Raw genomic sequence first — 42,361 nt, 5'->3', positions numbered from 1 at the left:
GCGATCGATTTGCGTGACCCCAAAAGTGTCAACCATGTCCCCGAACAGGTGTAAGCTATGTCTCCGGGCTAAACACTTCGCTCGCAATGACGGCGAGCGGTGCCAACCCCACCCTCGGTGTCGTCCCGGACAAGCGCGCGGCACGGCGCGCGCCGATCCGGGACCCATAACCACAGGGCGCTGTTTGGCGAAGAACGACGTTCAGGGTGCCACAAGAGAGATCACGCGGTATGGGTCCCGGCTCAAGGCCGGGACGACACCGGTGGTTTGGCGCCGCTGTGTGCCTCAGTCCATCACCAGCGCGACCCGACCGATCGCCTTGCGATCGATCAACAGCCGCATCGCCGCGGCGTAGTCCGCGAACGGCACGCGATGGGAGACGTTTGGCCGCAGCTTGCCCTGCTCAGCGAACTCCAGCAGCGCCGCCATGCGGCGCTGGCCCAGCTCGGGATCCTTCCGCACCGCCTCGCCGGCACGGACGCCGAGCACGCTGGCGCCCTTCATCAGGATCAGATTGGTGCGTGCGAGCCCGATGCCGCCGGTGAAGCCGATCACCAGCAGCCGCGCGCCCCAGGCGATGCAGCGCACGCTGTTCTCGAACACCTCGCCGCCGACGGGATCGAACACGACGTCGACGCCGCGGCCATCGGTGATGCGCTTGACGGCATCACGGAACGGCTCGCGCGCATAGAGCACCAGATGATCGGCGCCACGCGCGCGTGCCACCGCGAGTTTCTCCTCCGACGACGCCGCCGCGATCACGGTCGCGCCCAGGAGCTTGCCGATCTCGACGGCGGCAAGGCCGACGCCACCGCCGGCGCCATGCACCAGCAGCGTCTCGCCGGGCCTGAGCTGGCCGCGATCGACCAGCGCGTGATGAGCGGTGCCGTGGCCGGCCAGATAGGTAGCGCCTTCAGCATAGTCGAAGGTCGACGGCAGCGGCGTGAGCTGGCTCCCGGCCACCACCGCCTCCTCGGCGTAAGCGCCGAAGCGCATCCGGACGATGACCTTGTCGCCGACGGCATGGCCGGTCGCGGCCGCGCCGACCGCGATGACGTCGCCGGCCGCCTCCACGCCGGGCGTGAACGGCAGCTCCGGCTTGAGCTGATACTCGCCCGCCGCCATCAGGATGTCCGGGAAATTGATGCCGGCCGCGCGGATCTTAACCCGCACCTCGCCCTCGGCCAGCGGGCGTGGCGGAAGGTCTTCGAGCTTCAGCTTCTCCGGCGGCCCGAGCTCGCGGCAGACGATCGCCCGCGCCATCAGCTGGCGCGCCCCTTCGCCCTCGCCAGCGCCTCGCGGATCAGCGGCATCCGGTCGTTGCCGAAATACATGTCGGTGGCATTGACGAAGATGGTCGGCGAGCCGAAGCCGCCGCGCTTGACGACCTCCTCGGTGTTGATGCGCAGCTGGTCCTTGATGCCCTGCTGCGCGATCCCATCGAAGAACGCCTTCGGATCGATGCCGACGCGCCGGCACACCTCGGTCAGCACCGCATCCTGCGAGATGTCCTGGTCCTCGCCCCAATAGATCTCGAACACGGCCCGCGCGAACGGCACCATGTCCTGGCCGAGCCAGATGCAGCCGCGCATCGCCTTGACGCTGTTCACAGGGAACACCGATGGCGGCATCTTGATCTTGAGCCCGGCCGAGCGGGACCAATCGCCGAGGTCCTTCAGCATGTAGGCCGCCTTGGCCGGCACCGGCTTCTCGCGCTGCGCATAGACGCTGGGATTGACGGTGTTGAAGATGCCGCCGACCAGGATCGGCCGCCAGACGATGTCGACGTCGAATTCCTGCGCGAGCGGCTGGATGTTGTGGAAGGCGAGATAGGTCCAGGGGCTGGAGCAGTCGAAGAAGAATTCGATCATGGATGATTTCCGTTCTGGCTGTTTTTCCTCATCCTGAGGAGCGCGCACTGCGCGCATCTCGAAGGATGAGGCCCGCGTCGTGGCCTCATGGTTCGAGACGCGCCTGCGGCGCTCCTCACCATGAGGGTTTCTTATGAACCTCGTTCGATCATCTCTTTCGCCCGCGCGCCGAACATCACGTGACGCGACTGCTCGTCGAACGGCTCCTTGACGAACTTGCCGATCGCCAGCCCCGCCTGCAGCTTCGGCCGCGCGCGCAACACCGCGTACCAGCGCTTGATGCCGGGATAGTCGTCGAGCGTAAACCCCTGGGCCTTGTGCGTCATCATCCACGGAAAGCAGGCGATGTCGGCGATCGAATAGTCGTCGCCGGCGACGTAGGCGCCGGTCTTGCCGAGCTGCACGTCGAGCACGTGGAACAGCCGTGCGACCTCATCACGATAGCGCTGGATCGCATAAGGGATCTTCTCGGCCGCATACAGCGCGAAATGCCCATGCTGCCCCATCATCGGCCCCAGCCCGGCCATCTGCCACATCACCCATTGGATCACACGCGAGCGCGCCCGCATCTCCTGCGGCAGGAAACGACCGGTCTTTTCGGCGAGGTAGATCAGGATCGCGCCGGTCTCGAACACCGGGAACGGCGCGCCGCCATCGGCCGGCGCGTGATCGACGATCGCCGGAATCCGGTTGTTGGGGCTGATCGCCAGGAACTCCGGCTTGAACTGGTCGCCGGCGCGGATGTCGACGGGAATGACGGTATAGGGCAGCCCGAGTTCCTCGAGCATGATCGAGATCTTCCAGCCGTTCGGCGTCGGCGCGTAATGGAGATCGATCATCCTTCCCCGATTCCTTCCCCGGACCATTATGCCGCGCTGCGGAACATGCGCGGCGGCTTCGTTCTTCTGTACCTGAAGGGTAAGCCATGGCAGACAGGCGCTCAAGCCTGACCGCCCATATGCCGGAGAGTCCGACCATGCTGTTTCCATCGACCATCGCAGGATCGCTGCCCAAGCCGGAATGGCTGGCCGAGCCGAACGTGCTGTGGGCGCCGTGGAAGTCCAAGGGCGGCGAGCTGGCGCGCGCCAAGCGTGATGCCACCATCCTGGCGCTGAAGCTGCAGGAGGATTCCGGCATCGACATCCTCACCGAAGGTGAACAGTCGCGGCAGCATTTCGTGCACGGCTTCCTGGAGCGTGTCGAAGGCATCGACTTCGCCCACAAGGTCGAGATGGGCATCCGCAAGGACCGCTACAAGGCGATGGTACCGCAGGTCGTAGCACCCTTGTCGCTGAAGGGCCGCGTCCATGGCGACGAGGCGCGGATCGCGCGCACGCACACGACGCGCGCCGTGAAGTTCACCTTGCCCGGACCGATGACGATCATCGACACCATCGCCGACAGCTACTATGGCGACCGCGTCAAGATGGCGTTCGCCTTCGCCGAGTTGCTGAACCAGGAGGCCAAGGCGCTGCACGACGACGGCATCGACATGATCCAGTTCGACGAGCCCGCCTTCAACGTCTACATGGACGAGGTGCGCGACTGGGGCATCAAGGCGCTGGAGCGCGCCGCCGAAGGCCTGACCTGCCCGACCGCCGTGCACATCTGCTACGGCTACGGCATCAAGGCCAACACCGACTGGAAGGAGACGCTGGGCGGCGAGTGGCGGCAGTATGAGGAGACCTTCCCGGTCATCGACGCCAGCAGCATCCAGCAGGTCGCGGTCGAGTGCCGCAATTCGAAGGTGCCGATCGAGCTGCTCGGCCTGCTCAAGAACAAGATCGTGCAGGCCGGCGTCATCGACGTCGCCAGCGACGCGATCGAGACCGCCGAGGACGTCTGCAAGACGCTCGAGGACGTCATGAAGGTGGTGCCGAAGGAGAACATCATCGCCACGACGAACTGCGGCATGGCGCCGATGCGGCGCGAGATCGCCGAGGCCAAGCTGATGGCGCTCGGCACCGGCGCAAAGCTGGCTCGGCAAAGGTTTGCCTGACTCAGAGGTCAGGTCAGACACGAGGCAAGGGCGTCGACGGCTCGCCGCCCCCCGAGGCATCGCGCTCGGGGCCCTGGCTCAATCGCGATCGCGCCGGGAGGCGATACGCACACGGTCCTGGAATCAAAGTAAGAGCGCATCCGAGGTGAGCACGGTCTCACCACGCGCGATTCGCCGCAACAGCACGGCCGCGCCTGTGCCGCCCCTGCACGACCGCCGCGATGGCCACGTCAGCCTTTCATATGCACTGCTCTGTGTTTTGCGGCAGATCGCAGCGATCATCGATCACGGTCGCCGGATGGAAAAAATCTATCCTTGGTAGCAAAATACCAGATGCACAACATTCCCGACGCTGTGTGTCTTTGCTGCGCTTGACAGTATGTGTCCTAACATTTCATTTCTTGGCCACAAGTGTGGCGTGAATTTTTTGCTGCTTAATCCAGTTCGTATCTGACCTCCGCCTTCATTATTGGGGAATGCAATGGCTTGCCTTGCGAGAACGATGTTTGCTGCGCCGAAGTCGCGGCGCTGGCTGACCGTCTCGGTTCTTCTTGCGGGCACCATGTTGAGCACCCAGGCCCTGGCGATCGACGTCGCCAACCAGACCGACTGGAATACGGCGGTGGCAGCGGTCGCGGCCGCCGGCGCCAACTCGACCGTCACCATCAACATCACCAGCGGCTTCACGCTGTCGAGCTCGCTTGCGCAACTGCAGGCCGCGAACAGCAACGTCACGGTGAACATCACCGGCAACGGCCAGACGATCAACGGCGCCTCCTCGTTTCAGGGCATCGTCGTCAACGGTGCCAACGCGCCGACCGTGAACATCTCCAGCCTGGCGATCACCAACACGGCCGCGATCGGCGGCAACGGCCAGAACGGCCAGAACGGCTATTATAGCGGCGGCCTGGCCTATGGCTCCGGCGGCGGCGGCGGCGGCGGTCTCGGTGCCGGCGGCGGCCTGCTGGTCGGCAGCGGCGCCAACGTCACGATCGCCGCGGTGACCTTCACCAGCAACAGCGCCACCGGCGGCAGTGGCGGCAACGGCGGCAGCGCACAGAATGCGGCGGCCGACCCGGTGAATGGCGGCAATGGCGGCGCGGGCGGCGCCGCGAACAACGGCGGCGCCAGCGGCGGCGGCGGCGCGGGCGGCACGGGCGGACATACCGGCACGCAAGGCACGGCCGGCACCGCGGGCGCCGCGCTCGGTGACGGCGGTGGTGGCGGCGGCGGCTCCGGCACCACCAACAGCAACACCTACACCAACAACAATCCCGGCGGCAGCGGCAACGCCAATGGCGGCAACGGCGGCACCGGCGGCGACGGTGCGACCAATGCCAGCGGCTCGGGCGGCCCCGGGCCCGGCTCCGACGGCGGCGCCGGCGGCAATGGCGGCGCCGCCAATGGCGGCGCCATCTATGTCGCCACCGGCGGCACGCTGACGATTCTCGACTCGCCGATTTCGGGCAACACCGTCACCGGTGGCGCCGCCGGTACCCCCGGCATCGGCATCGGGCCAAGCGCCATCAACGGGTTTTCGGCAGCGGCCGGCGCAGCGCAGGGCGCCGGCATCTTCCTGAGCGGCGTGACGGCCAATATCAGCGTGTCCGGTGGCACCGTGACCTACGGCGACTCCATCGGCGGCACCGGACTGACGACCGGCGGCGTCAACACGGCGATCAACAAGACCGGCATCGGCACGTTGGTGCTGTCGGCGACCAATACGTTCACCGGCAACGTCAACATCAACGCCGGCACGCTCTCGGTCGGCGCCACCGCCAATCTCGGCAACGTCGCCAACGACGTGATCATTTCCAACGGCGGCACATTGGCGGTCACCGGCACGACGACGTTCGCCAACGGCCGCGACTTCAAGATTGCCGGGCTGTCGACGATCGACATAGCCAGCGCGACCACGACCACGTTGCAAGGCATCGTCGGCGACGGCGCCTCCGCCGGCACCCTGGTGAAGGCGGGCGGCGGCATCCTGCTGCTCTCGGGCACCAACACCTACACCGGCGCGACCAATGTCGACGCCGGTACGCTGCGCGCGGGTTCGGCCGGCGCGTTCGGTGCCAGCACGGTCTTCAGCGTGCTGTCCGGCGCCACGCTGGATCTCAACGGCTTCAACAAGACGTTCGGCACGCTGAGCGGAGATGGCACCGTCACCGGCGCCAACGCGACGATCTCAGGTTCGTTCGCGCCAGGCAACGGCACGCCGGCGTCCTCCATGGCTGTCGTCGGCAACCTCGCCTTCCAGTCGGGCGCGCAATACCTGGTGCAGGTGAATCCGACCACGGCGTCGTTCGCCACCGTCACCGGCACTGCGACGCTCGGGGGCGCCGCCGTCACCGCAACCTTCGCAAACGGCAGCTACATCTCCAAGCAATACACCATTCTCACCGCCACCGGCGGCGTCAGCGGCACGTTCAGCGGCATCACCAACACCAACCTCCCAGCCGGGTTCACCTCGACGTTGAGCTATGACAGCAACGATGTCTTCCTCAACCTCTCGATGGGCACGTCGTCGGCGAGCGTCAACCAGCAGAACGTCAGCAACGCGCTCAGCAACTACTTCAACACGAACGGCAGCATTCCCGTCGTCTTCACCGGCTTGACGCCAGCGGGGCTGACGCAGATCTCGGGCGAGACCGCGACCGGCTCGCAGCAGACGACGTTCAATGCGATGACGCAGTTCATGGGCGTCATGACCGATCCGTTCGTCGGCGGCCGCGGCGACCAGGGCTCTGCGCCCAGCGGCGCGATCGGCTACGCGGAGGAGACGCTCGCTTTTGCGTCCAAGCGCAATCCGAACGACGCGCTGGCCGCGATCTACACCAAGGCGCCGGCCGCGCCCGTGGCCAGGCCGGGCTGGAGCGTGTGGGCAGCCGGCTTCGGCGGCTCGCAGACCACCGATGGCAACACCGCGCTGGGCTCGAACAACACGACCAGCAACCTCTACGGCACGGCCGTCGGCGCCGACTATCGCTTGTCGCCGTTTACGATCGCCGGGTTCTCGATGGCCGGCGGCGGCACCACGTTCAGCGTCGCCAATGGCGGCAGCGGCCGATCCGACCTGTTCCAGGCCGGCGCCTTCGTCAGGCACAATATCGGCGCAGGCTATATCTCGGGGGCACTGGCATATGGCTGGCAGAACATCACCACCAACCGCACCGTGACCGTGGCCGGCGTCGACCAGCTCCGGGCCAATTTCGACGCCAACACCTTTGCCGGCCGGGTCGAAGGCGGCTATCGCTTCGTGTCGCCCTGGATGGGGTTCGGGATCACGCCTTACGCCGCAGCGCAGTTCACGACGTTCAGCCTGCCGGGCTACGCGGAGAATGCGGTCTCCGGCGCCAACACGTTCGCGCTGCGCTTTGGATCGCAGAACGTCACCGATACGCGGTCGGAGCTGGGCCTGCGCACCGACAAGGCCTATGCGCTGGCCGATGGCGTTTTCACGCTGCGCAGCCGCTTCGCCTGGGCCTATGACTTCAACCCCAGCCGGTCGGCCGGGGCCACGTTCCAGACCCTTCCGGGCGCATCCTTCGTCGTCAACGGCGCGCGGCAGGCGCAGAATTCAGCGCTGACCACGGTCTCCGCTGAAATGAAGTGGCGGAATGGCTGGTCGGCCGCCGCGAGCTTCGAGGGCGAGTTCTCGGATGTGACCCGCAGCTACGCCGGCAAGGGCATCGTGCGCTACACGTGGTGACGCGCGGAGCTCCGCGCGGCACATCCGTACGGCGCCCCGATCACCCGACGGTCAGGTCACCGCGCTCGGATGCAGCACCGGCGCGTAGCCCGCCGTGATCGCGCGCAGCGTCGAGGGCGGGGTCAGCAGCAACGCGTCGGTGATCCCTGCGCGTGGCGCGTCATAGCCCGCCGCCGACCAGGGCAGCGCCCTGCCTTTTCGGATCAGAAAGCTCTCCTCGCCTGCCTGCACCATGGCCCCGTCAGGCAAGGCGGCGAGCGGCGTCGGCAGCGGATGCAGGCGCTTGCGACCGCGATCGAGGCGCTCGCGATGGAGCACGCGATCAATCTCGGAGATGCGCAGACCCCCGACGCCGTTGCCCTCCTCCCACGCCGCACGAAACCTCTTGGCGTCGTCGCGGCGGCAGTAGAAGCAGGGGCGATGGCCGGCGGCGAAGGCGGTCGCCTCGTCGAGAAAGAACAGCTCGGTCCAGCTCCGCGTCGCCATCACCTCGCGGCGGCGGCCGCGGAAGTCGCACAGGCAGACCAGCCAAGCGGGGCTCGACCAGCGCCGGTTCAGCAACCTCTTCGTCGCGGGATCATGGATGATGCCGCGATTGCCGGTGAACAGGCCGCGATGCGACGTGGCGACGATGTCGCCCGACGGCGTGACGCGGTTCTGCAGCGGCATGGCGGCGCTCCCCACCAGCCGTCATTGCGAGGAGCGAAGCGACGAAGCAATCCAGAGTCCCGTCCACAGCTCTGGATTGCTTCGCTTCGCTCGCAATGACGACGTTGAGCTCATGCCGCCCCGTCACGCAGCGGCGGTGCGAACGACAGCGCGGTGTCCCAGGGGAAGAAGATCCAGGTGTCCTGCGACACCTCGGTAATGAAAGTGTCGACCAGCGGCCGGCCCTTCGGCTTGGCATAGACGGTGGCGAAATGCGCGTCGGGGAGGATCTCGCGGACCATGCGCCCGGTCTTGCCGGTGTCGACGAGATCGTCGACGATCAGGAGCCCCTTGCCGGTGCCCCCGCCGAGTTGCGCCGTGTCAGCCGAGATGCCCTTCAGGACCTGAAGCTCGCCCTGCTTGGTGTGGTCATAGCTCGCGATGCAGATCGTATCGATGACGCGCACGCCAAGCTCGCGGGCCACGATCGCCGCCGGGACCAGTCCGCCGCGGGTGATGGCCACCACGGCGTGAAACGGCCCGATCTCGTTCAGCCGCCAGGTCAGCGCCCGGCAATCGCGATGAAACTGGTCCCAGGACACCGGGAAGGCCCGGCCCGCGCGCTCCTCTGCACTCAAAGTCTTGTCTGGCATCTCATCTCGTCCGTGAGTTCTCGAAAGCTGCACCTGCTTTAGCGCGTCACATTGAGCCCGGCGAGCATCTCCTTCACGGCCGCCATCGCTGCCGACAGCTTGTCCTGGTCGCGCGAGCGCACCACGAGATGCGTGTTCGGCTTCTGGTCCTCGTCGATGAAGGGATAGCTGCCGATGATGGTGTCCGGATGCGCCTTGGCGATCTCGCGCAGGGGACCGCCGATGTCGCCCTCGCGGGCATTGGCGCGCACGGTCTCCGACAGCATGCGCACGCCCGATTTCAGCTTCGGCGCGACGATGTCCATCATCGCCTGCATGATCGATGGCACGCCGGCCATGACGATGACGTTGCCGAGCTTGAAGCCGGGCGCCAGGATGGTGGCGCTCTGGATCAGCTCGGCGCCATCGGGGATGCGCGCCATGCGCAGCCGGGCCTCGTTGAGCTCCTGCTCGCTCCAGCGCTCGCGGAAGCGTGCGACGACCTCGGGGTGATGGTCGATGCCGACGCCGAACGCCTTGGCGATCGCATCCGCGGTGATGTCGTCATGGGTCGGGCCGATGCCGCCGGTGGTGAACACGTAGGTGTAGCGATGCCGCAGCGCATCGAGCGCGGCGATGATGTCGGGCTCGTCGTCGGAGACCACCCGGACCTCCTTGAGGTCGATGCCCAGATTGGTGAGGTATTCGGCGATGAAGCCGATGTTCTTGTCCTTGGTCCGACCGGACAGGATCTCGTCGCCGATGACCAGCAACCCCGCGGTGACGATCTCGCTCATGGTTTCTCCTCGCATCTGCCGTCTCTTTTGGCCCGTCACGGCGCCAATGTCATCCGGAACGTCGCAGTCTATGCCGCGGATTTGAGCACCACGCAGCCGGTTTTTCGGGCACGGCTTTCGCAACCCCCACGAAATGCCGCAGGAGAATGCATATCGCGCTGGCCCGCCCCTTGCTACCATCCCAAGGAGTCATGCAGTGTATGGCGAGGCTGGGACACACGGGCATCTATGGCAGTTGCGTTCGACGAAATGAACGAGCCGGGCGGCGACGTCCGTCAGGCTTATCAGGAGCTGTCGCGGTGGCTGAAGGAAACGCCGCCGGAGGCGCTGGAGTATCGCCGCCACGAGGCGGAGCTGCTGTTCCGGCGAATCGGCATCACCTTCGCGGTCTATGGCGAGGCCGAGGCGCAGGAGCGGCTGATCCCGTTCGACGTCATCCCCCGCATTCTCTCAGGCAAGGAATGGACCCTGCTGGAGAAGGGTCTGAAGCAGCGCGTCAAGGCGCTGAACATGTTCCTGCGCGACATCTATCACGGCCGCGACATTCTCCGCGCCAACGTGGTGCCGGATGACCTGATCTTCCAGAACCCGGTCTTCCGCCCGGAGATGAACGGCCAGGACGTGCCGCACGACGTCTACGTCCACATCGCCGGCATCGACATCGTCCGCGTCGACGCCAACGACTTCATCGTGCTCGAGGACAATGCGCGCACGCCGTCGGGCGTGTCCTACATGCTGGAAAACCGCGAGATCATGATGCGGCTGTTTCCGGACCTGTTCGCGCGCCACCGCGTCGCACCGGTCGAGCGCTACCCCGACGAATTGCTGTCGTGCTTGCGCTCGGTGGCGCCGCTCAGCGCCTCGGCCGAGCCGACCGTCGCACTGATGACGCCCGGCATCTACAACTCCGCCTATTACGAGCACTCGTTCCTGGCCGACAAGCTCGGGATCGAGCTGGTCGAGGGCCGCGACCTCATCGTCAAGAACGACGAGGTGTTCATGCGCACCACCGAGGGGCTGAAGCGGGTCGATGTGATCTACCGCCGCGTCGACGACGACTTCCTCGATCCCCTCACCTTCCGACCGGATTCGGCGCTCGGCGTGCCCGGGCTGATGTCGGCCTATGTTGCCGGCAATGTCACGCTCGCCAACGCGGTCGGCACCGGCATCGCCGACGACAAGGCGATCTACTCCTACATGCCCGACGTCGTGAAGTTCTATCTCGGCGAGGAGCCGATCCTGAAGAACGTGCAGACCTGGCGCTGCCGCGAGCCAGCCGATCTGTCCTACGTGCTCGACCATCTCGGCGAGCTCGTCGTCAAGGAGGTGCACGGCTCCGGCGGCTACGGCATGCTGATCGGCCCGGCCGCCACCAAGGCGACCATCGAGGCGTTCCGCGACAAGCTGAAGCGCGAGCCGGAGGGTTTTATCGCCCAGCCGACACTCGCGCTGTCGACCTGCCCGACCTGCGTCGCGTCCGGCCTGGCGCCACGCCATGTCGATCTCAGGCCGTTCGTGCTGACGGGACGCGACCGCACCACCATCGTGCCCGGCGGCCTCACCCGCGTGGCGCTGAAGGAGGGATCGCTGGTGGTGAATTCCAGCCAGGGCGGCGGCACCAAGGACACATGGGTGCTGGATGAGTAAGAGTTGGTTTGCACAGGGTTCTGAGCTTGCTCGCTGCAACCTCTCCCCGCCTGCGGGGGCGCGACGAGCTTCGCTCGCGCTGAGAGGTCGGATTGCATCGAAAGATGCAATCCGGGTGAGGGGGTACAGGTCCATCAACTCGCACCACCCGTGCGGCTGCCCCTCACCCCAGCCCTCTCCCCGTGAAGAACGGGGAGAGGGAGCGCACCGTCTCCTCCGCACCTCATAGATTGCCCATGCTGTCGCGCACCGCCGAAAACCTGTACTGGCTGGCCCGCTACGTCGAGCGCGCCGAGTACCTTGCCCGCACCATCGACGCCACCCTGCGCGTCACGGCGCTTCCCGCGGCCTATATCGGCAAGACCAATGAATGGGAATCGGCGCTGATGACCGCCGGCGTCAATGTCAGCTTCTACGAGCACTACTCCGAGGCCAACGAGCAGAACGTCGTCGAATATCTCTCGTTCAACCAGTCGAACCCGTCCTCGATCAAGAACTGCATCGAGGCCGCCCGTCTCAACGCCCGCTCGGTGCGAACCGCGTTGACGTCGGAGATGTGGGACACCCTCAACGGATCCTGGATCGAGCTGCAGGAAGTCTGGAGCAAGGGCGCCAAGACGCGCGAGGAGCTGGCGCGCTTCCTGCGCTTCGTGCAGGAGACCTCGCTGCGCTTCGACGGCTCGGCCTACCGGACCATGCTGCGCAACGACGCCTACTGGTTCTCGCGGCTCGGCCTGCATCTCGAGCGCGCCGACAACACCGCCCGCATCCTCGACGTCAAATATCACGTGCTGCTGCCCGAGGAGGAGCATGTCGGCGGCCCGCTGGACTACTATCAGTGGACCTCGATCCTGCGCTCGGTGTCGGCGCTCACGGCCTATCACTGGGTCTATCGCGAGACGCTGAAGCCCTGGCTGATCGCGGACCTCCTGATCCTCAACGACACGCTGCCGCGCTCGCTGGCGAGCTGCTACGGCAACCTCGTCCGCAATCTCGACCAGATCGGCGTCGCCTATGGCCGCCAGGGGGCGGCGCAGCGCCATGCCCGCGGCGTCCGCAACCGGCTCGACCACTCCAACATGGACGACATCTTCCAGCATGGCGTGCACGAGTTCATCCAGGAGTTCATCGCCGACAATTCGCGGCTCGGAGAGATCATCACCAAGCAGTACCTGATCTGAGCGCAGTGGAGACAGCGATCGCGGCCCGCTGGACTGTGTCTGCGAGACCACGTCCGGCACCCGGCGCCCTGCCCTCCGCCCGAGGGATCCTCCTCCCCCCTTTCAGGGAGAGGTGAAACGAGCTACCGCGGACAGCACATCTGACGAAGACTGGTCGACCGCCATGCGCCTGCGTATCTCCCATTCCACCACCTACCGCTACGAGCCGGCGGCGACCGGCGTCATCCAGATCATCCGCATGACGCCCGGCAGCAATGACGGCCAATATGTGGCGGAGTGGCAGATCGACGTGTCGACCGATTCCCGCCTCGACATGCATGAGGACGCATTCGGCAACGTCACCCATGTGATCACGCACGGCGCGCTCGAGGATCTCACAATCACGGCCGAGGGTCTGGTCGAGACCCACGACACCGGCGGCGTGCTGAAGGGAGCGGACGAGCGCTTCCCGCCCAGCTTCTTCCTCCGGCAGACGCCGCTTACGGCCGCCAATGCCGCCATGGCCGCAGTCGTGCGCGATCTGCGCGCGGAGTCCGAGAGCGACGTGCTCGGTCTTCTGCACACGCTGATGACGCAGGTCTACGAGCACATGACCTTCGACGAGGATCCGACCCACAGCGGCACCTCGGCGGCGGAAGCCTTCGGGCTGAAGCGCGGTGTCTGCCAGGACTATGCGCACATCTTCATTGCCTGCGCGCGCGCCGCCGGCATCCCCGCGCGTTTCGTGTCCGGCCACTTCCTGCGCTCCGATGGTGCGGTGCACCAGGAGGCCGGCCATGCCTGGGCGGAAGCCTATGTGCCGGATCTGGGCTGGGTCGGCTTCGACGCCGCCAACTGCATCTGCACCACCGACGCCCATGTCCGGGTCGCGATCGGGCTCGATTATCTCGGCGCGGCGCCGGTGCGCGGCACCCGCTATGGCGGCGGCACCGAGACGCTCACCGTCAAGGTGAAGGTCGAGCAGGTCGGCCGCGGCGGCCAGTCGCAATCGCAGTCGCAGCGCCAGTCCTGAATTCCGGAACGCGCGCCCGTAGCCCCGTAGCCCGCATGAGCGAAGCGACATGCGGGTTCTCCGAGAAAGCGCGTGAGATCCCGGATATCGCTCCCACCAGCGCCCTACGGGCGCCGGCTGCCGCTCATCCGGGCTACAGCACTGCGGGGTTGGAGGGACCGTCGATTTTCGCTAGTAATTCGCGCAATGGCTCGAGGGGACTGAGATGACCTATTGCTGCGGAATTCTGGTGCGTGACGGCCTCGTCATGATCGCGGACACCCGAACCAATGCCGGTCTCGACAACGTCTCGACCTTCCGCAAGCTGCACATCTTCTCCAATCCGGGCGAGCGCATCGTGGCGGTCGCCAGCGCCGGCAATCTCGCCATCAGCCAGTCCGTGCTGTCGACCTTGACCGAAGGAATGGAAGACCCCGACACCGGCGAGGTGGAGACGCTGATGAACGCGCCGACCATGTTCCAGGCGGCGCAGCGGATCGGCAAGGCGATCCGCATGGTGCACGCCACCGAAGGGCCGGCGCTGAAGGCCGAGGACATCTCGTTCGACGTCTCGTTCCTGTTCGGCGGCCAGATCAAGGGCTCGCGGATGCGGCTGTTCATGGTCTACACCGCCGGCAACTTCATCGAATGCACCACCGACACGCCCTATCTGCAGATCGGCGAGCACAAATACGGCAAGCCGGTGCTCGACCGCGCCATGCACTACGACGTCGAGCTCTACGAGGCGCTGAAGACGGGCCTGATCTCGATGGACTCGACGATGCGCTCGAATCTCGGCGTCGGCCTGCCGATCGACGTCCTGGTGGTGCGCGCGGAGGCCTGCGAGGCCGACCTCAATCATCGCATCGAGGCCGGCGAGCCCTATTTCCACGATCTCCGCTCGCGCTGGTCGGCGGCCCTGCGCGCGGCGCATAACAACATCCCGCGGCCGCCCTATAAGACTCAGAGCGAGTCAAAACACTGAAACTGCAAAACGCTTGAATTGAAGGTGAGGAAACATGGCTGAAGCGGCAAAGAAGATCGCGCTGGTGACGGGCGCAGGCACAGGGGTCGGCCGCGCCGCATCGCTGGCGTTGATGAACTCCGGCTTCACCGTGGTGCTGGCAGGGCGCCGCAAGGAGATGCTGGAGGAAACCGCCAAGCTCGGTCCGTCCGGCATGAGCCTCGCCGTGCCGGCTGACATGACGGACCCCGCCTCGATCGCGGCGCTGTTCGATACCGTGAAGTCGACCTACGGCCGGCTCGACGTGCTGTTCAACAATGCCGGCATGGGCGCGCCGCCGGTGCCGCTCGAAGACCTGACGCTGCAGCAATGGCAGCAGGTGGTCGCCACCAATCTCACCGCGCCGTTCCTGTGCACGCAGCACGCGTTCCGCATCATGAAGGGCCAGTCACCGCGCGGCGGCCGCATCATCAACAACGGCTCGATCTCGGCGCATGCGCCACGTCCGTTCTCGTCGCCCTACACCTCGACCAAGCATGCGATCACGGGCCTGACCAAGGCCTCGAATCTCGACGGCCGCGCCTATGACATCGCGGTCGGCCAGGTCGACATCGGCAATGCCGAGACGCCGATGACCGAGCGCATGGTCGGCGGCGTGCTGCAGCCCGACGGCCGCATGATGCCGGAGCCGCGGATGGACGTGAAGGCCGTCGGCGACGCCGTCGCCTACATGGCCGGCCTGCCGCTCGACGCCAACGTCCTGTTCATCACCGTGATGGCGACGAAGATGCCGTTCGTCGGACGCGGCTGATCGCCGTTTCCGATCACGGCCCCCGCTCTCTCCTCACGTCATTCCGGGGCGCGCGAAGCGCGAGCCCGGAATCCATAGCCGCGAGCGGTTATTTGGTGCGAGATGGATGTGGCGCTCTTCTCCGCCACACGACGTGTCGCGATTATGGATTCCGGGCTCATCGCTGCGCGATGCCCCGGAATGACGGAGAAACCGTCGTCACAACCCGTTCTCTCCCCCGACGCGAGCCGATGCTGGCCCGCTACTCCAACCGCTCGACCTTCCTCAGCTCGGGAAACAGCTTCATCCACGCCAGCGCGATCGCGATCGTGCCGAGGCCGCCAAGGATGGCGGCCGGCATGGCGCCGAACAGCGCGGCGGTGACGCCGCTCTCGAACTGGCCGAGCTGGTTGGAGGCGTTGATGAACAGGAAGTTCACCGCGCCGACGCGGCCGCGCATCTCGTTGGGCGTGGCGAGCTGAACGAGGGAGAAGCGGATCACGACGCTGATCGTGTCGGCGGCGCCGAGAATGGCGAGCGCAGCGACAGAAATCCACATCACATGCGAGACGGCGAACACGACGGTCGCCGCGCCGAATACGATCACCGCCTGGAACATGCGCAGGCCGACGCGCCGCCTGATGGTGTAACGCGCCAGCACGGCCGTCATTGCCAGCGCGCCGACCGCGGGCGCGGCGCGCAGCACGCCGAGCCCGAACGGCCCGGTGTCGAGGATATCGCGCGCATAGATCGGCAGCAGCGCCGTGACACCGCCGAGCAGCACGGCGAACAGATCGAGCGAGATGGTGCCGAGGATCGCCGGGTTGGCGCGGATGAAGCGGACGCCGGCGAACAGATCGTCCTTGCTGCCCTCGAGACGCTCGGCCGGCACGTCATCCGGCACCTGCATCAGGCCGGTCAGCGCCATGCCTCCGATCCAGAAAAGCATCATGATGCCGTAGGGCACACCGGGCGCGACGGCATAGGCGAAGCCGCCGATCGCAGGCCCCGCGATGGTCGCGAGCTGCGCGGCACCGCTCGACAGCGCGCTCGCCCGCTGCAAGGTGCCGGCCGGCGCGATCAGCGGCAGCAGCGCCGCGGTCGCGGGGCTCTCGAACGCGCCCGCAATGCCGAGAACGAAGACTGCCGCGAACAGCTGGAATTCGCCGAGCTGGCCGGTAGTGGCGCCCCAGCACAGATAGAGCGCGGTCAGCGCCTCGACGAGCTGACAGAGCTGCACGACGCGCTTGCGCTGGAATCGGTCGGCGGCGCTGCCGGCGACGAACACCAGCAGGGCCGTTGGCAGGAACTGGATCAGCCCGACCATGCCGAGATCGAAGGCGCGCCCGGTCAGATCGTAGATCTGCCAGCCGATCGCCACCGCCGCGATCTGGCTCGCGAAGCGCGACAGGCTGCGGGACGACAGGAAGAACAGGAACGCGCTCTGCTTCAGGAGATCGCGCGCGCCGATCGGGACGGTGGACGACATGATGCGCCTGCGTGACGCAGCCCTCATGGCTTGTCAATCGCGGGCCCCGCATGGCCGCGCGGCATTGCACGCGGCAGTTCCCTGCGCTCATAATGAAACGGGGTTCGGGGGATCTGATGCTTCAGCTGCAATCGGGGTTCGGGATCGTCGCGCTGCTCGCGATCGCATGGGCGCTCGGCGAAAACCGGCGCGCGGTGTCGTTGAAACAGGCCGGGCTCGGGCTGGTGGTGACGCTCGTGACGGCTATCGTCCTGCTCAAGGTCCCCGCCGTCGCCCGCGCGTTCGGCGCCATCAACGATGTCGTGGGCGCCATCTCGTCGGCCTCCCGGGCCGGCACCTCGTTCGTCTTCGGCTATGTCGGCGGCGGCGCCCTGCCCTTCGAGCTGAAGGCGCCCGGTGCCGATTTCGTGCTCGCCTTCCAGGCGCTGCCGATCGTGCTGGTGATGAGCGTGCTCACGACGCTCTTGTTCTACTGGCGAGTTCTGCCGCCCTTGGTGCGCGGCATGGCCTGGCTGCTGGAGCGCACCCTCGGCGTCGGCGGCGCGGTCGGCCTGTCGACGGCCGCGAATGTCTTCCTGGGCATGGTGGAAGCGCCGCTGTTCATCCGGCCATATCTCGCGCAGATGACACGCAGCGAATTGTTTCTCGTCATGACCGGCGGCATGGCCGGCATCGCCGGCACCGTGCTGGTGCTCTACGCCACGCTGCTGGCGCCGCTGATCCCCGACGCTGCCGCGCATTTCGTCATCGCCTCGGTGCTCGGCGCGCCGGCGTCGATCCTGATCAGCCTGATCATGGTGCCAGAGACCTCGAAGCAGCTCACCGGCGGCGCGCTCGCAGATCCCGGGACCGAGGCCACCTCGACCATGGACGCGATCGTCAAGGGCACCAGCGCCGGGCTCGAGCTCTTGATGAACATCGTGGCGCTGCTGCTGGTGCTGGTCGCGCTGGTGCATCTCGCCAACGCGATCCTGTCGCTGCTGCCCGCCATCGGCGGCGCCGACGTCTCGCTGCAGCGGCTGCTCGGCCTCGTCATGGCGCCGGTGTGCTGGCTGATGGGCCTGCCATGGCCGCAGGCCGTCACCGCCGGCAGCCTGATGGGCACCAAGACGGTGCTGAACGAGCTGATCGCCTATGTCGAGCTGGCGAAGCTCGATGCAGGCGCGCTCGATCCGCGCGCGCGGCTGATCATGCTCTATGCGATGTGCGGCTTCGCCAACTTCGCCAGCCTCGGCATCATGATCGGCGGCCTCGGCACCATGGCGCCGACGCGGCGCGACGAGATCAACGCGCTCGGCCTCAAGTCAATCGTCTCGGGCACCCTCACCACCTGTCTGATGGGTGCGATCGTCGGCCTGCTGACGTAAGCTGAGCTCCGTCGCCTGCGGGAGAAGCAGCGGCGCGATCCGGGCCATCACATGGCGCGAGCCCGCCGCGGTGAGATGCGCGTGGTCGAAGGACAGCGGGACGTCGCCGGCGGTGAGCGGGCAGCGGCCGTCCTCGCAGACCGCCGACAGGATCGAGACGTAGGAAAAGCCCTCGCCACTCGGCAGCGCAGCCTGCATCGCGGCATCCAGCGCAAAGATGTCCGAGCGGACGAATGCCGCGGGATCGGGCGTCACGCCGCGCAGGGTGGCGCGTGCCAGCATCGACGGCAGCCGCGCGCGGAACTGCACGGAGGGACCGAGCAGGACCACCGGAATGCCGGCCTCCTGCAGCCGTTGCAGCGTCTGCTTGAGGTCGCGCACCATGCCGGCGAACCGCGGCGGGCGCGCGTTCTCCAGCCAGTCCGCCGACATCACCACGAGGTCGGGCCGCGCTTGCGCGAAATAGTCGCGCATCTGGCTCGCCAGGGCGCGGCAGGCCGCGACGCCCTGCGTCTCCGCGCTGAAGGTCGGCATGCAGGTGGGCTGGCTCGCCTGCATGATGTTGACTGTGTCCTGATCGAGCTGGGCCCTGAGGCCGTGATAGTAGTGGGCCGCAAAACTGTCGCCCCACAGCAGCACATTGGTCTTGCCGGCCACCGCCTGCAGACAATCCTCGGCGACCCGGCCGTCCGGTGTCGTGAAGCAGGTGCCGTAGCGATAGACCGGCTTCATGTCGTAGGCATTGTAGGCGTCCAGCCGCTGCGCCGCGCGGTCGTTGTCAGACACCGCGCCGGCGCGCAGCAGGCCGACGCCGCTGCCGGCCAGCAGCAGCAGGCTCGCCAGCGCCGCAAGACCGAACGCGGCGCGCGGAGTCGCCGCGAGCCGGCGGTTGCGGAACGGCTGCTCGATGAAGCGCCAGGACAGCGTGGCGACCGCGACCGTGAGGACGAACAGGGCCGCCCGCTCCCAGCCGTCGAGCGCGAGACCGGGCTTGGCGAAGCGCGCGAAGGCGAACAGCGGCCAGTGCCAGAGATACAGCGAATAGGAGATGCGGCCGAAGAACGCCGCCACGCCGAGCGGCGACAGCGGGCTGCGCGGCACATTGGCCACGCCGGCGCCGCTCCACAGGAACAGCGCCGCACCGAGGCATGGCGCCAGCGCGTCGACGCCGGGGAAGCCCGGTCCGGGGCGCAGCGCCAGGATCGGCACCGCCATCAGCAGCAGCGACAGCGCGCGGGCGCCGCGCTGAACGAGACCCGGCCGCGGCGCGGGAAGGCCGGATATCGCGACCAGGCTGCCGAGCAGGAATTCCCAGGCCCGCGGCGGGCTGAGGAAGAACGCGCTCGCGGACGCGCCGCCGCGCATCAGCATCAGGCCGAGCGCGAACGAGCCTGTGGCAAGCAGCGCGAGAGTGACCGGCAGCGCGAGCCTGTGGCCGCGCGCCAGCCGCAGCACGGCCCAGACCACCACGGGCAGCACCAGATAGAACTGCTCTTCGACCGCCAGCGACCAGGTATGCAGCAGCGGCTTCTCGACCGCCGCGTGGTCAAAATAGCCGGACTGCAGCCAGAAGAAGATGTTCGAGGTGAAGGTGACGACGGCGGCCGCGGAACGGAGGAACTCGGCGCGCTCGGAGCCCAGCATGTCCTGCGACGCCGGGAGCGCCGCGAACGCCACCATGGCGTAGAGCGCCGGCAGCAGCCGCCGCACCCTCCGCTCGTAGAATTGCGCGAACGAGAAGCGGCCCTGCGCCATCTCTGCCGCGATGATGCCGGTGATCAGGTATCCTGAGATGACGAAGAAGATGTCGACGCCGACGAAGCCGCCGAAGATCGCCGGCGCCTCGAAATGGAATGCGACGACGGAGAGCACCGCGATGGCGCGCAGCCAGTCGATGTCCTCGCGATGGCCTGCACCTGAAGCCGAGCCGGCGCCCGCGTTGGCGATGCGAGGCTGCATCGATGCACGCGTGCGAGGCGCGCACGCAATGGTCGGAGCGAACTGGACGACGAAGCGCGGCAACGGGACGGGTACGCCTTTACGCAAGCCCGCGACGAACACGTCTGACGGATTCGTTGCCGGCCCATCCGTCCCAATGACGCGAGACCGGATGTCAACACACACGCGCGATGGGACCGCCGTCCACCGCGTCGCGGATGTTTCCATCCATTTCTGTCGGCTTTACGTCGACAGTTCGACGGTTTTGAAGTCGGCCGGCAGGATCACCTCGAGCAGCTCGACGTCGTCGGAATAGTCGAGGATCATGTGGCGGATCTTCGGCGGCTGGGTCCAGCAGCTGCCCTCCTTCATCAGCGTCTCGCCGACGCCTTCGAGGTAGCTCTTCACCCAGCCTTTCAGCACATAGACCATCTGGAAGTCGACCGCGTGGGTGTGCAGCTTGGAGACCTCCTGCGGATTGCACGGTGGCAGCATGCGGATAACATGCGCGCGCGCCAGACCGTGGGTCGCGTCGGCGATGCCGAGGTCGCGATAATGCGCATAGGCGCGCAGGCCGTCGGCCTTGAAGTCCTCCTCGCGGTGATGGCTGATCGCGACCTTCTGCTTGCGCCGGCGCGGCGCCGGTGCTGGCCGCCCCTTGCTCACGAGCGCCTTGCGCGCGGACGGTGTGGCCGCCCTGCCCGGCTTGGCGGCTGTCTTGGCGACACTCTTCGCCGTCGGCTTTGTCTTTGCGACCTTACGCGGCGCAGCCTTCGCGGCGGCGCGTGACGATGATGTGGTGCTGCGGCTCTTCTTGGCCATGGCGCTCTCCCTGCGTGTCCTCGTCGCGAGGGTAGCACATATTGGAGAGTCCCAGCAGCCGCTCCAACAAAGGTCGTCATTCCGGGGCGTGCGCAGCACGAGCCCGGAATCTATTCCCCCGCGCGTTCTGCCGCCCGATGGATTCCGGGCTCGCGCTGCGCACGCCCCGGAAGACACCGGCTACGAGGCGGCAGCGGTGGTTGTCAGCTCAATGCAGCACGAACACGCCGTCGACGGCGCGCAGTTCGGCGGGCTTGATCAGCTTGGAATGCGCCACGGTGACCGAGTACAGCGGGCCCTCGATCTTCTCCTCCCAGAACGCCAGGAAGTCCTGCAGCGCAGGGAATTTCGGAAACAGGTCGTAGTTCTGCCAGACATAGGTCTGCAGCAGCGAGCGATGGTCCGGCATCCGATACAGGATCTGCGCGGTCGTCAGCCCGTAACCCAGCACCTGTTTCCGAAAGTCCTCGGAAACCTCAACCCTCGACACCATGCCAACCTCCGTTTCTGGAGCGCATGTCCGTGTGGCCAACCGGGGATGGAGCCACCCGGCAACGATGCGCTCACTGCCTAGAAATGTGACGCATGTCCTCAACCCATCTCAAGCTTAAATGTTTAACGACATGTTGAAAAATGCTGCATTAGCAGCCACTTAGCCCAGGTGCTAATACGGGGTTTCGCGGTTCGTTCCGCCTCCGTTAACGCTGTCGGAACGCTTTGGCAGAGCCCGCGATCGACTGCTAATTTTTCTGCTACAAGGCCTTGCCCGGCATAAAACTCTCCCCTAAATCCAGCCCGCGTGCTGGCACTCGCCGGCGCCGACTGCCAAATCTCCAGAAACTGACAATCGCTTCAATACCTTAGGAGGACTGTATGGCTTTCCGTCCGCTTCACGACCGCGTCGTGGTCAAGCGCATCGACGCCGAAGAGAAGACCGCTGGCGGCATCATCATCCCCGACTCGGCCAAGGAAAAGCCCTCGCAGGGCGAAGTGATCGCGGTGGGCCCCGGCGCCCGCGACGAGAGCGGCAAGCTGGTCCCGCTCGACGTTCAGGTCGGTGACCGCGTGCTGTTCGGCAAGTGGTCGGGCACCGAGGTCAAGATCGACGGCCAGGAGCTGCTCATCATGAAGGAGAGCGACATCATGGGCGTTCTCACCGACACCGCGGCCAAGAAGAAGGCCGCCTAAGCGCCGTTGCCCCTCATCCTGAGGAGCCGGCTTGAGCCGGCGTCTCGAAGGATGAGGCCCCAACCACCTCCTCATCTCGTCCTTCGAGACGCCCGCTGCGCGGGCTCCTCAGGACGAGGATCTCGATCAAAACCAGGGAAACCCAATATGTCAGCGAAAGACGTAAAGTTCGGCGTCGAAGCCCGCGACCGCATGCTGCGCGGCGTGGACATTCTCGCCAATGCCGTGAAAGTCACGCTCGGTCCGAAGGGCCGCAACGTCGTCCTCGACAAGTCGTTCGGCGCGCCGCGCATCACCAAGGACGGCGTCACCGTCGCCAAGGAGATCGAGCTCGACGACAAGTTCGAGAACATGGGCGCGCAGATGGTGCGCGAGGTCGCCTCGAAGTCCGCTGATGCGGCTGGCGACGGCACCACCACCGCGACCGTGCTGGCCCAGGCCATCGTGCGCGAAGGCGCCAAGGCGGTTGCCGCCGGCATGAACCCGATGGATCTGAAGCGCGGCATCGACCTCGCGGTCGAGGCGGTCGTCGCCGATCTCGTCAAGAACTCCAAGAAGGTCACGTCGAACGACGAGATCGCCCAGGTCGGCACCATCTCCGCCAACGGCGACTCCGAGATCGGCAAGTTCCTCGCCGACGCCATGAAGAAGGTCGGCAACGAGGGCGTGATCACCGTCGAGGAAGCCAAGTCGCTCGAGACCGAGCTCGACGTCGTCGAGGGCATGCAGTTCGACCGCGGCTACATTTCTCCGTACTTCGTGACCAATGCCGACAAGATGCGCGTCGAGATGGACGACGCCTACATCCTCATCAACGAGAAGAAGCTGTCGTCGCTGAACGAGCTGCTGCCGCTGCTCGAGGCCGTGGTGCAGACCGGCAAGCCGCTGGTGATCGTCGCCGAGGATGTCGAGGGCGAGGCTCTCGCCACCCTGGTCGTGAACCGTCTGCGTGGCGGCCTGAAGGTCGCTGCCGTCAAGGCGCCGGGCTTCGGCGACCGCCGCAAGGCCATGCTGCAGGACATCGCGATCCTGACCGGCGGCCAGGCGATCTCGGAAGATCTCGGCATCAAGCTCGAGAACGTCAACCTCTCCATGCTCGGCCGCGCCAAGAAGGTGATGATCGACAAGGAGAACACCACGATCGTCAACGGCGCCGGCAAGAAGGCCGACATCGAGGCGCGCGTTCAGCAGATCAAGGCGCAGATCGAGGAGACCACCTCGGACTACGACCGTGAGAAGCTGCAGGAGCGTCTGGCCAAGCTCGCCGGCGGCGTCGCGGTGATCCGCGTCGGCGGCGCGACCGAGGTCGAGGTCAAGGAGCGCAAGGATCGCGTGGATGACGCGATGCATGCGACCCGCGCGGCTGTCGAGGAAGGCATCCTGCCGGGCGGCGGCGTCGCCCTGCTCCGGGCCTCCGAGCAGCTCAAGGGCGTCCGCGCCAAGAACGAGGACCAGAAGACCGGCATCGAGATCGTCCGCAAGGCGCTCTCCGCTCCGGCCCGCCAGATCGCGATCAACGCGGGCGAGGACGGCTCGGTCATCGTCGGCAAGATCCTCGAGAAGGAGCAGTATGCGTACGGCTTCGACTCGCAGTCGGGCGACTACGTGAACATGGTGTCCAAGGGCATCATCGACCCGACCAAGGTCGTGCGCGCCGCGATCCAGAACGCAGCGTCCGTGGCCGGCCTGCTGATCACCACCGAGGCGATGGTCGCCGAGCTGCCGAAGAAGAACGCCGGCGGCCCCGCGATGCCTCCGGGCGGCGGCATGGGCGGCATGGACTTCTAAGTCCGGCCTCCTCGCGAAGATACCAAGGGCGCGGCGAAAGCCGCGCCCTTTTCTTTGCTCAGAGCGTAGCCCGCATGAGCGAAGCGATATCCGGGGTCTCGAGAAGCAGAGTCGGCAGTGCCGCATGTCGCTTCGCTCATGCGGGCTACGACATCCGCGACCGGTCTACCTCACCATCGTCCCGATCCGCTCGAAGCGGATGCGGCCGGGCCTGCCTTTGCCGGCACCGGCGGCCGAAAAGAAGATCATGGCGGCGCGGCCGATGACGTTCTCGATCGGCACATAGCCGATCTGGGACAGCACGCGGCTGTCGGTCGAGTTGTCACGGTTGTCGCCGAGCATGAACAGCCGGCCGGGCGGCACGACGAAGACATTGGTGTTGTCGAAGAAGCCGTTGCTGACGCAATCCAGCGTCTCGTAGCTCACGCCATTCGGCAAGGTCTCGCGCCAGCGCTTGACGCGCTCGGTCGCATCGCCCCCGCAGGCCGCCTCTCCGATCAGATCCTCGACCCGCTCGCGCGCGACGGCCGTATCATTGATGTAGAGCACTCCGTCCTTCATCTGGACGCGATCGCCGGGCAGTCCGACGACGCGCTTGATATAGACGGTCGCATTGTCTTTCGGCAGGAAGAACGCGACGACATCGCCGCGCGCAGGCGTCGCACCCCAGATCCGCGCCGACGGCGGCAGCGACGAAGGCCATGACAACGGCCAAGTGAAGCGGCTGTAGCCATAGGGATATTTCGACACGAAGAAGATATCGCCGACGAGAAGCGTTGGAATGTTCGAGGATGAAGGAATGTTGAACGGCTGAAACAGAAAGGTGCGGATCAGCACCGGCGAGGCCAGCAGCAGGCAAAGAGCCACGAAGCCCGCGATGAAGATCGCTACGATCGCCCACCACGGCTCGCGCCTCGGCCCGGTCGCGCCCACCTCCAGGCTCGTCATCGCGTCTTCCCCCTCTTCACACCCTGAGGATGAGGGAAGGCCCGAGCCTGCGCAATCACCAAATGAACCGGAACCACGCGGCTGCCGATGATCTCCAGCCCCTGCCCATTCGTCAACGAGAGGCCGCCCGTGGGCGACCTCTCCCGGATCGTAGCTCTCACCGTCCCTTTCGCCACGGCGCGTCGGCTTCCCAGTCGCCGGCCATGATCGAGCCGTAAGGGATCACCTCGTCGATGACCTCGCCGAGCCCGTAGCGTGCGATCTGCGCCCGCACCGACGCGGCGTTCTTGTAGGCCTGCGGCAGCTCCGACAGATCGGGCTTGCCGCAATAGAAACGCGCGTCGATGCCATCAGGCATCTCGGGACGATTCTCGCGCAGAAAAGCCTTCCGCCCGAGATTGCGCCCGGCGCCGTGTGGCGCGAAGCCGAGCGCGTCCTTGTTGTCCCGGTGCTTCAGAATCAGCACCGGCTCGGCCATGTTGAGCGGCACGATGGTGCGTCCGTCATCATCGGCCGAGAAGCCGGACCAGTTCGGCGTCGCCCCCTTGCCGTGATAGAACAGGCCGTCGCTCTTCTGGAAAACGAAGTTGTGCTCGTTCCAGAACCGGTCCGTGACGGCGTTGCCGAGCTTCGCCGCCGCGAGGTCATGGATCGCGTGGTGGTTGGCCCTGGTCCACAGCCGCGCCACCTGCAACGCCTCCCAATACGCCCGGCCGTCGTCGCTCGACGCCTTGATCCAGGCGCTGTGCTCCGGGACCTTCGGCGCGTGGATCGCGGTGTGCCGCTTCGCCACCGCCATGCCGCGCTTGTAGAGCTGCGCACCAAAGCCGCGCGAGCCGTGATGCGTCACCAGCGCCGCCTGACCGGTCGATTTGAGATGACCGACATAAGCGAAGTGGTTGCCGTCGCCCTGCGTGGCGAAGTGACCGATCGCGAAGCGCTCCAGCCCCTTCAAGAAGGGGTTGGCCTCGAACCCCGCCATCACCTCGTCGGGCGGCTGATGCAGCCGGTCGCGGCCGCCGGGACCGAAATGGGTCACCGCATTGACGGCATCGAGGATGCGCTTGGGATCGTCCTTGCGCGCGAACACGGTCACCGCCACCGAGCAGCAGATGTCGGAGGAGTGAAAGCCCGGATGGATCGCGTCCTCGCAGGACACCACGCCGCCGACCGGAATGGTGCCGAGCGCCGTCCCCGACGGGCAGGCGTCCGGCATCACGGCGCCGGCCACGATGGTCGGCACCCGCATCAGGGCATCCATGTGCTGTGCGACCGCCGCGACGTTGGCGCGCTCGAGCTCGTTGTCGGCATCGATCAGCATCGCGAACGGCACGCCGTTGGTGCGCATCAAGGTCTCCACCGGCTGCAGCGCCTGCAGTGCCGCGAAGATCGCATCGTCGTTGGCGCCATCAGCGCGCATCGCATTCGCCGTCTCCAAGCCCTGCTTGAACCAGCGGCCGGGCTTGAAGCCCCAGGCGATCAGGGTGTTTCCGTCGATCATGGCACGTCTCGCATTTCATACAGGTCAGTTTGTAGCATCGGGCGGCGGCTGCGTTCATTGCCGGAACGATGCGCAGCCTGTAGCCCGGATGAGCGTAGCAACATCCGGGGTCTCAAGATCAGCAGTGATCAACCCGCACGTCGCTTGCGCTCATGCGGGCTACGCTGTCCGCCGATACATCACGTCGGTTCGCAACACGTATTTGCGGCGCTGCGTGACAGGATCGCCGCGATGCATGATGGGATGATGGAACAGCAGCGCCATCCCTTTTTCCGGTGCGATGCGCAACGGACCATCCGGCATCAGACCGGTGTCGTCGCAGAACGACGTCGTGCCGCCTCCAAAATCATCGTTCAAATAGACCATGAAGGTGAATTGGCTGCGCTCACCATCGTCACGCTCGAAATGCCCGTCACGATGCCATTCAAACTTCTGTCCGACGTCGTAGCGATAGATCCGCAGCCGCTCGTTCAGCCCGACCGGCTGCCAGCGATGCTGGAACGACGGTGCCAGATGGCCGGCGAGGCGCTCGTAGAGATCCCGCGCGCGCCCGGCGTCATCGATGATGACACGATCGTTGTTGCGATGATCCTTCACGCCGCGAGGCGCAAACAACGTCGCCTCCTCGAACCCCATCAATTCACCCAAGCGGATATACTCCTCGCACTCAGCGGTGGAGAAGAAATTCGCGATCGTCTCGATGTTGTCAGCTCTCCAGGTCATCTCGGTCATGATCTCTCCTCCGTTGGCAGCGAGAAGCCGCCCGTGGGCGGCCTCTCTTGTCCATCACGCCGCATCGGGCGCCTTCAGCCGCACCAGCCGCGTCAGCAGCGCGTCGAGGCCGGCCCCCTCGCCGGCGTGCAGGTCGATGCGGCCGACCTTCTCGACCAGGCGCTCCAGCGACTCCAGCTCCTTGAGCCGCAGCAGCAGCGGGTTCTCCTCCATCAGCCTGGCGGTGTTCAGGAGCGAGCGCGTCGCCGCGGTCTCCTCCTGGCGGCGGATCAGGTTGGCCTTGGCCAGCCGCTCCGCCTCGACCACCTTGTTGACGAGGTCGCGGATCTCGCCGGGCAGGATCACGTCCTTCACGCCGAGCTCCGCGATCTCCACGCCCGAGCCGTCGAGCCGCGCGCGCACGTAGTCGCGCAGCTCCCCGTCGAGCGAGGCCTTCGCCGCCAGCACCTCGTCGAGCGTGCGCGACGCCACCGCCTCCCGGATCGCGAACTGCACCAGCCGGTACAGCCACGCGTCCACGTCGGGCGACGTCGCCACCGCCGCCTCCGGATCAACGATCCGGCGAAACGCCGTCAGCGTCACCCGCAGCGCGATGCGATCCTTGGTCAGCATCTCCTGCGCGGTGATTTCGAGCACCGTGGGCCTGAGATCGAGGCGCTTGACCTCGATCTTGCGGCCGACCGCCCAGAAGGCATGCCGGCCCGGCGCCAGCCGCTCGGTCAGCCTGCCGTCGACATGGAGCAGACCGGCCTCGTGGTTCTCGACCACGGCCTCGGTCACGATGCCCGGCCGGTTGCGCTCGATCATCGCCAGGTGCCGCGCGCTCACGCGCACGTCGCTGGTGATGTCGATGCGTTCGACCTCGACATCAGTCGCGACCGTCCAGTAGACGCGGGTCTGCCAGGGCGTGAGCAGATGCGTCGGCCGGCCGTCGAGGCTGACGATCGCGATCTCGTTCGCGCCGGTCTCCACCGCCTCGAACAGCTCCGCGGCGAGATCGGGCCGTGCGGCCTTCAGCACCGCGTAGCGCTCGGTGGTGTATTCGGTGCGGACGACGTCGAACACCTGCACCTTCAGCCGGTGCAGCGGATCGAGCAGCACATGGCGGCCCGGCGCGAGCACCCGCATGAGCTGGCCGTCGCGCCAGACCAGCGCCCGCTCGCCATCCTCCACCGTCACGGTCTTCGTCACCAGATGCCAAGTCACAACACACTCCCACGGTTTGCTTTCCGGCCCATCGGCCAGAATGCTGATGTCATCGATCAAAGGACGTGAGGACCGGACGACGCTTCCTGCGTGAACTGAGCGGGCCGAGGCTTGAGCGTCTGACGATGCCGGGCGCACGCGCGCGGTCGCGCGAACCATAAGTCCGAGCGTCCTTGCGCAGCCTTCCCGACATCTTCGGACGCGGTATCCACCGCGGCGCAGAGCCGGCTCTGCAGTGTCTTTGATCTGGTCGAAATGCCCTGGGGCAAAACGGCCGGACCGCGACTGAAGCGCGCGTCCGGTCCTCGTCAGAGGCGATTAGCTTTTCAGGCTAAACCGAAGCGCTGGAGCGGGAGTCGAACCCGCGACCCGATGAATCATAATCATCTGCTCTATCCAACTGAGCTATCCTTTGGTGGTGTCGACCGGAATCGAACCGATGCCTTCGGGCCTTCAACCCGACGCTCTCCATGAGCTACAGACTCCTTGCTCTTTGCGACGACGGAACACGGGACCGGACACCGGCCGCGCCAGTCGGGATCTCAGCGAGCCCGAACCAAAGTCATCACGAAGGATCGTTCTGCTACATGCAATTCCCATTTTACGCAAGACAAACATCTCGCTCATTTTCACTGCCGATCTCGTCGTTACTAATTAGATACACTTCGATCTCTCGATCATCAAAGAATGTCGCCCGCATGAGCGAAGCGGCATGCGGGTTCATACACGCAGCTCGTGATACCCCGGATATCGCTGCGCTCATCCGGGCTACAAACGCGCCACTACAAGCACGTGACCACCACGTAGCCCGGATGAGCGCAGCGACATCCGGGTTCACACGCGCAGCTCGTTGAACACCGCATGTCGCTCACGCCGCCGCCCGACGGGCGACGACGTGAGCTCATCTGGGCACCACGGCCATCGTCAGCGCTCCAGCTCCACGTCCCAGTAGAGATAGTCCTGCCACGTCTCGTGCAGGAATCTCGGCGGGAACAGGCGCTGTGCGGCCATCAGCTCGTGCCGCGTCGGCTCGAACGGCGGCCGCCGCGGCTTGAGGTGACGCCGGTCCTTGCGCGCGTTGCAGGGACTGCAGGCGGCGACGATGTTGCTCCACGACGTCTCGCCGCCATCGGCGCGCGGCACCACGTGGTCGAACGTCAGCTCGCCGTGGAGATAACGGCCGCCGCAGTACTGACACGTGAAGCGGTCGCGCAGGAAGACGTTGAAGCGCGTGAACGGCACCCGCGTCGCCGGTCTGACGTAGTCGCGCAGCGCGATCACCGACGGCAACCGCATCGTGACGCTCGGGCTGCGAACGACCCGATCGTACTCGGCAACGACGACGTGCGATCCGCCGACCACGGCCCTGACCGCATCCTCCCAGCTGAACACGGACAACGGAAAGTAGCTCAGCGGCTGGAAGTCGGCGTTGAGAACCAGCGCCGGATTTGTTGCTGACATCGTCGACCTCCTCTCTCGGCTCGTGATCTCATCGGGTCATGTTGGCGCCCATGACGGGAATCGAACCCGCCTTACCGGATCGACAGTCCGGTCCCTTCGCCAGATGGGAACATGGGCCTGTTCGTCGCGCCCGGCCTGCGCCGGCACGATCATGGTCAATCAGTCGAACCCAGCCGGAGCATGCTCCGGCCGAACGCCATTGATGTAGTCGAGATAGATCTGGCGAGCGCGCGCCTCGGTGACGCCGCGGCAGGCCATGACGATGCGCACGAAGGCAAGCGCCACCGGCGAGCACAGTGCTTGCGTGTGGTCGGTTGTCTCGGAATCTGGGCTCATCATGCGGGTCATCAGACCCTCCGCTCTTGGTGCGGAGGGTCGAGATCCCGCCGCGAGTTATACTTGTGCTGGAATTCGCAGTCCCGATTTGTCCAGGGACAGCACGAGATTGGCAGGCCCCTGACAGGCGACGCCCATGCCGGACCCATCGCGCGACCAGGTAAACGGTCGTTCGTTGGCGGGGGCGTTCGCGAGATGTGAGCGTAGGCTCAACACGGTCGTGGTCCTCAAGAGCGCGCCGGCAAACGGCGCATCGATTTCGATGGGGCAGAGCTATGCGCAGAATTTCCCGAAGCCGTCAAGGCCGCAGCGCGAAGCGATGGCGTTGCAGTCCCCTGCACCGCGACAGATTTGCAACAACCAGACTGCTCGTCGGGCAAATCAGTTGCGCATTCTCGCGAGCTACAAGGTCGCAAATGGTCATTCGAGCGATCGAAAATGCGTGCGCGCGGAAGCTCATTTGTCGAGCACGGCCAATGGGATCACCACGCTCACCGCCGAGCCCGAACATTTTCCTCTTTCCAAAAATCAGAAATCATGCATTCTATGCCGGTCCCGCCCTCATGAGAGGGGCGCTTCGCGATCGTCATGAACGTGGAGGGCGGGATGCGGTGGGCGCATCGCCTCGCAGCGTGACTTCGGTCATGCCGACGAACGCGGAGATGCGCACGGCGAAGTCGTGATGTCCTGACACCCCGACGCTGGTGTCAAGGTCGAGAGAGACGAATGCTCCGACCGATGGTGGCCAGACAGCCGGCGCACCAGGGAGACCACGTATAAGCCGTCAATCCATCGCGCGGGGAATGCCGGATGATGCGGCTGAACCTGTGGTGACTGCCGCCTGCTTTCTTTGTTGCAGGCGGGCCATGGGTGAGGCCCTCACCCGGCATTCCCCGCGCCCTCTCACGATTTTCGAGGGCGATGTCGCTGGCAACACTCGGGCGTCATTCGCCGCGAGAATGCGACGTCGTGGCCGAGGTGTTCGAGCTGTGTATCCGTCTGCCCTTCTTCCCCTGCGATCGCATGAAGCGGTCGCCCGGAGCGACGCCGATCCCGAAGCCGCATCACTGCGCTCGTTGCCGCACGGCATCCAATGGATTCTCGAGCTTGTGGCTCTAAGAGTGCATGCTCTTGGAGATTGGGAGATCGGACGAGCGCTGCGAGTGAATGCGCCCTCTCCCCTTGTGGGTCCCCTTGTGGGAGAGGGCATGTAGGAGAGCACGGCGTGCTCGGTTGGGTGAGGGGTCGGCCTCCGCGAGTTCGCTTGCGGAGAGATGCCCCTCACCCAACCGAATACTCGGAAGCGCCGTACATGCCCTCTCCCACAAGGGGAGAGGACGCTGTATCGCGCAGCGTAGTAGTTGGCGATATAGCACTCGTGCGGCGGGGGTCACGGCGCACCTTTGCACGCCCTCCAGTTCGGAACTACCGCTGAGTGCGAGGGCGACCATGCAGATCACACCTCAACGCCCCCTGCCCGCCTCACTCGATGCGGGCGAGGACGGCGAGCTTGCGGATGCCCTTGTTCTTGTAGGCATCGAGGAACGCGTAGTAGTCGCGGAACGACACGCAGCCGTTGGAGTCGCCGTTCGGGCCGAGCATGAAGGTGTGCGCCAGCAGGCCGTTGCGGCCGTGGATGGCGTCCTCGCCGCCGATCGGGTTCAGCCGCAGCGCCGGCACGCCATGGAACAGCGCCTCGCGCGGCTTCAGCTCATAGATATGCGGCGGCGTCACGCCGCGCATCTTGATCTTCTCCGAGCTTGGCTTGTCGAGGTTCTCGCCGAGGCCGGAATGCGCCTCGAGCTTGGTGCCGTCGGGCAGATACACCGCCTTGGCCGAGATGTCGTAGACCGCGGTGCTCAAATCATACGGCGGCCGGCCGCCGCGGGTCGGATCCTTGGCGATGCTGGCGGTGATGTTGGAATCAGCCGAGGCGTAGGCCAGGAGCCCGCCATCCTGGTTCTCCGGCTTGCCCCAGAGCTTTTCCTGGATCGAGTGGCGATCACCCGCGATCGACAGCACCGCCGCCTTGGCGCGCTCGGTCATCGCGCGCAGCGAGAAGCCGCTGCTCTTCGGCGCATTGGCCTCGGCAGCCTGCGCCGGCGTCACGGGCTGCTGCGGCTGCGCGGCCGACTTGGTATTGGCGAGCGCCAGCTGCATCGGCGGCCGGGCATCCTTCTTCGGCGCCTCGGCAACCTTCGCAGGCTCAGCCGACTTGGCTTCGGACGGCTTCGTCTCGATCTGCCTGGCCTCGACGGGCCTGGGCGGCGCGGCTTCGGCGAGCTTGGACAGCGGCGGCGCGCCGTTCGCGGCGTTGGAGGCCACGCCCTGCGGCACGGCCGCACCGAAGCGGTCGTTGAACATCTGCGGCGTGATGGCGGCGACCGTGGTGACGGGCGGAGATTCCGGGAAGGCCGAGAAGGCGTCGCCTACCGCTTCGGCGGCGCTGCGTGTCGCCAGCCGCGGCGCAGGGCGCACGACAGGCTCGTCCTGCTCGATGCTGCCCAGGGTCGGATAGGCGTCGGCCGCGATGATCTTGGTATAGACCGTCACGGCGCAGCCCCCGATCAGGCATGCGATTGCCGCGCCACCGATCAATTTGTGAGAGAACGCGATCAGGGAGGACTTCCTGCGGTTTCGTGCGGCCAACGCAGCTCGACTGTTACTCATTCACTCACGCCCGAACGAATACTCGACAACTCTCGCTCGATGCGCCACGGACACCCGCTTTGCATCTCGCAGAAGCACAGAGCTTCATTAAGGCGACTTTTAGTTAAATGCTGATTAAGTTTTGGCGGATTAGGGGCGGGTTAACCTTCAGGGCCTGTTTTGCCGTCAAAGAGGGCGGAAACAGGGCAAAACTGCAGCCACATGCAATATTACCGTACCGGGAAAATCCGGAGAGGCAGCATCCGTCGGCTGCGCCGATCCGTAAAACAGCGCACGCCGCGTTAACGATTGGGCCGGGGCGGCGGCGCGCGATCGATGATCTCTCGTTTGCGCGCGCTGACGAGGTAAAGGCCGCAGGTCTCGCCGGTCGAAAGCCCCCGCTCCGGCAGGCCGGGCGCGACAAGCGCATCCGTAGCAACCCGGAGCTACAGGCGCTGTGGCCGCTGGCGGCAGTATGGTACGGGACGATTCTCTGCGACACTCCGTCGGCGAATCGTACCGCGTCCGCTCCCTGCCGAGACGACACGAGAGGACCTCTCCATGCAGATCCCCGACCGGAAGCTGGCCTTCGTGCTGGCCTCGACCAATCAAGGTACGATGATCGTCAACCGGCTCGACTATCGCATGATCGACGCCAACCGCGGCTACGGTGTCGGCTTCCAGATCCTCAACACCGGCGCGTTCGATCCGGGAGAGGTGCAGCTCGCCGTCCGCCTGCTCGGCGTGCGCCGCAGGCACTATGGCGACGGCGCGGTCGCAATCGACTGTGGTGCCAATATCGGCGTCCACACCGTCGAATGGGCGAAGGCGATGACCGGCTGGGGATCCGTGCTCTCGATCGAGGCGCAGGAGCGGATCTACTACGCGCTCGCCGGCAATATCGCGATCAACAACTGCTTCAACGCGATCGCGATCCATGCCGCGGTCTCCTCGGAGCGCGGCGTGCTCAACATCCCAAGCCCGAACTATCTGACCCCGTCGAGCTTCGGCAGCCTCGAGCTGCGCCAGCGTCCCAACACCGAGTTCATCGGCCAGGCCATCGACTACGCGAACGATACCGTCGAGGTGCGCAAGCTTCCGCTGGACGATTTCAACCTGCCGCGCTGCGACCTGATCAAGCTCGATGTCGAGGGCATGGAGCTCGAGGCGCTCGAAGGGGCGGCGGCGACGATCGAGCGCTGCACGCCGATCATGCTGGTCGAGAAGATCAAGACCGATGCCGACCAGTTGCGGCAATGGTTCGATCGCCGCGGCTACAAGACCGTCGACGCCGATATCAACATGGTTGCGATCCACGGCCGGGACAAGGCGCTGGCGGATATCATTCCGCAGCAGGCCTGAGGCGCGCGTCAGCGCTGCAGCTCCGGTGGCGGCGTGCGGTCGAGGAGCTCGGCCTTCGGCTCGCCGAGCGAGTAGAACGCGTAAGTCTCGATGGTCAAGGGCCCGCGCTTGCGCGCGGCCTCGCCGACCTTCTCGATGCGGCCGAACGTGTTGCTCACATAGACCCGCGTCGCGATCTGTGCCTCGTCGACGAACAGTTGCGTCCCCGCGAGCTTGGCCGGATCAGGCTCGGGAAAATTGACCCAGCGGATGCGCTGGATCGGCTGCAGCACGCAGGTCCCCGGCGGGAGATAGAACGACAGCCAGGCGGTGGTGCCATAATCCATCGCCAGCACGCAGGAGGCGCCGACGCGCACGCGTGCCGCCTCGATCTCGTCGGCCAGTGGGCGCCAGCCGACGCCGACACTGCGCACCGTAGCGTCGCGCCGGTAGCCGGACAGCAGGCCCGTGTTCGCCTGCACGATCAGCGCAACGAACATCACGACGCCGGCGGGCAGCGCCCAGCGCAGGCAGAATGCCGCGGTGCGCTGCTCGCGCGCCGACCAGGCGACGAGATGGGCCGCCGCCGCAGCAGCCACTACGAAGGCCGGATAGATTGGCGCGAACCAGTTGGCCTCGACGCGGGCATGCAGCGAATGCCACACGAAATAGGCGACGATGACCCAGACCATCGCCTCGATCAGGACGCGTGCCGCCGCGTCCCCTGCCCGGCGGCGGGCCAGGCCATAGAGGCCCATCACGCCGAGGATGAAGACCAGCGGGGTGGCGAAGGCGAACTGCGTCGGGATGATCTCGGCGATGTAGACGGGCCTGACCGCCTCGACCCTGGCGCGGCCGAGCTGCTTGATGAACGACACCCATTGGTGATCGGCATTCCACAGGATCACCGGCGAAAACAGCGCGAATGCGACGAGGCCGCCGAGATAGGGCCAGGGCGAGGCCAGCCAATGCCGCAGCCTCGGCACGGCGACGAGCCAGATCAGGATCGCCGCGCCGAAGAACAGCGATGTGTATTTCGACAGCAGCGCCGCACCGACCGCCGCGCCGACGGCGAGCCACCACGCGCCCCGGCCCGTCTCCAGCAGCTTGGCGCAGAAGAACAGCACGAAGCTGGAGGCGACCAGCAGCGGCGCGTCGGGGGTCACGATCAAGGTGCCGACCGCCGCCATCAGCGTGACGTTGAGCAGCAGCGCCGCGGTCGCCGCCACGCGCACGCCGCCGAACAGGATCTCGGCGGTGCGATACACCGCATAGCTCATGGGCAGGCCGAGCAGGATCGAGACCAGGCGCACGCCGAGCTCGCTGTCCCCCGCGATCAGGGTGCCCAGCCGGATCACGACCGCCACCATCGGCGGATGGTCGTAATAGCCGCCGGCGAGATGCTTCGACCACATCCAGTAATAGGCTTCGTCGAAAGTGATCGGCGTGACCGCGGCCGCGATCAGCCTGACAATGACGAGGCCTGCGATGGTCAGCCAGACATTGCGGACCAGCCGGGCGTCGTCGGCGCCTGCCGCAGAGGTCATCGCTTGCGCCAGACGAACAATCCGGAGATCGCGTAATTCCACACCACGCCCATCAGCGCGCCGGCCGCGCCCGCCAGCCACCAGATCGGCTCCTGGTCATAGACCGAGAAGGCGACGCCGACATTGGCGAGCAGCCCGACCGAGCAGACCAGATAGAACACGAGCAGGCCGCGCAGGATGGCAAAGCCCTTCAGCCGCTGGTCGCGATAGGTGAGGAAGTTGTTGAGGATGAAGTTCGAGGTCATCGCCACGAAGGCGCCGAGCGCCTGTGCCTCGGCGAACGGCATGTCGAACAAATTGAGACCGAGAAACAGCGTGGCGAGATGGACCACCAGGCCGGTGCCGCCGACCATGGCGAACAGCAGGAAGCGCAGCGACACCACGTCGTTGGTCATCTTGGCCAGCACGAGGCCGAGGAAGTCGAGCGCGACCATCGAGTCGAGCTTGCTCTCGCCATGCAGGCGCGAGCCGAACGTATAGGGCACCTCGACCGTCTTCAGACCGCCCTCGGCGCTGGCGATGATGTCGAGCAGGATCTTGAAGCCCTGCGTCGACAGTTTTGGCGCGATCTCCTCGAACCGATCGCGGCGGATCATGAAGAAGCCGCTCATGGGGTCGTTGACCTCGACCTTGAGCGCGCGGCGCGCGATCTCGGTGGCGAAGGCGCTGGCCCCGGCCCGCTTGCTGTCGAAGCTCGCCGCGCTGCCGCCCTCGATGTAGCGGCTGCCCACCACGAGCTCGGCCGCGCCGCTCTGCAGCAGCGACAGCATCTTCGGCAACTGGGTCTCGTCGTGCTGCAGATCGGCGTCGATCACAGCCGCATAGGGCGCGCTGGCAGCCAGGATACCCTCGATGCAGGCGCCGGACAGGCCGCGCCGGCCGATGCGGCGGATGCAGCGGACGCGCTGGTCGTTGCGCGACAGTTCGCGCACCACCTGCCAGGTGCCGTCCGGCGAGTTGTCGTCAACGAACACGACCTCCCACGGCACGTCCTTGAACGCCGCCTCCAGCCGCCGATACAGCGTGGTGACATTGTCGCGCTCGTTGAAGGTCGGAACGACCACCGAAACGATCGGAATTTCAACGGTTTGCTGGGCCACTTGCGGGGCCGGTCGGAGGGCGTCGGTCATGGTGCGGATGCGTATATCCGCCGCGTTCCGCACTGCCAAGCGCGACGGCCGCCGGAAACTGCAAAAAGGGCGAACTGTGGTGCCGCCGTGCACCGCCGCAAATCCGGCCCAAAAACGCCAACGACCACAAACAAAGGGCGCGCGTACATCCGGCGCAGCCGCTCTGCCGTGGTCGTCTCGGTGCCGGAGCCGTTGAGCTCGACGTCACCGTCGTTCCCCAAAATGGGGTGCGCCGGCCGAAATGCAAGGGCCGTCCGCCGTAGCCCGGCTGAGCGCAGCGACATCCGGGTTCACGCGAACTCTTCGGGAGACCCCGGATATCGCTCCGCCCAGCCGGGCTACGAAAGCCAGCCTAGTTCGGAACCTCGCGGACGACCGGTCCCCGCACCGCCGGGGCCACTGGGACGGTCTGCACCGGCGTGGGCGGCAGCTCGACCTTGGCCGGCTGCATCTGACGGGCCATCGGCCCGACGGGAACATAATAGAAGGCTGCCGCCAGCACGGCGGCCCCGACGATCGCGCCCAGCAGGCCACCGACCGATTCCGCTCTCATTGCCATATCTCCCCTTCCCGGCCCACGTCCTGGATACACGAGCCTCCGGAGCACGGGAAGAGCGACGCCCCAACAGCGCCGAACTGGCCAGAACCGGTCCGGTTGACTATCGTCTCCGTACCGCAACACCCTCGGCAATCAGCATCGGAATCGGTCCGTGAGCAAAGCCCCCGCACGCGCCTCGCAATCCAAGAGCCACATCTACATCGGCATTGGCGGCTGGACCTTCGCGCCGTGGCGCGGCGTGTTCTATCCGGACAAGCTGCCGCAATCGAAAGAGCTCGAATACGCCGCCTCGAAGCTGACCTCGATCGAGATCAACGGTACCTATTATGGCTCGCAGAAGCCGGAGAGCTTCCGCAAATGGGCGCGCGAGGTGCCGGACGGCTTCATCTTCTCGCTGAAGGGACCGCGCTTCGCGACCAATCGCCGCGTGCTTGCCGAAGCCGGCGATTCCGTGAAGCGCTTCTACGACACCGGCGTGCTCGAGCTCGGCGATCGGCTCGGACCGGTGCTGTGGCAGTTCGCGCCGACCAAGAAGTTCGACGAGGCTGATTTCGGCAAGTTCCTCGAGCTGTTGCCGCGTGAGCTCGACGGCCGCAAGCTGCGTCACGTCGTCGAGGTCCGCCATGACAGTTTCTGCGTCCCCGGCTTCGTCGCGCTGCTGCGCGAGTTCGCGACGCCGGTGGTCTTCGCCGAGCACGGCAAATATCCGGCGATCGCCGATGTCGTGGGTGATTTCGTCTATGCCCGGCTGCAGAAGGGCAATGACGAGCTTACGACCTGCTATCCGCCGAAGCAGCTCGATGCCTGGGCGAAGCGATTGCAGCTCTGGGCCAGCGGCAGCGAACCGGACGACCTGCCCCGGGTTGACGACAAGCCGGCGAAGAAGATGCCGCGCGACGTGTTTGCCTATGTCATTCACGAGGGCAAGGTGCGCGCGCCAGCCGGGGCGATGGAGCTCATCGAGCGCGTGAGCTGACGCGAGGGGACGCACGATGGCCAAGAGCAAGACCCTGTTCACCATCGGCTACGAGCACACGCCGGCCAAAGCCGTGCTCGACGAGCTGCAATCGGCCGGCGTCAAGCTGCTGGTTGACGTGCGCGCGGTGGCGGCCTCGCGCCGGCCGGGCTTCTCCAAGGGCCAGCTCGCCGCCGGGCTCGACGAGCGCGGCATCGGCTACGTCCATCTGCGCGGGCTCGGCACGCCGAAGGAGGGCCGCGAAGCCGCGCGCAGCGGCCATTACGACACGCTGCACAAGATCTACAGCGCGCACCTGAAGACGCCCCAGGCGAAGGAGCAGATGGACGAGCTGGCCGCGCTGGTGAAGAGCGCCGGTCCCGTCTGCCTGCTCTGCTACGAGCGCGACCACGCTCATTGCCACCGGCAATGGATCGCCGAGATCATCGAGGACCGCGACCAGGTCAAGGTGAAGAACCTGGTCGCGCCGCAGGTCTGACGCCTCACTCCGCCGCACAGGTGAAGGATGACGCCTGCTCGACGTCGCCGCTGACATATTTGGCGAATGTCGGCCACGGGCACAGCGGCCGCGTTCGCTGCGGGCTCCATGTCGATGGCAGCTCCTTGTTGGCCGCATTGACCGAGGCCGTGATCGCCTCCGGCGCCTTGCCCTTCTCGACCCAGTCCATCAGCGCGCCCAGCGCATCGAATTTCTCCAGCGTGACGCCGCCGCCGCAATGGGTCTCGCCGGGCAATGCAAACAGGCGCACAAACGTGTCGGCCTTGCCCTGCACGTTGGCGTTGAGCTTCTCGTACCAGCGGATCGTGTCGTTGAACGAAAACACCGGATCGGCCTGACCGTGGTAGATCAGCATCTTGCGGGCCCCATTTTGGAACGCCGGCAAGGTCGGGTTATCGACCGCGGGCGGCGCCATGAAGTCCATCGCCGACTCCGTGAACGGGCCTTCCTTGGCGTAGATCTTCGGCGCGTCCTTGTCGAAGTCGAAGGTCTGCAGCTTCTCGACGAGCTTGTCGGGCGAGCCCTCGATCTCGACCGGCGGCGTGGAGAAGATGTAGTTGAGCGAGGCGCCGCCCATGGTGGCGATGATCGGAAGGTTGTTCCAGGGCGCCACCGGGCTCTCGACCTTCCAGGCGCGCCAATTGCCGGTGCCGACGCCACCATCCACCGGCCAGTCGGAATACAGCGGCTCGCCCTTGGAATTGTGTGGGCCAGCGAACACTTTCTTCAAAGCATCGACCTTGGCGGCCGGCAGGCAGGCGTCGGTCGCGCCGGCGGCGCAGCGGAGGCTGTCGAAATTGAACGCCTTCTGGCAGGCTTTCAGGTTGGCCGTGAGGCCGTCCTTGGCGCCGTCGAGCCCGTCGCAGACCTCCGTGATCCTGGAGGCAATCAGCTTGGCATCGTCCCGCGTGATCGACTTGCGAATATCGGCATCGGCCTTGGTCAGCGCCTGCACGTCCCAGGCGTGCTGCACGGCCGCGCGCGGCAGGTTGAAGCCGGGGTTGCCGACCAGGAAGCCGTCATACTGCTCGGGCATGCGCTCGGCGGCGACCATGGTGTGGCGCCCCCCGTTGGAGCAGCCGGCGATGTAGGAATAGTCCGGCTTCCTGCCGTAATGCGCGGAGATGATAGCCTTCGCGATTGGCGCCAGCGTGATGTCGGCCGAATAGCCGTAATCCCGGCGCGCCTGCGGATCGAGGCCGAAGGCGGAGCCGGACGCGAGCCCGCGCGGCTTGTTGGCGGGATCGTTGCCGGAGTGGCCGCTGTCCGACGACAGCACGGCAAAGCCGCGGGCCAGCGGCGTCGCACCGCCACTGACGAGACCGTCCGCCTTGTCGCCGAGCGCCGGCACCACGACGCCGTCGTTGCCGCCGTTGACCTGATGCAGGAAGCGGCCGTTCCAATTCTCCGGCAGCCGGATCTCGAACTGGATCGCATAGGCGTGGCCGTCAACGCCGGTGCGCTCATTGACCTTGCCGGAGAGGATGCAATGCCGCGGCAACCCGTCGGCGGCCTCCTGCAGCTTCGATCCCGTCAGGATCAGCCCGGCGACCTTCAGCGCCTCGGCCGTCACCTTGCTGCAGGCAACATCCTCGGCTCGCGCTGGCCCTCCGCCGGCTGCGCACGCGAGGCCTACCCCAGCCAAAAACAGCGCCCCGGTTCGGATCATGGATTCCCCCTGATGATGCTTCTCGTTGGGGGCAGTTAAACGCGGAGACCGTGCAATGTAAATCTCCGGCAGCGCGCGACGGCTTGCCAGTCAGTGCAATTGCCAGACCTCGAACGGCCGGTCGTAGCCGCGCACGGACACCGCGCCGTGGAAGACGGCGTCGCGCGCCCCGTCGCCGGCGGCCAGCCGCACCTCGCTCGAGATCAGGAGGCGCGAATCGAGCTCCTTGTTCAGCGCCTCGAGCCGGGAGGCGAAGTTCACGGTATCGCCAATGACGGTGTACTCCTTCCGCCGCGGCGACCCGATGCTGCCGGCAACGACTTCGCCGAGATGAACACCGATCCCGATCCGCAGCGGCCAGGACGACATCGCGTTGACGCGATCCATGGCGGCGACCATCTCGCGTGCCGCCGCGACGGCCTGCGCGGCCGCATCGCGCGACTCGAACGGCGCGCCGAACAGCGCCAGGAAGCCATCGCCGAGGAACTTGTTCACGATGCCGCCATGGCGCTCGAGAATCTCGACGAGAACAGCAAATGCGCCGTCGAGCCGGTCAACGACCTCCTGCGGCGTCTTCGACCGCGCCGCCGCGGTGAAGCCGCGGAAGTCGACGAACATCACCGCGACCTCGTGGATGTCGCGTGCCTCCGCCGTCCCCTCCTTCATCAGGCGCTCGACGACCTGGGGCGAGACGTGCTGGCCAAACAGATCCGTGACGCGGTCGCGCGCCGACGCGGCCTCGATGCTCGCCGCGAACTGGCGTCGCAGCTGCACGCTGACAGCACCAGCGAGCATCCCGCACAGCAGGATGATGAAGCTGCGCTCACCGTGATAGTAGATCTCCGGATTCTGGCTGAGATCGATCGAAGGCCGGTCGAACAGCGCCACCACCAGCAGCTCTACCGCGGCAACCAGACCGGTGAAGCTCGACAGCCAGAAATCGAGACGAAGCGTCGAGAGAACGATGAAGATGAAATAGACAAGTGGCGCGCCGAAGCCCAGTGCCTTGTCGTGACCGATGCCCTCGATCTGCAGAACGAGGACGAACGTTGGCAGCGAGGTCTCGACCAGCGCGCTGACATAGCGCCAGATCACCGGCACGTCACGGCCGTGGCGGATGTCCGACTTGATCCTGAACAGGATGAGAGTCTCGAAGCCGATGAAGACCACGATGATCGCGTAGACGTAGAGGACCCCGATCCGGCTCGGCCATATCCACTCCGAGATCTTGGGTTCGAAGGTTTCGACCAGCACCGATATCACGAGAAACAGCGCCGCAGTGCTGATCAGCACCCTCACGCGCAACAGCTCGGTGTTCAACGTCTGGCGCATCAGCGCCTGGTTGAACGTAGCCGACGCCGCCGGCTCCGCGCCGGCCTGCCCTTCCCACGAGATCGTCATCCTGCCCCAGCCGTCTTCTGAGCCCGGCCGCCATTGTGCCTCAATCGAGGGTGCGGCGGAAGCGCAAGACGGCGACCGTCATGGCGAACAGCATGAGGCCGAACAGGGCGATCGTGTCATGCTGCAGGTTCTGGAGCGTCGAGCCCTTGAGCATGATGGCGCGCACGATGCGCAGATAGTGCGTCAGCGGCAGGCATTCACCGAGCACCTGCGCCCATTGCGGCATGCCGAGAAACGGGAACATGAATCCCGACAACAGGATGCTAGGCAGGAAGAACATCATCGACAGCTGCATCGCCTGCAATTGGTTCTGCGCCAGCGTCGAGAAGGTGTAGCCGATCGAGAGGTTGGTCGCGATGAACAGCGTCGACAGCAGCGCCAGCAGCAATAAGCTGCCCATGATGGGAACGCCGAACAGCAGCACGCCGATGCCGATGATGATCGTCGCCTGCAGGAAGCCGACCATCACATAGGGGATGATCTTGCCGAGCATGACCTCGACCGGCTTGATCGGCATCGACAGCAGGCTTTCCATCGTGCCGCGCTCGATCTCGCGCGTCACCGAGAGCGCGGTGAAGATCA

General features: G+C 66.0%; 37 protein-coding genes and 3 tRNA genes (1 of these 40 only partly in view). 14 read left to right on the top strand and 26 right to left on the bottom strand.

Annotated elements, in window-relative coordinates:
* Window positions 1-285: 285 nt before the first annotated feature.
* The 3 genes from QX128_RS25715 to QX128_RS25705 form a co-directional block, all read right to left on the bottom strand.
* Window positions 286-1,263: an NADPH:quinone oxidoreductase family protein gene (locus QX128_RS25715; RefSeq protein ID WP_316238862.1), complete on the bottom strand. Its 978-nt coding sequence runs from the start codon at window positions 1,261-1,263 to the stop codon at window positions 286-288.
* Window positions 1,263-1,871, bottom strand: coding sequence for a 2-hydroxychromene-2-carboxylate isomerase (locus QX128_RS25710; RefSeq protein ID WP_316238861.1), 609 nt, complete (start codon window positions 1,869-1,871; stop codon window positions 1,263-1,265). Before QX128_RS25710 ends, QX128_RS25715 begins: the two co-directional genes overlap by 1 nt.
* A gap of 131 nt (window positions 1,872-2,002) precedes the next feature.
* Window positions 2,003-2,710: a glutathione binding-like protein gene (locus QX128_RS25705; protein ID WP_316238860.1), complete on the bottom strand. Its 708-nt coding sequence runs from the start codon at window positions 2,708-2,710 to the stop codon at window positions 2,003-2,005.
* 137 nt (window positions 2,711-2,847) lie between these two features.
* Here QX128_RS25705 and QX128_RS25700 point away from each other — a divergent pair, with 137 nt between their 5' ends.
* Together QX128_RS25700 and QX128_RS25695 are read left to right on the top strand one after the other, a co-directional pair.
* A complete protein-coding gene (locus QX128_RS25700; protein WP_316238869.1) occupies window positions 2,848-3,870 on the top strand; it encodes a methionine synthase in 1,023 nt (340 codons plus the stop codon).
* Between the two features lie 502 nt (window positions 3,871-4,372).
* A complete protein-coding gene (locus QX128_RS25695; protein WP_316238859.1) occupies window positions 4,373-7,582 on the top strand; it encodes an autotransporter domain-containing protein in 3,210 nt (1,069 codons plus the stop codon).
* 51 nt (window positions 7,583-7,633) lie between these two features.
* Here the strand turns inward: QX128_RS25695 and QX128_RS25690 are convergent, their stop codons facing one another.
* From QX128_RS25690 to QX128_RS25680, 3 genes are all read right to left on the bottom strand, one after another.
* Window positions 7,634-8,251 (bottom strand): hypothetical protein, encoded by a 618-nt coding sequence (locus tag QX128_RS25690; protein WP_316238858.1) that lies wholly within the window; start codon window positions 8,249-8,251, stop codon window positions 7,634-7,636.
* Window positions 8,252-8,361: 110 nt separating this feature from the next.
* The gene (gene gpt, locus QX128_RS25685) at window positions 8,362-8,883 is read right to left on the bottom strand and encodes a xanthine phosphoribosyltransferase (protein WP_315714724.1); all 522 of its coding nucleotides are present in this window, start codon (window positions 8,881-8,883) and stop codon (window positions 8,362-8,364) included.
* A 38-nt stretch (window positions 8,884-8,921) separates the two neighbouring features.
* Window positions 8,922-9,659: a competence/damage-inducible protein A gene (locus tag QX128_RS25680; protein WP_315759531.1), complete on the bottom strand. Its 738-nt coding sequence runs from the start codon at window positions 9,657-9,659 to the stop codon at window positions 8,922-8,924.
* Window positions 9,660-9,887: 228 nt separating this feature from the next.
* Between QX128_RS25680 and QX128_RS25675 the strand changes: the two genes are divergently transcribed.
* The 5 genes from QX128_RS25675 (at window position 9,888) to QX128_RS25655 (ending at window position 15,253) form a co-directional block, all read left to right on the top strand.
* Window positions 9,888-11,306, top strand: coding sequence for a circularly permuted type 2 ATP-grasp protein (locus QX128_RS25675; RefSeq protein ID WP_316238857.1), 1,419 nt, complete (start codon window positions 9,888-9,890; stop codon window positions 11,304-11,306).
* Between the two features lie 236 nt (window positions 11,307-11,542).
* Window positions 11,543-12,487 (top strand): alpha-E domain-containing protein, encoded by a 945-nt coding sequence (locus QX128_RS25670; RefSeq protein WP_315801100.1) that lies wholly within the window; start codon window positions 11,543-11,545, stop codon window positions 12,485-12,487.
* A gap of 163 nt (window positions 12,488-12,650) precedes the next feature.
* Window positions 12,651-13,499: a transglutaminase family protein gene (locus QX128_RS25665; protein ID WP_315801101.1), complete on the top strand. Its 849-nt coding sequence runs from the start codon at window positions 12,651-12,653 to the stop codon at window positions 13,497-13,499.
* 205 nt (window positions 13,500-13,704) lie between these two features.
* A complete protein-coding gene (locus tag QX128_RS25660) occupies window positions 13,705-14,463 on the top strand; it encodes a peptidase (RefSeq protein WP_315714729.1) in 759 nt (252 codons plus the stop codon).
* A gap of 34 nt (window positions 14,464-14,497) precedes the next feature.
* A complete protein-coding gene (locus QX128_RS25655; RefSeq protein WP_315801102.1) occupies window positions 14,498-15,253 on the top strand; it encodes an SDR family oxidoreductase in 756 nt (251 codons plus the stop codon).
* A gap of 241 nt (window positions 15,254-15,494) precedes the next feature.
* Here the strand turns inward: QX128_RS25655 and QX128_RS25650 are convergent, their stop codons facing one another.
* A complete protein-coding gene (locus QX128_RS25650) occupies window positions 15,495-16,721 on the bottom strand; it encodes an MFS transporter (protein WP_316238856.1) in 1,227 nt (408 codons plus the stop codon).
* A gap of 116 nt (window positions 16,722-16,837) precedes the next feature.
* On the opposite strand from QX128_RS25650, the gene QX128_RS25645 reads away from it, so the two are divergent.
* Window positions 16,838-18,088 carry a NupC/NupG family nucleoside CNT transporter gene (locus QX128_RS25645; protein ID WP_316238855.1) on the top strand — a complete coding sequence of 417 codons (1,251 nt, stop codon included), beginning with the start codon at window positions 16,838-16,840 and terminating at the stop codon, window positions 18,086-18,088.
* On the opposite strand, the gene QX128_RS25640 is transcribed toward QX128_RS25645, so the two are convergent.
* The 3 genes from QX128_RS25640 to QX128_RS25630 all read right to left on the bottom strand — a co-directional run bounded on the left by QX128_RS25640 (window position 18,026) and on the right by QX128_RS25630 (window position 21,341).
* Window positions 18,026-20,047 (bottom strand): acyltransferase family protein, encoded by a 2,022-nt coding sequence (locus QX128_RS25640; RefSeq protein ID WP_316238854.1) that lies wholly within the window; start codon window positions 20,045-20,047, stop codon window positions 18,026-18,028. The genes QX128_RS25645 and QX128_RS25640 overlap by 63 nt on opposite strands.
* A 222-nt stretch (window positions 20,048-20,269) precedes the next feature.
* Window positions 20,270-20,848: a cupin domain-containing protein gene (locus QX128_RS25635; RefSeq protein WP_316215969.1), complete on the bottom strand. Its 579-nt coding sequence runs from the start codon at window positions 20,846-20,848 to the stop codon at window positions 20,270-20,272.
* A 208-nt stretch (window positions 20,849-21,056) separates the two neighbouring features.
* A complete protein-coding gene (locus QX128_RS25630; RefSeq protein WP_315801107.1) occupies window positions 21,057-21,341 on the bottom strand; it encodes an usg protein in 285 nt (94 codons plus the stop codon).
* A 380-nt stretch (window positions 21,342-21,721) separates the two neighbouring features.
* Between QX128_RS25630 and groES the strand changes: the two genes are divergently transcribed.
* Entirely contained in the window at window positions 21,722-22,036 is a 315-nt protein-coding gene (gene groES, locus QX128_RS25625) for a co-chaperone GroES (RefSeq protein ID WP_315801108.1), read from the top strand.
* Between the two features lie 147 nt (window positions 22,037-22,183).
* Window positions 22,184-23,824: a chaperonin GroEL gene (gene groL, locus QX128_RS25620; RefSeq protein ID WP_315719441.1), complete on the top strand. Its 1,641-nt coding sequence runs from the start codon at window positions 22,184-22,186 to the stop codon at window positions 23,822-23,824.
* Window positions 23,825-23,989: 165 nt separating this feature from the next.
* Here groL and lepB read toward each other — a convergent pair whose 3' ends face one another.
* The 9 genes from lepB to QX128_RS25575 form a co-directional block, all read right to left on the bottom strand.
* Complete coding sequence (gene lepB / locus QX128_RS25615) at window positions 23,990-24,772, bottom strand: signal peptidase I (RefSeq protein WP_316238853.1); 783 nt, start codon at window positions 24,770-24,772, stop codon at window positions 23,990-23,992.
* Window positions 24,773-24,929: 157 nt separating this feature from the next.
* Window positions 24,930-26,273: an RtcB family protein gene (locus QX128_RS25610; RefSeq protein ID WP_316238852.1), complete on the bottom strand. Its 1,344-nt coding sequence runs from the start codon at window positions 26,271-26,273 to the stop codon at window positions 24,930-24,932.
* A gap of 159 nt (window positions 26,274-26,432) precedes the next feature.
* A complete protein-coding gene (locus QX128_RS25605) occupies window positions 26,433-27,005 on the bottom strand; it encodes a 2OG-Fe(II) oxygenase (RefSeq protein ID WP_316215966.1) in 573 nt (190 codons plus the stop codon).
* A 54-nt stretch (window positions 27,006-27,059) separates the two neighbouring features.
* Entirely contained in the window at window positions 27,060-28,211 is a 1,152-nt protein-coding gene (locus QX128_RS25600; protein ID WP_316238851.1) for a slipin family protein, read from the bottom strand.
* A gap of 345 nt (window positions 28,212-28,556) precedes the next feature.
* Window positions 28,557-28,622 (bottom strand) — tRNA-His (locus QX128_RS25595).
* 2 nt (window positions 28,623-28,624) lie between these two features.
* Window positions 28,625-28,697: transfer RNA gene (locus QX128_RS25590), tRNA-Phe, on the bottom strand.
* A gap of 438 nt (window positions 28,698-29,135) precedes the next feature.
* Entirely contained in the window at window positions 29,136-29,672 is a 537-nt protein-coding gene (locus QX128_RS25585) for an HNH endonuclease (RefSeq protein ID WP_315801113.1), read from the bottom strand.
* A 42-nt stretch (window positions 29,673-29,714) separates the two neighbouring features.
* Window positions 29,715-29,789 (bottom strand) — tRNA-Asp (locus QX128_RS25580).
* Between the two features lie 42 nt (window positions 29,790-29,831).
* Window positions 29,832-30,020 carry a hypothetical protein gene (locus QX128_RS25575; protein WP_316238850.1) on the bottom strand — a complete coding sequence of 63 codons (189 nt, stop codon included), beginning with the start codon at window positions 30,018-30,020 and terminating at the stop codon, window positions 29,832-29,834.
* Window positions 30,021-30,144: 124 nt separating this feature from the next.
* On the opposite strand from QX128_RS25575, the gene QX128_RS25570 reads away from it, so the two are divergent.
* Entirely contained in the window at window positions 30,145-30,600 is a 456-nt protein-coding gene (locus QX128_RS25570) for a hypothetical protein (protein ID WP_316238849.1), read from the top strand.
* Window positions 30,601-31,490: 890 nt separating this feature from the next.
* Here the strand turns inward: QX128_RS25570 and QX128_RS25565 are convergent.
* The gene (locus QX128_RS25565; RefSeq protein WP_316238848.1) at window positions 31,491-32,678 is read right to left on the bottom strand and encodes a tlde1 domain-containing protein; all 1,188 of its coding nucleotides are present in this window, start codon (window positions 32,676-32,678) and stop codon (window positions 31,491-31,493) included.
* 540 nt (window positions 32,679-33,218) lie between these two features.
* On the opposite strand from QX128_RS25565, the gene QX128_RS25560 reads away from it, so the two are divergent.
* A complete protein-coding gene (locus tag QX128_RS25560) occupies window positions 33,219-34,019 on the top strand; it encodes an FkbM family methyltransferase (protein ID WP_316238847.1) in 801 nt (266 codons plus the stop codon).
* A gap of 8 nt (window positions 34,020-34,027) precedes the next feature.
* Here the strand turns inward: QX128_RS25560 and QX128_RS25555 are convergent, their stop codons facing one another.
* The 3 genes from QX128_RS25555 to QX128_RS25545 all read right to left on the bottom strand — a co-directional run bounded on the left by QX128_RS25555 (window position 34,028) and on the right by QX128_RS25545 (window position 37,228).
* Complete coding sequence (locus QX128_RS25555) at window positions 34,028-35,545, bottom strand: glycosyltransferase family 39 protein (protein ID WP_316238846.1); 1,518 nt, start codon at window positions 35,543-35,545, stop codon at window positions 34,028-34,030.
* Window positions 35,542-36,675, bottom strand: a complete 1,134-nt coding sequence (locus QX128_RS25550) for a glycosyltransferase family 2 protein (RefSeq protein WP_315801118.1) — start codon at window positions 36,673-36,675, stop codon at window positions 35,542-35,544. Before QX128_RS25550 ends, QX128_RS25555 begins: the two co-directional genes overlap by 4 nt.
* Window positions 36,676-37,027: 352 nt before the next feature.
* Window positions 37,028-37,228 carry a hypothetical protein gene (locus QX128_RS25545; RefSeq protein ID WP_315801119.1) on the bottom strand — a complete coding sequence of 67 codons (201 nt, stop codon included), beginning with the start codon at window positions 37,226-37,228 and terminating at the stop codon, window positions 37,028-37,030.
* 157 nt (window positions 37,229-37,385) lie between these two features.
* On the opposite strand from QX128_RS25545, the gene QX128_RS25540 reads away from it, so the two are divergent.
* Together QX128_RS25540 and QX128_RS25535 are read left to right on the top strand one after the other, a co-directional pair.
* Window positions 37,386-38,210: a DUF72 domain-containing protein gene (locus QX128_RS25540; RefSeq protein ID WP_316176920.1), complete on the top strand. Its 825-nt coding sequence runs from the start codon at window positions 37,386-37,388 to the stop codon at window positions 38,208-38,210.
* 16 nt (window positions 38,211-38,226) lie between these two features.
* Window positions 38,227-38,688 (top strand): DUF488 domain-containing protein, encoded by a 462-nt coding sequence (locus QX128_RS25535; RefSeq protein WP_316238845.1) that lies wholly within the window; start codon window positions 38,227-38,229, stop codon window positions 38,686-38,688.
* A 4-nt stretch (window positions 38,689-38,692) separates the two neighbouring features.
* On the opposite strand, the gene QX128_RS25530 is transcribed toward QX128_RS25535, so the two are convergent.
* The 3 genes from QX128_RS25530 to QX128_RS25520 form a co-directional block, all read right to left on the bottom strand.
* Complete coding sequence (locus QX128_RS25530; protein ID WP_316238844.1) at window positions 38,693-40,378, bottom strand: tannase/feruloyl esterase family alpha/beta hydrolase; 1,686 nt, start codon at window positions 40,376-40,378, stop codon at window positions 38,693-38,695.
* Window positions 40,379-40,468: 90 nt separating this feature from the next.
* Complete coding sequence (locus QX128_RS25525) at window positions 40,469-41,779, bottom strand: adenylate/guanylate cyclase domain-containing protein (RefSeq protein WP_316238843.1); 1,311 nt, start codon at window positions 41,777-41,779, stop codon at window positions 40,469-40,471.
* A gap of 40 nt (window positions 41,780-41,819) precedes the next feature.
* Window positions 41,820-42,361: the final stretch of an ABC transporter permease gene (locus tag QX128_RS25520; protein ID WP_315801124.1), read on the bottom strand. Its footprint extends 616 nt past the window's final position; the window shows 542 of its 1,158 coding nt (coding positions 617-1,158); the start codon falls outside the window, past its right edge; it ends in the stop codon at window positions 41,820-41,822.

Source organism: Bradyrhizobium sp. SZCCHNR1015, assembly GCF_032489875.1.
In the GTDB taxonomy this organism is placed as follows: Bacteria; Pseudomonadota; Alphaproteobacteria; order Rhizobiales; family Xanthobacteraceae; genus Bradyrhizobium.
The sequence above is the reverse complement of the archived record's forward strand: the minus strand, read 5'-3'. Positions and strand labels throughout refer to the sequence as shown.

Coding starts and splice junctions, on each gene's coding strand:
- groES (WP_315801108.1), top strand. CDS start 21,722: ATGGCTTTCCGTCCGCTTCACGACCGCGTCGTGGTCAAGCGCATCGAC.
- QX128_RS25605 (WP_316215966.1), bottom strand. CDS start 27,005: ATGACCGAGATGACCTGGAGAGCTGACAACATCGAGACGATCGCGAAT.
- QX128_RS25545 (WP_315801119.1), bottom strand. CDS start 37,228: ATGAGAGCGGAATCGGTCGGTGGCCTGCTGGGCGCGATCGTCGGGGCC.
- QX128_RS25675 (WP_316238857.1), top strand. CDS start 9,888: ATGGCAGTTGCGTTCGACGAAATGAACGAGCCGGGCGGCGACGTCCGT.
- QX128_RS25715 (WP_316238862.1), bottom strand. CDS start 1,263: ATGGCGCGGGCGATCGTCTGCCGCGAGCTCGGGCCGCCGGAGAAGCTG.
- QX128_RS25570 (WP_316238849.1), top strand. CDS start 30,145: ATGCCGGACCCATCGCGCGACCAGGTAAACGGTCGTTCGTTGGCGGGG.
- QX128_RS25555 (WP_316238846.1), bottom strand. CDS start 35,545: ATGACCTCTGCGGCAGGCGCCGACGACGCCCGGCTGGTCCGCAATGTC.
- QX128_RS25585 (WP_315801113.1), bottom strand. CDS start 29,672: ATGTCAGCAACAAATCCGGCGCTGGTTCTCAACGCCGACTTCCAGCCG.
- QX128_RS25690 (WP_316238858.1), bottom strand. CDS start 8,251: ATGCCGCTGCAGAACCGCGTCACGCCGTCGGGCGACATCGTCGCCACG.
- QX128_RS25525 (WP_316238843.1), bottom strand. CDS start 41,779: ATGACGATCTCGTGGGAAGGGCAGGCCGGCGCGGAGCCGGCGGCGTCG.
- QX128_RS25700 (WP_316238869.1), top strand. CDS start 2,848: ATGCTGTTTCCATCGACCATCGCAGGATCGCTGCCCAAGCCGGAATGG.
- QX128_RS25535 (WP_316238845.1), top strand. CDS start 38,227: ATGGCCAAGAGCAAGACCCTGTTCACCATCGGCTACGAGCACACGCCG.
- QX128_RS25655 (WP_315801102.1), top strand. CDS start 14,498: ATGGCTGAAGCGGCAAAGAAGATCGCGCTGGTGACGGGCGCAGGCACA.
- QX128_RS25565 (WP_316238848.1), bottom strand. CDS start 32,678: ATGAGTAACAGTCGAGCTGCGTTGGCCGCACGAAACCGCAGGAAGTCC.
- QX128_RS25635 (WP_316215969.1), bottom strand. CDS start 20,848: ATGGCCAAGAAGAGCCGCAGCACCACATCATCGTCACGCGCCGCCGCG.
- QX128_RS25645 (WP_316238855.1), top strand. CDS start 16,838: ATGCTTCAGCTGCAATCGGGGTTCGGGATCGTCGCGCTGCTCGCGATC.
- QX128_RS25650 (WP_316238856.1), bottom strand. CDS start 16,721: ATGTCGTCCACCGTCCCGATCGGCGCGCGCGATCTCCTGAAGCAGAGC.
- QX128_RS25695 (WP_316238859.1), top strand. CDS start 4,373: ATGTTTGCTGCGCCGAAGTCGCGGCGCTGGCTGACCGTCTCGGTTCTT.
- gpt (WP_315714724.1), bottom strand. CDS start 8,883: ATGCCAGACAAGACTTTGAGTGCAGAGGAGCGCGCGGGCCGGGCCTTC.
- QX128_RS25630 (WP_315801107.1), bottom strand. CDS start 21,341: ATGGTGTCGAGGGTTGAGGTTTCCGAGGACTTTCGGAAACAGGTGCTG.
- QX128_RS25640 (WP_316238854.1), bottom strand. CDS start 20,047: ATGCAGCCTCGCATCGCCAACGCGGGCGCCGGCTCGGCTTCAGGTGCA.
- QX128_RS25550 (WP_315801118.1), bottom strand. CDS start 36,675: ATGACCGACGCCCTCCGACCGGCCCCGCAAGTGGCCCAGCAAACCGTT.
- QX128_RS25660 (WP_315714729.1), top strand. CDS start 13,705: ATGACCTATTGCTGCGGAATTCTGGTGCGTGACGGCCTCGTCATGATC.
- QX128_RS25665 (WP_315801101.1), top strand. CDS start 12,651: ATGCGCCTGCGTATCTCCCATTCCACCACCTACCGCTACGAGCCGGCG.
- QX128_RS25530 (WP_316238844.1), bottom strand. CDS start 40,378: ATGATCCGAACCGGGGCGCTGTTTTTGGCTGGGGTAGGCCTCGCGTGC.
- QX128_RS25560 (WP_316238847.1), top strand. CDS start 33,219: ATGCAGATCCCCGACCGGAAGCTGGCCTTCGTGCTGGCCTCGACCAAT.
- QX128_RS25575 (WP_316238850.1), bottom strand. CDS start 30,020: ATGACCCGCATGATGAGCCCAGATTCCGAGACAACCGACCACACGCAA.
- groL (WP_315719441.1), top strand. CDS start 22,184: ATGTCAGCGAAAGACGTAAAGTTCGGCGTCGAAGCCCGCGACCGCATG.
- QX128_RS25705 (WP_316238860.1), bottom strand. CDS start 2,710: ATGATCGATCTCCATTACGCGCCGACGCCGAACGGCTGGAAGATCTCG.
- QX128_RS25670 (WP_315801100.1), top strand. CDS start 11,543: ATGCTGTCGCGCACCGCCGAAAACCTGTACTGGCTGGCCCGCTACGTC.
- QX128_RS25710 (WP_316238861.1), bottom strand. CDS start 1,871: ATGATCGAATTCTTCTTCGACTGCTCCAGCCCCTGGACCTATCTCGCC.
- QX128_RS25680 (WP_315759531.1), bottom strand. CDS start 9,659: ATGAGCGAGATCGTCACCGCGGGGTTGCTGGTCATCGGCGACGAGATC.
- QX128_RS25610 (WP_316238852.1), bottom strand. CDS start 26,273: ATGATCGACGGAAACACCCTGATCGCCTGGGGCTTCAAGCCCGGCCGC.
- lepB (WP_316238853.1), bottom strand. CDS start 24,772: ATGACGAGCCTGGAGGTGGGCGCGACCGGGCCGAGGCGCGAGCCGTGG.